Raw genomic sequence first — 56783 nt, 5'->3', positions numbered from 1 at the left:
CAAACAGCGCTAGGATCATCACCCATAACAGCAATGACCCCTCATGGTTCCCCCATGTTCCCGTGACCTTATACAACATCGGCTTGGCCGAATGGCTGTTTTCTGTAACCACCGCGAGTGAGAAATCAGACGTGATAAAGCCCCACATCAGCGCCGCAAACGCCACCGCAATCAACGCGAATTGCAGTTGCGCCGCGACACCACCAACGGCCATCCAGTTGCGCCAGCCACGTTGCGCCCCGACAAGTGGGATAATCATCTGCGTAAACGCAACCATCAGCGCGAGCATCAGGGCGTATTGTCCGAATTCAGCCGTCACGGGCGGTCTCCTTAATATGGCGCGACCATAACCGTCGACACGGCGGCCCTCAATGCGCAACCGCGTGAGCAAAAGCGACAAGAGCGCACAGGGGTTTACCACTCCTTCATGAATGATGCGTCAGATGCCGTTGTGAATGAGGAGTTACCCATGCCCTACACTGACCAAACATCCGAAGGCGATATTACCCAACGGTTTGATGCGATAACCTCGCATATCCCCGGCGTGCTGTTCCGATGCCACCCAACACCGGGGTATCCACTGATGTGGGTTGCGGGCAAATCACAGGAAACGATTGGCTATACTCACGATGAACTAATGCACAGCATTGGCGGCGCGTGGAGCACGATCCTACACCCCGACGATCGTATCCGCATGCTTACTGAACTGCAAAACGCCCTTGATGCCCATGAACCATGGCAAATCGAATTTCGGATGGTCAGTCCCGTCGGCAAAGTGGTGTGGGTAAAGGGCTATGGCGGCGGGCTGTATAGTACAGATGGCGAATTGCAGGCGCTAGAGGGTGTCATCATCGATATGACCGCCCAGATGGCCGAAAAGAGCAATTGGCAATCCCGCGCGCAGGAGGCAAGGGAACGCAATGTCCGCATCGTGGCGGCAACTGCCGATATCCTGGAAACATTGCAATCGCTAAGCGTACTGTCAATCAACGCATCAATTGAGGCCGCACGCGCGGGTGATGCCGGTCGTGGCTTTAGCGTCGTAGCACAGGAAATGAACCGCCTCGCAGCCAGGGCGGAAGATACAGCAACAGCAATCAGGCGGGCCACCGGCTCAAATGATCAGCCGAACCCAATGCAAACTGGTCTGTCGTCTATCGCGCCACTACGCGAAGAACCGGCAGCATAGAGGCAGGTCAGTCAAGCCGTGGCCCACAAGGGCGGACTCAGAACATTTCATTTCTAAACCTCGTAACACCAACGGTCGAGGCTGACCTGTAAATCAAGCATACACTAATTTAGTTCCCAATGCTCACACTAATTCCAGCGATATTGGCAGAAATTCTACTGGAACCACCAACATCGACGGAAGCGACGTTTTCAACCTCAACGCTGGCAATACTGCCTGCATTGTCACCGGAGGACGAAGCAACGTCGATATCGACAACATCACTGTCGTTGTCATCGTTACCGCTGAACACGTTCACATCCACTAGATCAGAGCCAGTATCGGTTCCGGAGCCACCAAGAACATCAGCATCAATCAGCGAGCTGCCCGACGAATTCCCGCCTGATGCACCTACAGCAGCCTGAATAACATCGGAGGAACCGCTACCTGACAGGCCGGACGTAACCGTTACGCCTTGATCAGAGAATGCTGAAAGATCAAGGGCGATGCCACCAACATCAGCCGCCAAGTCAACACCACCATCATCTGTGGTTCCAACAGCGACATCAATTAAGTCGTCATCCGGATCTGTGGATGGATTCTGAGGTGCGTTATCGAAATCAATAATAAGGCTACCATCGTCCGACATGCGAACATTGCCAGTTGAGCCAAGGATGATCGGCTGACACATCCGCTCCACCTCATCATCCACTATAAATGGATCGAGGTTTGCAATCTGATCGCAAATTTCATCGATGGATTGTGCGTTAGCACTCGTAGCAATCAGCACTGCCGCACATGTGGCGAACAGCTTGAAATTTGTATGCGTAGTCATATTAATTCCCCTCATGCTGAGAGAAATGTTCTTTATCCGCATTGAAGCAACGCACCTGCGCGCCAGAAAGTTTCAAAATCGCTTATCAATGATGTCTAAAATTTTATTAAAAAGCGCCCATTACCATTCTCGGCAGCGCGCGCTTTCAGTTCATGTAGCATTAACAAGTGCTAATACTAGAAGTGAATAGCCCGATCATAGGCATCCAGAACACTTTCATGCATCATCTCGCTCAATGTCGGGTGCGGGAAGACTGTGTGCATCAGGTCTTCCTCAGTCGTTTCCAACTGACGACCAACAACATAGCCTTGGATCAGCTCGGTTACTTCCGCACCAACCATGTGCGCACCTAGCAACTCACCGGTTTTTGCGTCGAACACAGTTTTGACCATGCCTTCAGGCTCACCCAACGCGATTGCCTTACCGTTGCCAATGAATGGGAAGCGGCCAACCTTTACGTCATAGCCCAGCTCCTTGGCCTTCGCCTCGGAATAGCCGACGGAGGCGACCTGTGGGTGGCAGTAAGTACAGCCAGCGATGCTTTCCGGTTTAACCGGATGCACCTTCTTACCCGCAATTTTCTCAGAAACCATCACGCCCTCGTGGCTGGCCTTGTGCGCCAACCATGGTGCGCCGGCAATGTCGCCAATCGCATGAACGCCATCGACCCCAGTGCCACAATACGCATCGGTCACGACGTGGGTGCGGTCGATTTTTACGCCCTGCTCCTCCAGCCCCAGCCCCTCAACATTACCAACGATACCAACGGCGGAGATGACGGTGTCGAATTCAATCTTCTCAACCTTGCCATTGGTTTCAATGTGGGCAGTAACCTTGCCGTTGCCGCGGTCCAGCTTCTTGACCATGGATTTCTCCATGATTTTCATGCCCTGTTTGACGAACTGCTTCTTGGCAAAGGCCGAGATTTCGGCATCCTCAACCGGCAGAACACGGTCCATAACCTCAACCACAGTCGTGTCTGCGCCCAGCGTGTTGTAGAAGCTGGCAAACTCAATCCCGATCGCGCCCGAACCGATGACGAGCAGTTTCTTGGGCATACGGGGTGGCGACAGCGCGTGCTTATATGTCCAAACCAGATCGCCGTCGGCCTCCAAGCCAGGCAATTCGCGGGCCCGCGCGCCGGTGGCGACGATGATGTCCTTGGCGGTCAGTTCCTCGGTGCCCTTGTCCGTTTTGACGGTCACCTTGCCCTTACCGGCCAGTTTTGCCTCACCCATGATTGTGGTAATCTCGTTCTTTTTCATCAGATGGGCAACGCCACCGCTAAGCTGTTTTGCAACGCCGCGCGACCGCTTTACCACTGCATCGATATCGTAATCGATGCCCTCAGCCTTCAGGCCGAACTCCTTGGCGCGGTGCATCAGATGGAAAACCTCGGACGAACGCAGCAGCGCCTTGGTCGGGATACATCCCCAGTTCAGGCAGATGCCACCCATGTGCTCGCGCTCAACAATGACCGTTTTCAGGCCAAGTTGGGCCGCACGGATCGCTGCGACATATCCTCCGGGGCCTGCCCCGATGACGATCAGATCGTATTGCGTGGCCATCTGGATCTCCTGCCTTTAAAAAGTGGTTTGAAGCCTAACTATCTCTTATTTGACGCAAGGGCAAATTAAGTTTGCTCCTGCTCCGCCTGATGCATTGCACGTAGTGTCGCGCCATAGCCCCCTGCAAGGATGTAACTTTCCTCTGCCTTGGTCGAGCTACGTCCCAACGCGGCATTCCGATACGGGAACCGGCCATAGGTGCGGATAACATCACGATGCGCGCGCGCATGGAACAGGTTGCTCGCAGATTTCGGCATTTTCAACATGAACTGCCGAACGGCATGTTCCTGATGACTGATGCTTTCGGCATGCATCATTGGCAGATAGAAAAACTGCCGTTCAGGTCCGCGATAATGCAGATCATCCCGACGCAGAATGCCCATTCGCGCAACCCGCATCGCCATAGCATCCGTGGCAAAGGATTTACCCTGCCCGCGAAACATGTTGCGCGGAAACTGGTCCGTCACGATCAACAGGGCAAGCACACCGCGCGCGGAGATCAGCCAGTCCGACAACTCCCCGTCGGCTACCTGCTGCCACAATCCGCCGAACCGATCGGTGATGGTCGCATCCAGATCATCATCCTGAATATACCAGCCCTTCTCTCCGACCTCCTCGATCCAAAAGCTGAGTACATTTGCAATCATGTCCGTCATGTCTGGTCGCCCTTTCAGGTCAGTAATGGATCGCTGCGCTGATACAGTGGCATCATGCGCGTGCAACGCAGATACCTGCAATGCCTGCGCGGTGATCTTGCTGAAAACTTTTGGGCTTGGGTTGCCCGTTGCACCATGATGGGGGGATTGGTGCAACGGGCATTTATGTATCACCACCAGCTCGGCGGGGTACATTTTACCCCCCGCCGCCTAGCCGTTCCTGTGTTGAACTGCACCTTCCCCCGAAAGCGCACCAAACACACAAACTATGTGGCTCTCCACCTTTTTGCCTTATTCCAACGGCCACCACACCTGAGTAAATGGTTGAATATCCTATCCAATGGTACATCTTCATCGGCCATACGGCCCATAATGATAGCCAGTTGAGAGGAATTCGCGCCCTGACGCCGCATCGCAGATATCACCTTATTCCATTGGGGAAATCCATGTTGCGCCGCCCCAAAACCATTCGCAATCGCAGCATTCTTAGGCATTAGGACATAGTGTTGGACCTGTTTGGCATTCCCGAATTTATCAGTGAACTTACACCCATCATCCGCAACTGGCTGGTGACGATGTCGCAGCCTTGGCGGTTGGGGCAGTTGGCCGTGATTGCGGCCACGCTTGGAATGGGATGGCTGTTCGCAGCACGGGCCACCCCGCATTTCAATCGCTGGATGCGCGGGCTGACACTGACCACCCGCCGGGCGCGGTTTCTGATCCTCGTTCGTGATCGGATGAGCTGGATCGTGATGGTCGCATTGCTGTGGATGGTGGGCCTGATCCTGGCAGAGGTGACATGGCCATCGCGCAGTTATCTGATCCTGTTTGCAGCACGATTGATGACTGCGCTGGTTTTGATCTCGATCATCTCACGCCTGATCCGCAGCAGACCCCTGCGCCAAACTACACGATGGGCGGCATGGATTGCCGTCACCCTGAGCATGATCGGCTACTTTGATGAAGCTGTCGCCATTGCCGATCACGCAGCGCTGCGACTGGGGGACTCGCGCATCTCCGTACTGCTGGTCATTCAGGCGATCCTGAGCATCGGCGCGACGATCATGGTTGCCTCGTGGATTTCCGGCGAGGCGCGAACCCGCCTGATGCGGAACGAGGATCTGTCCCCCTCCATGCGCGTGCTCAGCGAGAAGCTGGTCACCGTGCTGCTCTATGGCATTGCGTTGCTGGTGGGGCTGCAATCCGTCGGATTTGACCTGACAACCTTTACCGTGCTGTCGGGCGCGATCGGTATCGGTATCGGCTTCGGCTTGCAAAAGGTCGTGTCCAACCTGATTTCCGGTGTGATCCTGCTGTTGGATAAATCGATCAAGCCGGGGGATGTCATCTCGCTCGGCGATACGTTCGGTTGGATCAGCGGACTGGGCGCGCGCTATGTTTCAGTGGTGACGCGGGACGGGCGCGAATATCTGATACCGAACGAAGATCTGATCACCAGTCAGGTGGTGAACTGGTCCCATTCCTCAACTCTGGTTCGGTTGGATATCGATTTCGGAGTGTCCTATGATAGCGACCCGCATTTGATCCGAAAGATCGCGGTCACCTCGACCATCGCGGTTGCGCGTGTGCAGTCTACGCCCGCACCCGTGTGTCATATTACCGGATTTGGGGACAGCTCGATTGATTTTGTGCTGCGCTTCTGGATCGACGATCCGTCCGGTGGCCTGACCAATATTCGCGGCAATGTGTTTCTGGCGTTGTGGGATACGCTAAAGGAAAATGGAGTCGAAATTCCGTTCCCCCGCCGTGATGTGACGATCGTGAATAAGGATAGCGATTAGGCTCAATCATCGCTGCGATCACGCTCGGCCAGATGCCGCACAACGCCGTGCAATGTGCGGGTATCCCGCTCCGTCAGGGGCAGCCGGTGGAACAGGTTGGTCAGGTTTGCGCGCATCGATTCCGCCTTATGATCCGGCCAGAAAAAGCGGCGCGCATCCAACGCAGCAACCAACCGGTCCAGCAGGCGCTCAACCTCGATCCCCTCGGCCAAGCGTGCGCCGGCAAGCTCTAGAACTTCGGGCGGCATGTCTGTATCCAGCCGCTGCCACTCATAAGCCGTCAGCAGAACACATTGCGCCAGATTGAGGGACGCAAACTCAGGGTTCACAGGCACGCTGATCAGCGCATCAGCACGGATCACGTCCGAGGTTTCCAGCCCTGCCCGCTCCGGACCGAACATCACGCCGACCTTCAGCCCCTTGGCAGACAGCGCACGGGCGTGTTGCATTGCGCGTTCCGGCGTCATCACAGGCTTGGCCAGATCGCGACTGCGCGCGGTAGTGGCGAACACATAGTTCAGATCGGCGCAAACCTCGCCCAATGTATCGCGCACCATCGCGCCATCCAGAACGCGCCCCGCGCCCGAGGCAAGCGCCACGGCCCGCTCATTCGGCCACCCATCACGCGGGTCCACGATCCGCATATGGTCCAACCCGAAATTCAGCATTGCACGCGCGGCTGCGCCGATATTTTCACCCATCTGCGGGCGCACGAGGATGATCGCAGGGCTTTGCATCGAAATTCCTTTTACATGTCGCGCGCGGGTGTATCCTGTGATCATTCCCAACGCAATCGGAGCGAATATGGCCACTGATCCGGAACTCGCCGGCGAATGCTATGACCGGATCGCCCATCTGGACGGCTTGTCAGAGCGTAAGATGTTCGGTGTGCTATGTTTTATGCAATATGGCAATATGATCTGCGGTGTGATCAGGGATGGCCTGATGATCCGTGTGGGTAAGCCGAATATGCAAGCCGCGTTGGCCCTATCCGATGTGGAACAGATGGAAATGAACAATCGTCCGATGAGCGGCTTTGTCGCCACCTCCTACGATACGTCACATGAAGTACTCGATTCACTGTTTAACCTTGCCCGCGATTTTGTGCGAAACCTGCCACCGAAATAGTTTCGGCATACTTTTGCATACCGTCCTTTCAATTCGTGCGACACTCCGCTAAGTGTCGCCCAACGCAACCGGTAACGGAGAGCCTTCCATGAACAAGATCAAAGTCGCAAACCCGATCGTCGAGCTAGATGGCGATGAAATGACACGCATCATCTGGCAGTTCATCAAGGACAAGCTGATCCTGCCCTATCTGGATGTGGACTTGAAATATTACGATCTGGGTATTGAGGAGCGCGACCGCACCGATGACCAAATCACCGTTGATGCGGCCGAGGCGATCAAGAAATACGGTGTTGGCGTAAAATGTGCGACCATCACACCTGATGAGGCACGGGTCGAGGAATTCGGGCTAAAGCGTATGTACCGCTCGCCCAACGGCACGATCCGCAACATTCTGGGCGGCGTTATTTTCCGTGAGCCGATCATCTGCGAAAACGTGCCCCGTCTGGTTCCCGGCTGGACACAGCCCATCGTGGTTGGCCGTCATGCCTTTGGCGATCAGTACCGCGCTACCGATTTCCGCTTCCCTGGCAAGGGCAAGCTGACAATCAAATTCGTGGGTGAGGACGGTCAGGAGATCGAGCGCGAGGTCTTTGACGCACCTTCCTCGGGCGTAACTATGGCAATGTATAACCTAGACGATTCGATCCGCGATTTCGCCCGTGCCTCGATGAACTATGGCCTCGCACGCGGCTGGCCGGTCTACCTCTCCACCAAGAACACGATCCTCAAGGCATATGATGGCCAGTTCAAGGATCTGTTCCAGGAGGTCTTCGATGCGGAATTCGCGGAGAAGTTCAAGGAAGCCGGCATCACTTACGAGCACCGCCTGATTGATGACATGGTGGCCTGCGCGATGAAATGGTCCGGCGGCTATGTCTGGGCGTGCAAGAACTACGACGGCGACGTGCAGTCCGACACGGTTGCACAGGGCTTCGGATCGCTCGGCCTGATGGCATCGCAGTTGATGACCCCCGATGGTAAGATTGTTGAGGCTGAGGCCGCGCACGGCACCGTGACGCGCCATTATCGCCAGCATCAGGCGGGCAAGGAAACCTCGACCAACTCCATCGCGTCGATCTACGCATGGACTGGTGGCCTGAAGCACCGCGCGAAACTGGACAACAACCCCGAATTAGCAAACTTCGCTGAGACGCTGGAAAAGGTTGTCGTCAACACCGTAGAAAGCGGCTTCATGACCAAGGATTTGGCCCTGCTGGTCGGCCCCGATCAGAAGTGGCTGACCACGATGGGCTTCCTTGAAAAGGTAGACGCGAACCTGAACGCCGCACTGGCCTAATTTGCTCATATCGTCGAGAATATGTGAAAGGGCCTGCACATGTGGGCCCTTTTCTTTTTCCAGCAGAGGCGCATGATGCAGCTATGCGTATTTTGATCCACATCGCCCTATTAACTGCCCTAGGTTCCTGCGCCACGCTGAACGAGGCGGAGTGCCAGACCGGCGATTGGCACACTATCGGTTATGAGGATGGCGCGCAGGGTCGCCTGCCCGAATATCTAAGCAACCACCGCGAGGCCTGCGCCGAATTCGGCATCGCTCCAAACTTGGAGCTATATCTATCAGGACGTGAACTGGGTCTGCTGGAATATTGCACACCACAGCGCGCCTATACTCTGGGCCGCAATGGCCGCACGCTTGCGAATGTATGCCCCGCTGCTCAGCGCGCCACGCTAAGCGCCGCAAATGCACACGGGCAGGAGTATCACCGTCTAACCCGTGAGATTTCGCGGTTAGAGCAGGATATCGATGACTATCAGGACGAATTGTCCGACATACGCGGCAAGACCAACGGTGCATCGGTGCTAAGCCGCTCACTGCGCAGCTCAATAAGCTCGGCCCGATTTGAAATCCTGCAATTGCGCGCACGCCGCGCGCAATATGAGGATTGGACCTAGGCGGCCCGCAAGCTTGAGGCGCAAAACGGGTGCTGGGTCAGCGTCGTTCCATCACAAACAATCGCATGGCCTGCGGGAACCTCGTGCCAGATTTCACCTTCAACATCCAAGGGCTCGGACACCACGCTCCACCCCTGTCGGTTGCGGCGAACAAAAAGCGATGGTGCGATTGCATCATTGGTATAACGCACTGCGAACAGGCGCTTTCCATCAGAAAAGGCCGCAGTCATCCGTAGGCCGGCGCCGCAAAGCGGCGAAACCATCTGCACCACACGCGCCATGGCGCCCAGCGGATCATGCTCAATACCCTGCCCCAAGGCTAACAGAAACAGCGCCTCACTATCGGTACTGCCCTGCCGCGATGCGTAATGTTCCGGCGCGATCATGCCCTCAATTTGCTGACGCACCTTTGCATAACCAGGCACCTGCCCATTATGCATAAAGGACCAGTTTTCGTGGACAAAGGGATGTGCATTTTCGCGGCTCAGTGCCGTACCGGTTGACGCACGAACATGCGCCAGAAATAGCGGTGAGCAGATATGCTGTGCCATCGACCGTAGATTTGCGTCGGACCAAGCAGGAAGAATATCGCGATACTGCCCCGGAAACGGCTGATCGCCATACCACGCAACACCAAAGCCATCGGCATTCACGTCGGTCTTTGCCTTACACGCATGGCGTGACTGATTGATGAGGCTGTTCGACGGCGCGCTCAAAAGTTCTTCTAGTAGGATCGGCTCACCGGTCCACGCAGCCCAACGACACATAAGCGGCCCCTATTTGATAGTTCATGCAACCCAATCTGCATTCAGCGTCGAATAATCCGTTTTGAGCGGATGGTCGAGCGGAATGCAAAGACAGGAAATTGCTCCGCAACACTATACCGCGCGAGCCGCGAACGACATCCCATTCTGATCATGTTTCAGGGACTGGCGTGCAACATTGTCCCGCTATAGGATATCTTTATGCAAATTGATCTCATCGACCGCAAAATCCTCAGAAATCTGCAACGCAACGCAGATATCTCACATGACGACCTTGGCGCTCAGGTTGGGTTGAGCCGCAATGCTTGCTGGCGTCGTGTGCGTGCGTTGGAGCAGGCAGGCTTTATCCGCAAACGTGTTGTGCTGATTGACCCGGATCGCATCGGTCTAAAGCTAACGGTTTTTCTGATGATCCGGACCGACCGCCACGGTCCCGACTGGCTGGAGGAGTTCGCAAAGGCCACGCAAGACATGCCGGAAATCCTGGGGGCCTATCGGATGAGCGGTGATCTGGATTATCTGCTGCAAGCCCGCGTCGCTGATGTCGCGGCCTATGACGCGCTGTATCAAAAGCTGATACGGCGGGTTGAGCTGGCAGATTGCTCCGCCAGCTTTGTAATGGAGGAGCTAAAGGACACCACGGAATTGCCCGTCTAGGGAAGCCGCCCCCCAAATCACAGCGGCGGCCAATGGCCTAAACGCCGTCAACAATCACCAGGTCACGCTGCGATGATGCCACTGCAATTGGCAAAATCTCAGCATACTCAGCGGAGTGATAGAACCGCTCAGCCGCAGCACGATCAGAAAACTGAATGACCACATGGCGCTGGGGACCTGTCCCCTCCAATTGCGTCATCGTACCAGCTTTGACGAGGAATTCCCCGCCAAACTTCTCAGCCAAAGCAACGGTTTGCGAGGCATATTTCGAGTATTCCTGCGCATCTGTCACGTCAATCCGGGCGATGATATAGGCGCTCACGCTCCCAATACCTTAGCAGCAGCTGCAATCGCCTCATCCGCCTTGGATGCATCTGCACCGCCTGCCTGCGCCATGTCGGGACGGCCACCGCCCCCCTTACCGCCAAGCGCCTCTGCTGCGGCCTTCACCACATCAACAGCACTGATACGGTCCGTCAGATCAGCAGTCACGCCAGCTGCAACGGCAGCCTTACCACCGGTATCTGCAATCAACAGAACAACGCCTGATCCCAGTTTTGACTTCTGCTCATCAATCAGTCCGCGTAAATCCTTGGCCGAAACGCCAGTCAGCGCCTGCCCCAGGAATTTCACGCCGCCAATTTCTTGAACCTCGGCCCCGCCGGAGTCGCCACCGCCCATTGCAACCTGACGACGCAAATCGGCAAGCTCACGCTGTAGATCACGCCGTTCATCCATCAGGGCCTGAACACGATCCAGAACCTCTGCCCGCGGGGCCTTCATCCGGCCCGCGATCTCAGCAACGGTGCGATCCTGCTCTGCCAGATAGGTTCGTGCAGCCTCGCCAGCCAGGGCCTCAATCCGGCGCACACCGGACGAAGATGCGCTCTCACCCAACATTACGAACAGGCCGATATCGCCGGTTTGCCGCACATGCGTACCGCCACACAGCTCGATCGAATAGGTCTGTTTGTCAGCACCCTTACCGGTATCCGCGCGCCCCATGGAAACAACGCGAACCTCGTCGCCATATTTTTCACCGAACAATGCCTGCGCACCCAAATCACGAGCATCATCCGGCGCCATGATGCGGGTCGTGACTGGCGTATTCTGACGAATGAAGTCGTTAACCTCACGCTCCACCAATGCAATCTCAGACGAATCCATCGCCTTGGAATGGCTAAAATCGAAGCGCATCCGGTCAGCAGCATTCAGCGAACCACGCTGTGCCACATGCTCACCCAAGTGATTTCGTAGCGCCTCATGCAATAGATGCGTGGCGGAGTGGTTTGCGCGAATGTCCGACCGGCGCGCGTGATCCACAACCAGTTCAGCGGCGTCACCAGCAGCAATTGCCCCCCCCGTAATCGTGCCGATATGGACAAAGATGCCATTCTTTTTCTTGGTATCCGTGATCTGAACGACAGCACCATCGGTACGCAACACGCCACAATCACCGACTTGACCACCGCTCTCAGCGTAGAAAGGTGTCTGGTTTACAACGGCTTGCACAGCATCCCCGGCGGTCGCGGATGCCACCTCGACGCCATCGCGCAGGATCGACAGGATTTCGCCCTCAGCCTGCTCGGTATCGTAGCCCAAGAATTCGGTGGAACCATGTTTATCCGCCAAATCAAACCAAACGCTATCGTCAGCAGCCTCGCCCGACCCGGACCATGCGGCACGCGCCTTTGCCTTTTGCTCGGCCATTGCGGTATCGAAACCGGTCGTATCAACGGCACGGCCCTTTTCACGCAATGCGTCCTGCGTCAGGTCCAGCGGGAAACCGTAGGTGTCGTACAGCTTAAATGCAGTCTCACCCGGCAGAGTCGCACCATCTGGTAAGCGTGTCAGTTCATCGTCGAGCAAACGAAGGCCGCGATCCAGCGTGGAGCGGAACTTGGTTTCCTCATTTTCCAATGTCTCTGTAATCAGCGCCTGCGCCTGACCCAATTCGGGGAAATGGCCGCCCATCTGGCGAACCAATGCTGGCACCAATTTATGCATCATCGGATCCTGCGTTCCCAGCAGATGTGCATGACGCATCGCACGGCGCATAATCCGGCGCAAAACATAGCCGCGCCCCTCGTTCGACGGCAGCACACCATCGGCAATCAGGAACGAAGTAGACCGCAGGTGATCCGCAATCACGCGGTGATGAATATTCTGCGGACCATCGGCGTCAACATTAGACGCATGGGCTGATGCCTCGATCAAGTCGCGCATCAGATCCGTATCATAGTTATCGTGTTTGCCCTGCAACAGTGCGCCGATACGCTCCAGCCCCATGCCGGTATCGACAGATGGCTTGGGCAATGGCTTCGTTTCACCACTGGCCATCGCCTCAAACTGCATAAAGACGAGGTTCCAGATCTCGATAAACCGGTCGCCATCCTCCTCAGCACTGCCGGGAGGGCCTCCCCAGATGTGATCGCCATGATCATAGAAAATTTCGGTACACGGACCGTTCGGGCCCGTGTCACCCATGCGCCACCAGTTATCGTCATTATCGATACGGATGATGCGATCATCGGTCAGGCCAGCAACTTTACGCCATAGCGTCGCTGCTTCCTCATCGGATTTGTGAACCGTCACCAATAGGCGCGAGGCGTTAAGGCCGAACTCCTTTGTGACCAATTCCCAAGCAAAGGAGATCGCCTGCTCCTTGAAATAGTCACCGAACGAGAAGTTGCCCAGCATTTCAAAGAACGTGTGGTGGCGTGCGGTGTAGCCGACATTATCAAGGTCGTTATGCTTACCACCTGCACGAACGCATTTCTGCGATGTCACGGCGCGAGAATAGTCGCGCTTCTCAACGCCGGTAAAGACGTTTTTAAACTGAACCATGCCGGCATTTGTGAACAGCAAGGTCGGATCATTGCGCGGTACAAGCGGAGAACTGTCGACCGCCTGATGGCCTTCCTTCGCGAAATAATCGATGAAGGTGGAGCGGATATCATTCAGACTGGACATTCGATGGTCTCTCTCGCGGATATTGCGGTGCCCGATAGCAATATATCCGCCTCAGCCGCCTGTCCACCGATGCCCGCATCCGCACTGCACTTTGCAGCATAAATCGCGCAATCTGACGTGGAAAAGCAAAACGGCCACTCCTTTCAGAGCAGCCGTTGAGCAAAATTACTGATGTATCAGTCGTCTACGACTGCACCGTCCGGATCACCCGGAGCCATATCGAACTCCAATCCGTGGGCCGCACGAATTTTATCCTCGATCGACAGCGCTGTAGCCGCATTTTCACGCAGGAAGTTTTTCGCGTTTTCACGCCCCTGCCCGATCCGCTCATCCCCGTAGCTGTACCAAGAGCCGGACTTATCGACCACACCGGCCTTTACGCCCAGATCAAGCAGCTCACCGTTTTTGGAGATGCCTTCACCATACATGATGTCGAATTCGACCTGCTTGAACGGCGGAGCAACCTTGTTTTTAACGACTTTAACGCGCGTCTGGTTGCCCACGACCTCATCCCGATCCTTGATCGCGCCAATGCGGCGAATATCGAGGCGGACGGAGGAGTAGAACTTCAGCGCGTTACCGCCGGTCGTCGTTTCGGGCGAGCCGAACATAACGCCAATTTTCATGCGGATCTGGTTAATAAAGATAACCATACACTTGGATCGAGAAATCGAGCCGGTCAGCTTACGCATCGCCTGACTCATCAATCGCGCCTGAACACCGACCGAGCTGTCGCCCATATCGCCCTCAAGCTCAGATTTTGGTGTCAGCGCAGCGACCGAATCGACAACCACGACAGAAACCGCGCCGGACCGCACCAGAGTATCCGTGATTTCGAGCGCTTGCTCACCCGCATCAGGCTGCGAAATCAGCAACTCATCCACATCCACGCCCAGTTTGCGCGCATAGGACGGATCAAGCGCATGCTCCGCATCAACAAAGGCGCAAACACCGCCGCGTTTTTGTTGTTCGGCAAGCACATGCAGCGCCAGCGTCGTTTTGCCCGAGGATTCAGGGCCGTAAATCTCAATAATGCGGCCCTTAGGCAGGCCGCCAATGCCTAGGGCAATGTCCAGACCGAGCGATCCTGTTGGGATCGCCTCAATATCCATCACTGCCTCGCGCGCGCCCAGCTTCATGATGGAGCCCTTACCAAAGCTCCGCTCAATCTGTGCGAGCGCCGATTCTAGCGCTTTCTGCTTATCCATTTCGCGTCTCTCGTCCAGTTTAAGAACAGCATCAGCCATGCTTCATCCTCTTCATGTCACGTTTGCCGGCACGCGGCAATGCAAGTGGCGTTCACCTCTTGTTCACAAGCTAGCACTGGAACGAAGGGCGAACAAGGCTAAGCCGCATTTGACTTAATCTGTTGGCAAAAGCGTGAAGATTTCGTAAAGATTGATGGGCATCATCAACGGGGGTCCGATGCTCGTTTCACTAAAGGCTGGTATTGCGTATCTCGCGATGCCCAAAACAGGATCAACTGCGATTGAGGCCGCGCTGGCACCCGATAGCGACATCCTGATGTCCGGTCATCCAAACCTAAAACATATGCGGTTGCGACGGTTTGAGCGATATGTCCGGCCACTTTTACCCGCCAGTGATGTTGAAACAGTTGCTGTTATTCGTGAGCCGATTGAATGGCTTAGCAGCTGGTATCGCTATAGATCGCGCCCACAACTGGACGGGCGCCCCAACTCTACTGCGCAAATATCATTCAATGAATTTGTAGAGGCATGGTTGCAGGACGATCCACCGGCCTATGCACGCGTCGGTAAGCCCGCTGAATTTCTAGCACCACCACAAGATGGTCCCGAAATTAGCCATCTATTTCGATATGATGCCTTCGATATGTTTGTTGAGTTTCTGAGCGATCGCTTCGATCGCTCGTTGGCGGTCCCACATATGAATGTCTCTCCAGCAATCGATGTTGATCTGTCACCAGCATTGCGCGCACAGCTATGCGAAAACCTATCCGCAGATTATGAGCTTTATGAGGATGCACTTTGCCGCTGACGCGATGCATCCATCGATCGTTTCACCTGTAAGGATAGCTCGTTCAACGAAAATGGCTTGGCTAAAAACGTACTATTTACAGGACGTTGATGTGCATCAATAAATGCATCCTCAGCGTAACCGGATACGAAAATAACTTCGACATCCTTATACATACGCTGAGCCTGACGAACCCATGACGGGCCATCCAATCCCGGCATAATGACATCGGAAATAAAAACATCCACCTTCGGCTGGTCGGTCAGTAACTCCAATGCCTCCTCACCCGATGCAGCCTCAATCACCGTGTAGCCACGCAATTGCAGGGCGCGCGCAGCAAAGGCGCGAACCGGTGCTTCGTCCTCCACCAACAACACGGTGCCGCTGCCCAGCAGATTAACCTCAGGCTCACGCGGGCTAACCACACTTAACGGCTCAGGAAAATCATTGGCGCGGGGAACATAACGCGGAATGTAGATTGAGAAGGTGGTCCCCTCGCCCACTGCTGAATCCACGAACAAAAAGCCGCCGGTTTGTTTCACGATGCCATAGGCAGTGGACAGGCCCAATCCGGTCCCCTCACCCACACGCTTCGTTGTAAAAAACGGGTCGAAAATTTTACTGATTTCACGTTCGGGTATGCCAGTACCCGTATCGCTTACATCTACGACCACCCAGTCACCCGGTGCGACGAGGGCGCGGTCACGCCGTAATTCCTCGGTTAAGGTTTCAAGCCGCGCGCGCACCTCAACCTTGCCTCCAGCCTTCATAGCGTCACGCGCATTTACGACCAGGTTCATGACCACCTGTTCCATCTGACGCAAATCAGCGCGGATCGGTGGTAAATCTTCAGATAGGTCGATTTTCAGGCTGACTTTCTCTCCGATCAAACGGTTTAACAAATGCGATAGATCGCCCAGCACATCCGGCAGATTCAACACTTTGGGTTGCAGTGTTTGCTTACGAGAGAACGCCAAGAGTTGACTGACCAGTGCGGCGGCCCGATTGGCGTTTTGCTGAATTTGGATCAGATCAAGGTAATCACGATCCCCTGGTCCATTTCGCAGTAACAGCAAGTCACAGTGACCAGACAACGCAGTCAGCAAGTTGTTGAAATCATGGGCCACACCACCGGCCAATTGACCGACAGCCTGCATTTTCTGGCTCTGCACGAATTGCGCTTCAAGCGTTTTTAGCTCCGTCGCATCGCTCATCACCATCAGAATGGAAAACTCGCCATCGATCATCATCGGAGACAGAGAAACCTGCAAAAACCGCTCGATATCGCCACTGCGCAGGCGCGCAACCTCTGGACGGCCAAAGCGACGGGTTGCAGCCACGTCACGAATGCGGGCGGAGACTGGCTGGGCTAACCCTTCCATCAAATCCGAAACATTGGTCCCCGTGGCAAGTGAACCGCCAACCAATCCACGCGCAGCCGGATTTGCAATGATAACCGTTCCGTCAATATCCAGACGAGCAAGGGAAATAGGCAACTGCATCAGGAATTGATCAGGGTTCGAGGCCGCCGTCTCACCCTGCCCCAAGGGTATAAGGTTCAACGCGCCATCGCTAGAAAACATCGCGCGCAGTATCAACGACGGATCGGCCTGCAACCGATATGTACCACCATCACGCAACGGCAAATCCATCAGCAATTCATCTATGCGGGTCACCACGCCACAACGCTGGTCCAGCCAGTCATTTACACCAAGTATCGTGTTGCGATCCGCCGCCAGCCGTACGTGTCCAAAGGGTGTGTTTTCTGATAATTGCTGCGGTTCGACTATGCTCTCGACTTCAACATCCGGCAACACTTGCCACAGAATGGTGTGGGCATTTTGCATGGCATGGACAAGCCGATGGCTGCCGTCTGCCTGCACAACGCGACGTGTCACGGCACCATCGTGCGCTACAGCTTTCATCATCTTATAAAATAAAATTTCGGGCTCGGCCTCCGCCGCCAGCAGAGTTCGCGAAACTGTGCCACTCTTGTAAAGAAAGTTCCCATCAAGATCGGCGGATAAACCCGCCTTGGAACTGCCAGATGGCGAGCCCGAGGCCAACAGCGCAGCCGCGCCCAAACCAACCATAGATGCCAGCGCCACACCAACCGTGTTGCCCAGGACAACTTCATATGCCGCAACCGTAACCGCCGATGCAGCCAAGGCGCCCAGAACGGGAATCCCCCGATCCGATTTAGGCGTCAGCATTGTTCGGTCAATTAGGTTATCGAACACATTTACCTCCACTTTTACAGGTCAGCGCGCGAACCCTAGGTTGCACACCCTTGCAAAAGGATCAGGCGTGCTCAAGCCATGCGGCAAAAAAACCATCGCCACCATCCAATGGAGTTAACGATACATTTCTTAACAATTTCCAACCAGAGGTCCGCAAAAGGAAGGCAGCAACGGCCTCTTCATTTTCGGCAGGCAACAGCGAGCACGTCGCGTAAATCAACCGCCCACCCGGCGCCACCAGCGGCGCACAAGCATCCAGAACATCAGTCTGTGCGGATTGAACATCAGCCAAACTCTGCGGTGTTAAGCGGATTTTCCCCTCAGGATCACGGCGCCACGATCCACTGCCCGAACAGGGCGCATCGGCAAAGACCAAATCCCAGTGCTTTCCAGCCAGCGCATCCGTGCTTAACGCACGCAAAGTGACCCCTGCACGGGCCGCGCGCTCTGGCAAATCACGCATCCGCGCCGGTGCAATGTCATGCACATCAACCGGTCCAGCAGCACGCGCAGCAAGCGGCAGCGCCTTGCCCCCCGCACCGGTGCAATAATCCAAAATCCGCTCACCCCTTTTCGGTTGAGCAAAATCCACGACCGCCTGACTAGAGGCATCCTGCAACTCAACCAAACCGTCCAGATAGGCAGCCGACCGCACAATTCTACGGTCGCCCGTGGGGGCACGTAGGGCCGTGGTGCTGAGTGCAACATCCTCAACATCAATCCCATCAGCGGCCAAAGCGGCCCGCGCCTGATCACGATCCGCCTTTAGCAGATTCGCGCGCAGGTCCAGCGGCGCACGGCTGCGCATCGCATCGATAAGGTTCGAAAAATCCTCAGAAAATCGCGCACGCAACATAGGTTCAACAAAGTCAGGAACATCAGACGCATCCGCGACAGGAAAATCACGCTCGGCCTCATCCAACACTGCCGGAGCATGCCCCACGCCTGTGAAAACCGTCTCCGGATCCACGTCAGTTAGACGCAACAGGCCCAGCACGCGACCACGCCCTGTTTCCGCCCCGCCCGCCTGCGCACTGGACCACCAGTGGCGCAAAACATCATGAACGATATCGCCAATAGCGCGGCGATCACCTGACCCCGCGAAGCGGTTCGACCGGCCCCAATCGCGCAACGCAATCGGTGCACGTGCGCCAGCGGTGATACGATCCAGAACCTCAATAGCGGCAGCGTAGCGAGCAGCAGGAACCATTTAGCCAGCCACCAATGCCCAGCCGAGCGACAGCCACATCAGCGCCAGCGCCGCCAAACCAGCAAGGAAAACCTTGAACCGAGTCGGCAGGTGATTGTTGCCGATATGAACCGCACGATGCAGCACACGCGTGATGACATACAGCGCAGCTCCGACCGCAACACCCCAGTTCACCGCCCCTAGCGCAGCAGCCAGCCCAACACCGGCATATAGCAGTATCGGCGTTTCAAACTGGTTCTGGGCGTTGTTTTGCCACGCCCGCACATCAGCCGAAAAATTCATGGGATTCAGCGCGATATCACCAAATTCCGTATCTCGTTTTTTCAGCGAGCTTAACCGCGCCCGCCCCATGGTGGCGATGGCCCAAAACGTCAACGCAACCTGCCCAAAGACAGCAATCACGGCCAGAGTTAGCTGTGGCGACATCATTTCCCCCAAAACGAATGGCTGGACGCCGCAGCGCCCAGCAGTCAAATATTTTTATCCGCGCAGGCGGTAATTCGGTGCCTCACGGGTAATCTGAACGTCATGCACGTGGCTTTCGCCCAGTCCTGCATTGGTGATCTGAACAAACTGACACTGGGTGCGCATTTCATCAACGGTGCGGTTTCCGGTATAGCCCATGGCCGCGCGCAGGCCGCCAACCAGTTGGTGCAGAACGGCACCAGCGGAACCTTTATAGGGCACCTGCCCCTCGATACCCTCGGGGACCAGCTTGTCCGAACTGACTTCCTTTTGGAAATACCGGTCAGCCGAGCCGCGCGCCATTGCGCCGACGGACCCCATGCCGCGATAGGCCTTGAACGAACGGCCCTGATACAGGATCACCTCGCCGGGTGCCTCATCCGTGCCGGCCAGCATCGAACCGACCATGGCGCAGGACGCGCCGGCCGCAATTGCCTTGGCAAAATCGCCCGAGAATTTGATACCGCCATCCGCGATGACCGGAACGGGGCCAGCAGCCTTTGCGCAATCCGAAATCGCGGTCAGCTGTGGAACGCCAACGCCAGCAACGATACGCGTGGTGCAGATCGAACCGGGCCCGATTCCCACCTTGACCGCATCGGCACCGGCATCAATCAACGCCTTGGTTGCATCGGCAGTTACTACGTTTCCGGCAACAACCTGAACATTAGGGTTCAAGCGCTTCACCCGCGAAACAGCCGACAGAACCGAGACGGAATGACCATGCGCCGTGTCGATCACGATCAGGTCACACCCTGCATCGATCAGCGCCTCGGAGCGTTCAAACCCGCTATCACCAACGGTCGTCGCCGCGGCAACGCGCAGGCGGCCCAGCTCGTCCTTGCACGCCTGCGGGTTCAGAACCGCCTGCTCAATATCCTTGATGGTCAACAGGCCGGTCAGGACGTTCTTTTCATTAACGATCAGAACCTTCTCGATCCGGCGATCGCGCATCAGCGCCTTGGCCTCATCACGGTCAGCAGGCTCACGCAGAACGGCGAGGTTATCGCGGGTCATCAACTGCCCAACGGGGGTCGTCACGTCCTCACAGAAATGCATATCGCGGTGGGTCAGAATGCCTGCCAGCGTGCCATCAGGGTTCTTTACCGGAAAACCAGTGATCCGGTAACGCTCCTGCAAGGCACGGGCATCGGCCAACGTCATATCCGGCGTCAGGGTGATGGGATTATAGACGATACCGCTTTCAAACCGCTTAACGGCGCGGACCTGACGGGCCTGCTCCGCCACATCAAGATTTCGGTGCAGAACGCCGATACCGCCAACCTGCGCCATGGCAATCGCCATTTTACGCTCGGTTACGGTATCCATGGCGCTGGACAGCAGCGGAATGTTCATCGCGATGCTTTGCGTCACGCGGGTGCGTGGATCAGCGTCGGCGGGCTGTACCTCGGATGCGGCAGGCACCAAAAGCACGTCGTCAAAGGTGAAAGCTGGGCGGATGTCCATGGGCGGAAACTCCTGCACGATTTGGCACTGCGGCGGGTGGCGTTTCCTCAGGCTCTATTCCATGCCGCGCTGCAAAAGAAAACCCCTGTTTGACCCGCCGATTGTATCAATACACGCAATTAGCCAATCGCGGCCCCGCTCTGGATCAGGGCGTCGATCTCCGCCTGACTATACCCTGCCTCGGCCAGGACGGCGCGGGTGTCCTGACCAAAGGATGGCGGCCGCAGGCGTTTGGGGTCCGACGGAGTCCGCCCCATCTTGACCGGATTGCCCAGCATGCGCAGCCCATCCACCTCAATCGCCATTTCGCGGTGTACGGTATGCGGGTCGTTCATCACGGCGGGAACGTCTAGAACGGGACCGGCGGGCACAGCCTTGGCCATCAGCGCCTCGGCCAGCTCCTTGCCATCCCACTCCGCGAAATACGGGATCAGGGCGGCGCGCAGTTCCGCGCGATGCCCGTTGCGCGCAGGATGATCCGAGAAACGTGGATCCTGCAACAAATCTTCCGCCCCGATGACAGCGCACATTCGCGCGAACTGCCCGTCATTGCCGGCCGCGATATAGATTTTCGCACCCTTGGTCGGAAACACGTCATAGGGCGTGATATTTGGATGGGCATTGCCTGTCGGCGCAGGGGTCTTGCCCCCCAGAAACCAGTTTGCCGCATGGGGGTGCAGTAAACTGACCGCCACATCATACAGCGTCATATCAATGAATTGGCCAAGGCCGGATTTCTCACGCTCATACAGTGCCATCGTTATGCCGATCATCGCGCTGAGGCCGGTGCCGATATCAACCAGTGGAATGCCAAGGCGCAGCCCCTCTCCACCAACATCACCGTTAACGCTCATCAGGCCCGATTGCGCCTGCACAACCGCATCATAGCCGGGCAAGCCCCCCAGAGGGCCATCGCCGCCAAAACCGGAAATCCGGCAATGGATCAGGCGCGGAAATTCATGCTTGAGCGTGTCATACCCCAAGCCCCATTTTTCCATGCCACCCGGTTTGAAATTCTCAACCAGAATGTCTGCCTCGGCCAAAAGGCGTCGCAAAACCTCCCGCGCCTCTGGCTGTCGCAGGTCCAGCGCCATGCCGCGCTTGTTCCGGTTAACGCCCAGGAAATAGGAGGCAGCACCGGAGTCTTCCTCGAATGGAGGGCCCCAGAAGCGGGTTTCATCGCCCTGCGGCGGCTCAATTTTGATAACATCCGCACCATGATCGCCCAGCCATTGCGTGGCAAAGGGTCCGCCCAGCACGCGCGTCAGATCAACAACTTTCACCCCGTCGAGCGCACCCATCAGCCTATCCTCCTTGGCCGTCAAAGCACCCTCAGGATGCTTTGACGAAATTAGTTTACAGCGCCAGTCGCGCCCGTGCCCTTGCGTATTCCTCAGCCAGCTTTGCCACAAGATCGGCCGCAGGCACAATCGCGTCAACAGACCCGATCCCCTGACCCGCGCCCCAGATTTCCTTCCACGCCTTTGGCTTTTCCCGATCCGCGCCGAAGCTCATCGTATCGGCACTGCCATCAGGCAGGTTGTCGGGGTCCATGCCTGCCGCCTCAATCGACGCGCGCAGGTAGTTGCCGTGAACACCGCTGAAAAGGTTGGAATAGATGATATCCTCGGCACGGCCATCCACGATCCCCTGCTTATAGGCATCGGCGGCATGGGCTTCCTCCGTCGCGATAAAGGGCGAGCCGATATAGGCATAATCCGCGCCCATGGCCTGCGCCGCCAGGATCGCATCACCGCTGGAAATCGCACCGGACAGCAACAACGGCCCGTCAAACCAACTCCGAATTTCACGGATCAGGGCAAGTGGATTAAGCCGCCCCGCGTGACCACCCGCACCCCATGCAACCGCGATCAGGCCATCGGCGCCCTTCTCGATCGCCTTATGCGCAAAACGGTTGTTGATGACATCATGCAGCGAAATTCCGCCCCATGCATGCACAGCCTCGTTCACCTCGGGCCGTGCGCCTAGCGACGTGATCGTGATCGGCGGTGCATATTTCGCACAGGTCTCCAGATCCTCCTCCAGCCGCGAATTCGAGCGGTGAACGATCTGGTTCACAGCATAGGGTGCTGCGGGCTGATCCGGATTGTCGCGGTCATGGGCAGCAAGGGCCTCAGTAATCTCAGCCAGCCATTCATCAAGCTGGCTTTGCGGACGTGCGTTAAGGGCTGGAAAACTGCCGACAATACCGGCCTTACACTGGGCAATTACCAGAGCAGGGTTCGAAATAATGAACATCGGGGATGCGACTGCTGGAATACGTAGGTTGTTAATCATTTGATCCTCATCAATGCGGCTTGGGCAAACATCGGTACATATGCGCCCATTTTTAAACCGGCTTCCGGGTTAGAGGCGTTGCCATCCAAGGCGCGTTTTTTCACGCCCTGAATGATCGCGGCCATTCGAAAAAAGGCAAAAGCGACGGGGTAGTTAAGGTCAGGAACCTCGCTCAAACCCGCCCGCTTCGCGTAAAGTTCTGCATATTCGGCGTCGCTGGGAATGCCTAATTCGGCACGATCAACCCCCATCAGACCACGTCCCTCAGCCCCCGGCGGCAATTGCCATTGCATGATCTGCGAGCCAAGATCGGCCAGCGGATGGCCCAGCGTTGACAGCTCCCAATCCAGCACCGCATTGCACTGCCCGCTACCGTCAAATAGCAGGTTGTCGATACGCCAATCACCATGTGCCAAACGGGCCGCGCCCTCTGGCGGGGTTTGTGCGTCTAGCCACGCGATCAGCTCCTCCATCGGTTTCAGGGTTTCCGTTTCCGAGGCCCGATATTGCTTGGTCCAGCGGCCGACCTGACGCTCAAAATAGTTGCCGGGCGGGCCGTAATTTTCCAAGCCAACGGCAGCCGGATCAACCGAATGCAGCGCGGCCAAGGTGGCATTCATACTGTCATAGACAGCAGCGCGGATCTCGTTGCTTTCCCCCTTTAAGCGGGGGTCAACCCAGTTCTGCCCCTGAATGAAGGACATGACGTAGAACATTGTTCCCAATACGCTTTCATCCTCACATAGATGTAGGGCATTAGGCACTGGCACGTCCGTATCGCGCAGCGCGGATAGCACGCGAAACTCACGATCAACCGCATGGGCGGATTTCAACAACTCGCCATCCGGCTTGCGTCGGATCACGTATTTCCCGCTGCTGGCCGTTAGAATAAATGTCGGGTTTGACTGCCCCTGTGCGGTTTTCTGAACCTCGGTTATCGGGCCGCGAAAACCAGCGACATTTGCCTCAAGATAAGGTGCAATCTCAGATATAGGTGCGGGCATGGCGGCGATCCTTTGCGTCCAGATGCGGGCTGGCGTTGAACAGGGACAACCGCAAGCGGCCATCCTCAACAATCAGGCGGTGCAGACTGGCATTATGAATGTTGACGAGCAGGTCGGCAGTTGTTGCGGGGGTCAGCCCCAGCACGCGCGCCAAGGTGACGCCGATCACACCGCCAGACGTAACCAGCAATGTTGTACCACCCTGCGCAATAGCGGCATCAATTACGGCCTGTGTACGGGTTGAGAACGCCTCGTAACTCTCTCCAGAATTTGAGATTTCGCCCCGCGCCCAATGTTCGAACAGGCGCGGGAACATCGTGGTGAAATCTGCGCGCGATTGCGGCTCAGCGGTGCCGGTAGCGCGCATGTACTGCGTGGCGAGGCTTTCAAAATGCAATTCGTCCAGCCGGGGATCCTCACCCACGGCTGGTAAATCGCATGTTTGCGCAATGCCCTGCGCCGTTTCACGATGACGCCGCAGTGAGCCGCGAAACACGCGATCAAACTGCATGGCATGGGTGTGCATATAGCCACCCAGCCAACGCGATTGCTCATGCCCCAGGGGGCTTAACCGGTCATAATCGTCTGATCCGAACGAGGCCTGCCCGTGCCGAACCAGAACGATTTCACTGTCGGGCAAGGGTCAGGTCGCCTGATTGGTATACGGTTTCAGCTCCGCCCGCGCGACCTGACGACGATGCACAGCATCAGGGCCGTCAGCGAGGCGTAGTGTCCGCACATGGGTCCATGCTGTGGCCAATGGCGTGTCCTGACTGATACCGGCAGCACCATGCATTTGCACTGCTTCATCAATGACTTCCAGGGCGACACGAGGTGCCACAACCTTGATCTGGCTGATCCACGGGGCCGCCGCGCGGCGGTCACCCTGATCCATCATCCATGCGGCCTTGAGACACAGCAGACGCGCCTGTTCGATCTTCATCCGTGCCTCGGCAATGATGTCGAAATTCGCGCCAAGCTGGGCCAGCGGCTTGCCAAAAGCCTCACGCTGCGTGGAGCGGCGACACATCAGTTCCAGCGCAGCCTCGGCCTGGCCAATCGCACGCATGCAGTGGTGAATGCGGCCCGGTCCCAGGCGCCCCTGCGAAATCTCGAAGCCGCGCCCCTCGCCCAGCAGCAAGGAATCCGCAGGAATGCGGACATTGGTGAAGCGCATGTGCATGTGGCCATGGGGGGCGTCGTCGTGGCCGTACACCTCCATCGCGCGCAGGATTTCGATGCCCGGTGCGTCGGCTGGAACCACGACCATCGAGTGCTGGCTATGCTTTGGCCGGTCATCCGAAGGGGTCGAAACCATGACGATATAGACCGCACAACGGGGGTCGCCCGCGCCGCTGATCCACCATTTTTCACCATTCAAAACATAGTCTTCGCCGTCACGAACACAGGTCATCGACATGTTGGTCGCATCCGAGGAGGCAACGTCGGGTTCGGTCATCGCATAGGCGGACCGGATCTGACCGTCGAGCAGAGGTTTAAGCCAACGCTCCTTCATCTCGGGCGTGCCGTAACGCTCGAACACCTCCATATTGCCGGTATCGGGAGCGGCGCAGTTAAAGACCTCCGCCGCGAGGTGAACCTTGCCCATTTCCTCGGCCAGATAGGCATATTCAACGGTGCTGAGACCGTAGCCCTTTTCGCTATCCGTCAGCCAGAAATTCCACAGGTTTCTGGACTTTGCCAGTGCCTTCAGGCTTTCCAGAATTTCGGTCTGACGCTCGGAATATTCGAAGCGGTTTCCTGTTGACCCGACCAGCGACAGAAACTCGTCCGATAGCGGTCTGATATCTGTTTGCACCATCTGGCGCACCTGTTCGATCAGCGGTCTGACCCGTGGTGTAATGCCCAAATCCATGACGCTCTCCCCTTTTTATTTTGGTGCAGACTGACCGGACGTGCGGTCAGGGGCAAGAGGGATCGTGGCGGCAGTACGGGGCGGGCTGCGGTGTGGCTGCTATATGGCTGCCCTGTGACTGCGCACTAAAACACTCAACAATTAGGCAAAATAGCCCCGTGTAATCCAGATTGCGGCCAGTGCGGGTTTGTCTGAATTTTCAATCTCGACCGTGACGGAATGGTGGGAGGTGACCTGCTGCGGCGTCTCCTGCATCCGATCTAACGTGAACTGTCCGCGGATTCGGGCACCCGCCGGAACAGGGCTGAGAAAGCGAACGCGGTCGAACCCGTAATTCACCCCCATGGCTGTATCCTGCGCCACGGGCACGGCGTCATAGGACATCGCGGCGAGGTAAGATAATGTTAGGAAACCGTGTGCTATTGTCGATCCGAACGGAGTGTTTGCGGCGCGCTCAGGATCGGTGTGAATGAACTGCTCATCCTGCGTGGTGCGGGCAAATTCATCGATCAGCGGCTGTGTAATGTCGAACCATTTGGAGGTGCCAACATGTTGCCCGATCATGCCACGCAACTGCGGCAGAGGTAGAGTACGCTGATGGGGCAATGACATGTGAGTGACCTTTTTGTTTTGGGGCCAACACGGCGCGGCACCACAATCGCGGCGAAGGTCGCCAATATCCCGTGCAGTTGCAAGGTTCCGACTGCCGGTAAGGGGACCATTGCCCCCTACCGACATGGGATCACTCAGACGAAATCTGTGCGGCTGATACCGTATTTCGCCATCTTCTCGTTCAAGGTGCGTCGCGGCAGGGCCAGTTCGTCCATTACCGGCGCAATGGCACCGTGGTGGCGACGCAGGGCGGCCTCGATCTGTAGGCGCTCGAAGGCCTCCACATGATCCTTGAGCGGGCGCAGTTTGGCCTCTGACGCGGCCTCGGTCGGTTCGGGAATATCCTCGCCCAGAACCTCGCGCACGGCGCTGGCCCCTTGGCGAGAGCGTAGGACAAACCGTTCCGCAATGTTGATGAGCTGTCGGTGATTGCCCGGCCAGTCATGTTCTAGCAGAGCCGCTGCGTCCTCCGCCCCGATATCAGGACGGGCCGTGTCGTAATCCTGCGCGAAACGATCCACGTAATGTTCGAACAACATCAACACATCCTGCCCGACGCTGCGCAGGGGTGGGGTTGTGATCTCCAACGCGCTGAGCACGTAATACAGCCCCGGTGAGAATTGGCCGCCGGCGACTTCATCCGCGACCTTCTCATCGGCGATGGTCGCGATGCGGGCGCGGATCGGCGTGCCGTCAGACATCTTCCCATCGGTCAGGGTTTGCCCCAAACGCGCCTGTAGGCGGGCGGGTAAAGCGGAGATATTTTCAAGCACAACCATGCCCTGCCCCGCAGCGATCAATAGCGGCGGATTACCCGACCGGTCAGGGGAAAAGACACGTTCCTCAATATGGCCCGGTGCCTCTGCCGCGCAATTCAGCGTCAGAAAAGGATGGCCGGCATGGGGGCCAGCGGCATGTAATGCCCGCGCGACGAGGCTGCGCCCTGCCCCACGCTCACCCGTTATCAGGATGGGGGCGTCCGCATGGGCATAATCCAGAATCGTATCGCGCAGACGTGTAACCGGCGCACTGTCGCCCATGATTTGCCGCAATAGAACAGTGCCGTCGGCAAGCTCACGCCGCAGCAGCCGGTTATCAATAGTCAGGCGGCGGGCGGCACCGGCGCGGTTGACCAGATCGCTCAACCGCTCAGGATCGAAGGGTTTTTCCACGAAATCATATGCACCGGCGCGCATCGCCTCTACCGCCATGGTCACGTCGCCATGGCCTGTAATCATGATGACCGGCAGGGTCCGATCCTTTTTTTGAAGCAGCGCCAGCAGCTCCAGCCCATCAAGGCCCGGCATCCGCACATCGGAAATCACCACCCCCGGATAATCAGGATCGATCTGATCCAGCGCGGCGGTCGCGCTGTCAAATGTGCGCGGGGCAAAGCCCGATAGGTCCAGCCATTGGCTGACCGAGGCGCGCATGTCCTCCTCATCATCGATGATCGTGACGGGCAGTTTATCTTGCTCGCTCATGGTCCGGTTCCCCCTGTTCCGGTGTTCTCAACAATGGCAGGCTGATTTCGAAAACAGCGCCGCCGTCGCTGGCATTTCGGGCGTTCAGGCTGCCGCCTAGATCGCGCGCGATGCCTGCGGAAATGGCTAGGCCCAGGCCGACCCCCTCACCGGGGGCTTTGGTCGTGAAAAACGGCTCGAACAATTCAGCGGCGGGGACTTTGAAGCCGGGGCCGCTGTCGTGAACCTGTATTCGGGCGAGGTTCGGGCCGGAAAATACCTCGATCGTGATCCGAGGGTCCGGCTGCCCACGCATCGCATCGGCGGCATTGCGCATCAGGTTAATCAACACCTGTTCCAGCCGCATTGTATCGGCGCGCACCATGACGGGGCTGTCGGGCATATGGCGGACGATCTCGATCCGGTTCTGCCCGATTTGCGGCGCCATGATCGCCAGAGCGGCCATAACAGAGCGACGCACATCCACGGCGGCCAGTTCTGTGCCCCCCTTGCGCGCGAAGGTTTTAAGCTGATTGGTGATGGTTGCCATCCGCGTAATCAGATCATCGATCCGTTGGAAGGAGGTCATCGCCTCCTCCGGTCGGTTCCGTTTCATCAGCAATTGCGCGCCCGCCAGATAGGTGCGCATCGCGGCCAGCGGTTGGTTCAGCTCATGGCTGACCGCCGCTGACATTTGGCCCAAGGCGGCAAGGCGTGAGGATTGTTCCAGCGATTGCTCCGCCTCCTGCAAGCTTTGCTCGACACGCAGGCGCTCCTCAATCTCGGACCCTAGGCGGACGTTGAGCGCGCGCAGTTCTTCGGACTCGCGTTGTAGTTGTAGCGACCGGCGCGCGATGCGGCGGGATATAATGTACAGGCCAAAGGCGACCAGCAGCGCCATTGCCATAACCTCAATCGCGATGGCGCCGGTTACACGCTCGTTCACCTCGGAGGTTGGGGCCAGATAGGTGACGGTCCAGCCGCGGAAATCAACCTCACGGTCGATGCGCAGGAAAACCTCGTCATCAATCGCGACCTGCGGGCCTGCGCGGCTGGGATCAAGTGACAGCATCGGCAGTAATGCAAACCGGCCCGAGCCCTGCGCCGAAAGTGGATCAAGGAACGGCGACAGCGAGCGGTAACGCCATTCGGCCCGTGACGACAGCAGAATCAAATCCTCGGCATTGGTCACAAAGACCTGATCCTCGCTGGCCACCCATTCGCCCTGCAATCCGGCCAGATCGACCTCGATCACGGCGACGCCCAGAATTGTGCCGCTTTGCTGAATGCGGCGGGCGAAGTAAAACCGCTGCTCCGACTCCGAAATGGCAACGGTGGCAAAAACCGAGATATCCTGATCAAGCGCCAGTTGGAAATAGGGGGCAATGCCGTGATTGATCTTATCGTCGCCCTGCTGCGTGTCCGCCACCAAGGTGCCGCTGGCCGTGTACAGCGACAGGCTGAGCGCGCCGATTGTGGACTGCACCCCGCCCAAGGTCAGCCGCGTTTGCTGCGATGGCGCGCCCGTTAGCGCCGATAGCAGCAGCATATCCTGCGCCAACAGCGCAGAGGCGACGGTATAGGTTTTCAGCACGGACTCGATAGCGTTTGCGTATAGCGTCGATCGGACCGAGGCACGGTTGGCCAGCGCGCCCATATACCGGTCGCTCAGCACGATCCAGCTGGCCCATAGCAACAGCGCGGATAACAGCAAGGCCATGCCCCCCAACACATATTGGGTGCGTGGAACACGACGTAGCCGTGCCGATAGCGGGTCTGTAATGCGCTGGTTCATTGGTACGAAACCTAGTTATCGCCCCCCGATCAAGCAACTTTGATTGGGGTGGATCAGAGGTAATTGATAGCTATTGAGCAAAGCATAGCCCGCGAGAGGAACATATCATGCACTACCATCGTCGCCCATCATGGGCAATTTCAGAATCCATGGTCACGCCTGAGCATGTTTTTCTCAACCGTCGCAGCCTGTTAGCGGGAATGGGCATGGGTGCAGGCCTGTTGGCCATGCCCGGTCGCGGACGTGCGGAACCGGGTGTTTCGGAACTGTCCGGCGCACAGAATCCTGCCTATGCGGATGCCGGTCGGCCAGTAACGGGTGAGGTGACGAACTCCACCTACAACAATTATTACGAATTTGGCTCCTCGAAACGGATTTCCGAGGAGGCGCAGCAACTGGATGTTAGCGGCTGGAAAATCACCATTGCCGGTTTGGTCGAGGAGGAATTCCAGATCGACATGGACGACCTGTTGGGCCGTGTCGCGCTGGAGGATCGCATCTATCGTCATCGCTGCGTTGAGGCATGGTCGATGGTTGCGCCGTGGACGGGCTTCCCCCTCGCCCGCTTGATCGAAATGGCAAAGCCGCTGAGCAGCGCGACCCATGTAAAGTTCCAGACCTTCCTCGACCCGGATGTCGCGACCGAACAGCGCGCAACATGGTGGCCGTGGCCCTATACCGAGGGGCTGACCATGGATGAGGCCATGAACGACCTGTCCTTCATGGTGGTGGGTGCCTATGGCAAGGAGCTGCACAAGCAGTTCGGTGCGCCAATGCGCCTGCACACGCCGTGGAAATTCGGCTTTAAATCCATCAAATCCATCGACCGGATCGAGTTCACGAATGAACAGCCTGTAAGCTTCTGGGAGGAACTGGCCGATAACGAATATGGCTTCTGGGCCAACGTAAACCCCGAGGTGCCGCACCCCCGTTGGAGCCAAGCGACCGAGCGGGTTCTGGGCACAGATGAGCGCATCCCCACCCAGCTCTATAATGGTTATGGTGAGCAAGTTGCGGACATGTATGGCGATCTGCCCGATACCGTGGGTCAACGTTTCTGGCGCTGATTAAAACCCTGCTAGGGCCGTGGCCAATTCGCCATAGCCGGTAAAGCGCCGCTCGAACCGCAATCCCAGCGTTTCGGCGGCGCTTTTTGCCTTCTGCGTCAGAGCGTCATCATCGGTTTGCGCCAGATAGACGAGGGTTTCGTAATTGCCGAAATACATCTCTCGCAATTCAGGGTGTTGCTGTAACCCGAGTGGCCGTGTGACGAAGGTATCGAATTGCCGTGCGAGGAAATCGGTTAGGTAGAAGGCCGTGACTTCCTCACGCGCGGCCTGCATTTCAACCCCTTCGAAAAAGGCGTAGCAGTGCGGTCCACGAATGCGGGTCACGTCGTGCCGTTCGCAGACTATGTCCAGCGCGCCGCCGGTTCCACAATCGGCATAGAGCACGAAGATATCCGCATAACCCTCTGATTTTGCGCGCAGGATTTCATGCTCCACCGCAGGTGCTATCCTGTCAGGATGATTGTGCAGGATCGCAGGCAAGCAGCGCAGGGTAAAATGATCTGCCCCGTTGGCACGGTTCACGGCGAGGATTTCGCGCGCCAATGCACCGCACACGATCAGCGCGGTGCGCCCCTGTCCGGCTTGCAGGCCGTCATGGGTCAGCGCCTCCACGTCTAGGGGCGAACGGGCGATTGGTGCGGCTGGTCGCGCAGCAAGGCGCGCCGCGCGGCCCTGACGCCTCATACCAGACGGACCGCCGTGCCGTAGAACACAACCTCTGACGCGCTTTGCGTGATGGTCGAGGTTTGCATCCGCACGCCGACTACAGCATCCGCACCAAGCTCTTTCGCATCGGCAATCATCCGGTCCAAAGCTTGCTCACGACTGGCGGCGAGCAATTGCTGATATTCGCGGATTTCCCCACCAACCAGATTGCGCAGCGACGCGACGATATCCGAGCCAACATGTTTTGCCCGCACAGTCGAGCCGCGCACCAAACCCAGCGCAGAGGCTATTTCACGACCGGGCACTGCATCGATGGTCAAAACTGGAAACTCAGCGTTCGATTTGGTCATAGTGATCATCCTCTGCATTGTTGGTGCGATCCCGAATGACGCGCACGAATATATAAGCTGCGATTGTTATGATCGGGACAATAGCGAACAGCAACGGCGGTACAGTCGCCGCCGCCATCAACAAAAATCCGACATAGACGGTCAATGCGGCAGCAGCCAACACGGCAATAATGATGAGAACCAGACGATCTAATGGCACGGTTGAACGCTCCTTTTGCTATATATTGTCGTGCATTGGATCGCGCGCAAGCTTGACCAACGTGTTTTTCGCTGAACTACTTCGCACGATGGATTATTACGATAGATATGAGAAAACCGTGCGCCTGCCGTGGCACTGGATAATACCTGCCCTCGTTATGCTCGTGGCCGTCATCACACTGTACACCGCGCAACAAAAACTGGCGACAACCGCGCAGCCTTTGCTGGAGCATCGCGCACACATCCTGCGTGTTGGCAGCTATCGCACCCAGCATACGCGCATCACGCGGGGCAGCTTTGTCAGCAGAACGGATACTGATATCGAGGCCGAGATGGAGCTGGAATGGACCATTGACGGGCTCAGCTACAGCAACGTGTTTCCGGTCAGTCCCAGTGTTGTCACGTATCTACGAACGCTAGACACATACACCATTCACTATAATGCGGATCATCCGGCGCAGGCCTTTACCCGTATCGAGCATGTCAGGCGCGCCGCTCTGCTCAGGGCACTGACTGCACTGGGTATCGCGGCGGTATCCGTCGGGATTTGGGTGATTATGTGGTCCCCCAAACCCCGACAGTGAAGCTGCTTAAACGGTGCCCTGCTGGTTGTGCTTGCGCGCCATCAATTCCTTGGCGGTTTCCACAGCAACGGCAGCATCGCGGCAATAGGCGTCGGCGCCGATTGCCTTCCCGAATTCCTCGTTCAACGGGGCGCCGCCGACCAGCACGATATAATCGTCGCGCATGCCCTTTTCGACCAGGGTGTCGATGACCACCTTCATGTAAGGCATTGTTGTTGTAAGCAATGCGGACATGCCGAGGATGTCGGGCTCCTCACGCTCGATCGCTTCGATATAGCTCTCGACAGCGTTGTTAATGCCCAGGTCGGTAACCTCAAAGCCTGCGCCCTCCATCATCATGGAGACGAGGTTTTTGCCGATATCATGGATGTCACCCTTTACCGTGCCGATCACCATGCGACCCAGACGTGGCGCGCCGGTTTCGATCAGCAGTGGCTTCAGGATACCCATGCCGGACTTCATCGCATTGGCGGCCAGCAGAACCTCTGGCACGAACAGGATACCGTCGCGGAAGTCGATGCCGACGATGCGCATGCCTTCAACCAAGGCTTTGGTCAGAATGTCATATGGGGTCCACCCCCGTCCGAGTAGGATGTGCACGGCCTCCATGATCTCATCCTTGAGACCGTCATAGAGATCGTCATGCATCTGGAGCGTCAGCTCCTCGTCATCAAGTTCGGAGAGGATGATGTCCTGTTCGTCGTCGGCCATGGGTCGTCCATCCTATTGTGCGTAAATCGCTTGCTGTACATCGCATATAAGACCGCGTTTCCATAGGGAAGCGGCCCAATCACGACAATGTTCAATCATCGGGCGACATTCGCCCATGGCGCAAGCATAAATCCGGTTATGCCGAACACTTGCGCCATAGACGGCTGTCAGCAGTATTAGCTGCGACGGCGGCGGCGTTCTCGCTTGGGCGCGGCCTCCGCTGCTTCGCCGGTGCCATCGCTGGCGGAAGAGAACCCGCCCAGCGTTTCGGCAATCAGCTCAAGGCTCGGCTTGGGGCCAACGGGGGTTTCCTCCAGCGCGCGGCGCATCGCCACCAAATGCTCGGGCATTGTACCACAGCAACCGCCAATGATTTTCGCACCCAGATCACGCGCGAGGCAGGCATATTGGCCCATCAGTTCCGGCGTGCCGTCATAGTGGATGTGACCCTCGACATATTTCGGGATGCCCGCATTGCCCTTAGCGATCAGGTTCGACCCACCCGCCGCATCGACCATGCCTGTCATCGTGCGCAGAAGGTCAGACGCGCCAACACCGCAATTCGCACCAAAGGCCAGCGGCGCGTGGGGCAAGCCGTTCATAAAGGTGGACAGACCGGTCGAGGTCACGCCCATCATTGTGCGGCCAGCGGTGTCAAAGCTCATCGTGCCGCACCATGGCGCGTTCAGGTTTGCGCATGCCTCGGCCGCGGCGAGCATTTCCTCCTCGGAGCTGATCGTTTCAACCCACAAAACATCCGCGCCACCGGCCAGGAGCGCTGCGCCTGCTTCCTCGAACATCTCAACGGCAGCGGCATGGGTCAGCGGACCGACCGGAACCAACAGCTCACCGGTTGGGCCCATGGACCCTGCAACGACGATATCACGGCCCGAGGCATCGGCAGCCTCACGTGCGATTTCGGCGGAGGCTTTGTTCAGCTCTGCCACGCGGTTTTGCGCATTGTGCAGCTTCAGCCGCGATGCATTACCGCCGAACGAATTGGTCAGAAAGATGTCTGAGCCGGAATTCACAGCGCCATCATATAGCGCGCGGATCTTGGCTGTTTCCTCGACGTTCCACATCTCTGGCGCGTCACCGGACATCAGGCCCATATTGAACAGGTTCGTCCCCGTCGCACCATCTGCAAGCAGCCAGTCGCGTTCGGAGAGTAGGCGGGAAAGACGATCGGTCATGTCGTAGTCCTTTCGGAGGATCAGGCGGCAGAGGCGGCGAACAGGCGCACACGTTCAATCATCGCGCGCAGGCCGTTGGAGCGCTGTGCGCTAAGATGGGAATCAAGGCCAAGGCGGGCAAATTCCGCAGGGGCATCAATGGCAAGAATTTCAGTCGCAGTACGCCCCGAATATAGCGTGCGCAAAATGGCGATCAGGCCGCGCACGATCATCGCGTCGCTTTCCCCGTCAAAGGTAATCACGTCACCCTTGACCTGCGGAACCAGCCAGACCTGCGATGCGCAGCCGTCCACCTTGGTCGCGGGGGTGCGCAGATTTTCGTCAAGCGGTGGCATTGCGCGGCCCAAGTCGATGACATGGGCGTAGCGATCCTCCCAATCGTCCAGAAACTCAAAGGTTTCAACGATCTCTTCAAAGGCGGCGACAGCCATGTAATTGCTCCGTTTCAGGCCCCCATTCAGGGGCGCGACGTTTCAGGGCACCATAGGGTACGTGCACAGGTTGTCGTGCGATGTACGCCCTGAGGGTCGAGGCGTCTAGACCCATGGGCCAGCTATATTCCATTTGCCGCAGGTCATCGCGTACTGATGCTAGACCTACAGCAAGTCGCAGCATAATGTCCGCCCAGAAAATACGCATAAGCGTTAGAGGGAGAATTTCATGTTCGAACGCCGCCTAATCACGATGAGTGGACTTGCCATTATGGCAACACTAACTTTGGCCGCCTGTAATCGTGAAGAAGTAGAGGCCGAACCGGAAGTTGTTGTTGAGCCGGATATGCGCGTTGCACAAATTGACCGGCTTGATATCGGGCGTTCGCCCGGCGGCTGGATCGTCACCGCCCATGCCCGCGATGAACGCGGCGTGATCGAGCGGATGCATTTCAGTGAGGGTGAGCGCACGGATGACGTGCTGTCCTATGATCTGGAAAGCGCGATCACCGAAATTCCGGCGCAGGGTTTGGGCCGCCTGATGCCGCAGGCCGGTTTGGCGGCTGAGTTCATCCCGGATGCGGAACTGGACGGTGTGATGGTGATTGAGGTCAATGCCCTGAATGGCAGCCAGCGTATCACCGTTCCGCAGCGTGTGCAGGCGCCGGTAGAGGTAGAGGCGCAATAGCGCCCCTGCCCTTTGGGTGCGTTAGGGTTGCTCGATCTCGACGATGTCGATGGTCTTGCCCCGCACGCCTAGGGCGATGCGGCCCTCGATCAGGTCGGCCGCTTGCGATCCAAAAATCTCATGCCGCCAACCGGTGCGGATACGGTTGCCTTCTGGCTGCTTCAGGACATATGCCTCCAGCTCCGGCATGGTCGCGATCAGCTTTTGCGCAACACCTGTGCGTTCGGACTGCGCCTTTAGCAGCACCTTGAGCAGGTCCATCAACGCGGGGCTGGCCTGTGCGTTGCTGTTGGCGCGCTCATCCGCGCGTGGCAGATCCGCATCGGGGATGGCCATCGCAACGCGCACAACCTCAAGAATCGCATCGGCGGTGCGTCCCTTACGCGCCTCACGCAGCAACAGGCGGGATTTGCCCAGATCCTCGACATTGGTCGGGCGATTCGATGCAACCTCAAGCAGGGCGTCATCCTTCATCAGGCGACTGCGCGGAATGTCACGATCCTGCGCCTCGGCCTCGCGCCATTCGGCAAGGCCACGGGCAACGGCAAGGAAACGCGGTGCGGAAGACCGAGTTTTCAGGCGCTTCCATGCGTCCTTGGGGTCGGCGCGATAGGTGTCAGGGTTGGTCAGAACGCCCAGTTCCTCCGTCACCCAACGCTCGCGACCGGATTTGGCGATTTTTTCGGCTAGATGCTCGTAGATATCGCGCAGATAGGTGACATCCCCCACGGCATAGGTTTTTTGCTTACCGCTCAACGGCCGACGCGACCAATCGGTAAAGCGCGAGGATTTGTCCAAGCCCGCCTTGCAGATCGACCGGACGAGCGTTTCATAGCCCACCTGCTCACCAAAGCCGCAAACCATGGCTGCAACCTGCGTATCGAATAGCGGAACGGGCAAAGCGCCGGATTTTTGCCAGAAAATCTCAAGATCCTGCCGTGCGGCGTGAAACACCTTCACCACGGATTGATCCTGCATCAGCTCGAACATCGGCGTCAGATCAAGGCCATCGACCAGCACATCAACAATCGCTGCTGTTTCCGGGCCGGTGCCGGGATACGCGATCTGAACCAAGCAAAGCTGTGCGTAATAGGTTCGTTCACGCAGAAACTCGGTATCAACGGTAACATAGGGGTGTTTTGCTGCCTCGGCGCAAAACGTCGCAAGGGCCTCAGTCGTCGTGATTTCGAGCATTTATCCGCCTAGTTTCGCCTGTTTTTCTATAGCTAGCTGATAGACGTGCGGAAACCTAGTGCCAAGCGGCGAAACCGCGCAGTTTTGCCGAGGCGAAACCTGAAACACATCTAAGGAAGAATGACCAAGCTGGATATGGTGCGGTCGAGAAGACTCGAACTTCCACGGGTGTTACCCCACAGCGACCTCAACGCTGCGCGTCTACCAATTCCGCCACGACCGCATATCCCAGCTTGGTGTCGGGTGAATAGCGAACCGTTTGGGGGAAGTGAAGCGGAAAAAACGTCATATTGAAAAAAGGATCAAATGCGGGGTTCTGGCCGTCGCGCTGCGCACTCTATATATGGTGCGCAAATTCGGGGAGATGGTCATGGTGGAATGGAAGTGGGCAGACGGGCTGGTCAACTATCCGGATGCGGTCGCGCATATGGACCGACAGGTGGCCGGCATCCACGCCGGTACATTGCCAGAGCAGGTTTGGCTGGTTGAGCACCCACCGCTATATACCGCCGGCACCAGCGCAAATGCGAATGACCTGCTAAGCCCAGACCGTTTTCCGGTCTATACGGCGCAGCGCGGTGGGCAATACACCTATCACGGACCGGGGCAGCGTGTGGCCTATGTCATGCTGGACCTCGGCAAACGGGGGCGCGACATTCGCGCCTTTGTTGCGCAACTGGAACGCTGGGTGATTGAGACCTTGGCTGAATTCAATGTGCGGGGCGAAATTCGGGACGGTCGTGTTGGTGTTTGGGTACAGCGCCCCGACCGCCCTGCCCTGATTACCGGTGGTCTGCGTGAGGATAAAGTCGCGGCGATTGGCCTGCGCGTGCGCAAATGGGTCAGCTTTCACGGTATTTCCATCAATGTGGAGCCGGACCTGTCTCATTTTGACGGCATCGTTCCGTGCGGCATCAGTGAACATGGCGTCACGTCGCTGGTCGATCTGGGCCATCCTGTCACGATGGAGGATGTGGATACCGTCCTGCAACGTACCTTTGGCGACGTCTTTGGCGATGCCTAAACGAAAAGGCGCGGCCCATAGGGACCGCGCCAATTCGGAGCTAGATAATATCTAGCCTGTGGATCAGTTGATGATCGCTTCAATATTGCGAGTCTGCTCGCTAGTGGATTCATCGCTTTCAACGACGTCCTTGATCTGCGCCAGCTGGCCCATGGTCAGTGTGGACACGTCTACCTCAACACCCAGTGCTGACAGCTCGTTCGAAACCAATGTTTCAAACATTGTCAGGCCTTCGCCCATAGTCATTTCGGAGTGCGCATCAGCAAAAGCAGCAGTAGAAGCAAGCGTAGCGGCGGTAGTCAGTGCAATAATAGTATTTTTCATAACTAATCTCCAATAATTAATTTTAGAAGTTACAATCTATATTCGATCATCGCTTCTGGTGTATTAACGGGCCGAGGTCCAAATTGGTTTCATATTTTTTTGAAATCATTTTCACCGGCCCGCCTAATCAGTGGATGATCTGCTCGATGTTGCGACGGATCTCTGCGGTGCTGTCACCGGATTCAGCGTGACCCTTAACGGCAGCCAACTCGCCACGTGTCAGCATTGACACATCGGCGTCGATGTTCAGGGCCCGCAACTCATTGGACACCAACTGCTCCAGCATGGTCGCGCCATGACCCATAGGTGCAGCAGCGTGGCCCTGAGCGAAGGAACCGGTTGCGGAAATGGTTGCAGCAGCGGCGAGTGCGATAAAAGTAAGCTTCATTTTGAATCTCCAAATTTTCTAACTATGCTCCGACAGACATCCTGTTCTCTCGGTCGTGGTGGAGTAACTGGAGCAGGTGCGAATTTGTTTCGCCCCACTGTGTTCACCAAGCTGTGAGGTGGGGGTCGAGCAACAGGGACATCAATTTTTTACGATCAATTTCAGATACTTGAAATACCCCACACCACACCACGACAATTCTGAAGCAGATGAAACAGCAACCCGATCAGCCGCTGTGGATCGTAGAAGGTGGATCGCATCCGGCCTAAAACGCGATGGTCATCCCCCCGAAAGTACCTAATAACAGGGCGATGGGTCGCAGGTGTGCTAGGCTGGAAATGGTTGAGCACAGCGCAAGCTTTCTATAGCACCAAATCAGCAGCTAAATGTCGGGAGAGTGCCGAGTCGGTTCTCCCGCCGAATATGACGACAGGAGACGACAATGGCAGATGCATCTACGCATGCGGCCGGCGAGCATGACGAGCGGGGCTTTTTCACCCGCTGGTTCATGTCCACCAATCACAAGGATATCGGGATACTCTACCTGCTGACCGCTGGTCTGCTGGGGCTTATCTCTGTTGCCTTCACGGTTTACATGCGCATGGAGCTGATGCAGCCGGGCGTACAGTTCATGTGCGATCCACTGGTTGAGGGCGCGCGCTTCTTCTCCGGTATGGGCGCTGAGGATTGCTCCTCACCCAACGGACACCTCTGGAACGTGATGATCACGGGCCACGGCATCCTGATGATGTTCTTCGTTGTTATCCCTGCACTGTTCGGCGGGTTCGGCAACTACTTCATGCCGCTGATGATCGGCGCGCCGGATATGGCGTTCCCACGATTGAACAACCTGTCCTACTGGATGTTCGTTATCGGTGGCGCACTTGCACTGGCATCCGTTGTGTCGCCAGGTGGTAACGGTCAGAACGGCTCCGGCATTGGCTGGGTGCTGTACGCGCCGCTATCCACGTCCGAGGGTGGCTATTCGACCGATCTCGCAATTTTTGCGGTTCACGTGTCGGGTGCTTCGTCCATTCTGGGTGCGATCAACATCATTACAACCTTCCTGAACATGCGTGCCCCGGGCATGACCTTGTTCAAGGTGCCCCTGTTCGCATGGTCGATCCTGATCACCGGTGTTCTGATCCTGCTGGCGCTGCCGGTTCTGGCTGGAGCAATCACCATGCTGCTGACCGACCGGAACTTCGGCACTGCCTTCTTCCAAGCGGAATATGGCGGCGATCCGATCCTGTATCAGCACCTGCTGTGGTTCTTTGGTCACCCTGAAGTGTACATCGTGATCGTGCCTGCCTTTGGCATCATCTCTCACGTTGTTGCGACCTTCTCCAAGAAGCCGATCTTTGGCTACCTGCCGATGGTTTGGGCGATGATCGCGATTGGCGCGCTCGGCTTTGTTGTGTGGGCGCACCACATGTACACGGTCGGCATGTCCACCTCGCAGCAGGCCTACTTCATGATGGCCACCATGGTTATCGCGGTTCCGACAGGCGTTAAGATCTTCTCGTGGATCGCGACGATGTGGGGTGGCTCGGTTGAGTTCCGCACACCAATGCTCTGGGCGTTCGGCTTTATCTTCCTGTTCACCGCTGGTGGTGTAACCGGTGTGGTTCTGTCGCAGGCTGCGGTTGATCGCGCCTATCACGACACTTACTACGTGGTTGCACACTTCCACTACGTGATGTCGCTGGGTGCGGTGTTCGGTATCTTTGCCGGTATCTACTACTGGTTCACCAAGATGTCGGGCCGTGAATATAGCGAGCGTTGGGCCAACGTGCACTTCTGGATGATGTTTGTCGGTGCAAACATCACCTTCTTCCCACAGCACTTCCTGGGTCGTCAGGGTATGCCGCGTCGCTATATCGATTATCCTGAGCAATTCGCGCTGTGGAACTTCGTATCGTCGATGGGTGCGTTCATCTCCTTCGCGTCGTTCCTGCTGTTCCTCGGCGTTATGGCCCATGCCCTGATGTATGGCCGCCGCGTGACGGAGCCTAAATACTGGGGCGAAGGCACTGACCCAACGCTGGAGTGGACATTGTCCAACCCTCCACCCGAGCACACCTTCGAGATCCTGCCAACGCGCGATCAGTGGGATGAGAGCTTGATGGAAGGACGCGGCCACCACTAAGGCCCCGCCGGATAAAATCGAAAGGCCGGGGATAGCTCCCCGGCCTTTTTCGTTGCAGATACCCAATTACAGGAAACGGCCATGGTCCAGCGGCCTGACGATCCCCTACTGTCCATGACCCTATGGCCCCATCAATCCCTAACGCCCAAGGGGTTGGAGTTTATGTCATGGATGATCGGCATTGGCCTGGCGATACCGGCTTTCGCCTTTGTCGGCACAGCAGCGTTCTGGGGGATGCTGCCCTTTGTCATCGGGGCGTTCTTGCTGTTCCGCTTTATGATCCATCGTAATCAGCGCGCACGTCGATTGCATGAGGAACTAAGCATCTGGCCCGACCTGATCACGGTCCGGCGATACGATCCTGATGGTACAATCCACAACTGGCAGGCAAATCCCTATTGGGTTAGCGTCACGCTGCACGACAACGCAAAGATCGGGAATTACCTCACGCTAAAGGGTGCAGGGCGTGAGATCGAGTTGGGTGCATTTCTAACACCGGAGGAGCGCGTGACGCTCGCCCATGATTTACGAAGGGCACTGGCACGTGCAAAATGAACCCACCGGCTTGCGAGCCGCGCTGATCCTGTTTGCCGCGAATGGCGCGCTATTTGGCATCTGGATCGTTCGCGTTCCCGACATCAAACTGGCCCTCGCATTGAGCGAGGCACAACTGGGGCTGGTACTATTAGCTGCGGCAGCCGGAGCTGTGACCACATTCGGGCTAAGCGCACGCGCCGCTGATCGCTGGGGCGCGGGGCGAGTTTCGCTGTTTTTCGCCGTTGCCATGGCGGTCAGCCTGCCGATCCTCTCAATCATGCCGAGCGCAGGCGCATTGGCCGCGCTGCTATTCGTTTTTGGCGCTGCGGGCGGATCGATGGACCTGACCATGAATGCCTACGCGACCGAGGTGGAGCGCCGTGCAAAGCGGTCGCGCATGGCGTTGCTGCATGGCTGCTGGTCGGTAGGCATGGCGTCTAGCGCGGCAATCGCCTTTCTGGGCGCGGCCCGATTACCAGTGCAGGTGCATTTTACCGCTGGGGCCGTGCTGGGCCTTCTGGCCATCGGCATTTCGGGCTGGCTTATCATCTCCCCCGGCCGTCAATCTGGTGGGTCGGGTAAACAATCCGCGCTAATCGCCCTGCCCCGTGGCCCGCAAATTCCCATCGCGATCATCACCGCCATCGCCTTCATGACTGAGGGCGCGGGCATGGAATGGGGCGGCGTTTATATACGTGAGACCTTGGGCGGAACGATCGAGCAAGGCGCACTGGCGCTGTTGGTTCTGTCGAGCAGCGTAATGGCGATTCGGCTGATCGGTGATCCGATTATCGAGCGTATTGGCGCGGGGCGCACGGTTCAGATCTCCGCCGGATTCGTCATCGCGGGAACATTGCTCGCAGGATTATCAGGGAACGCGACGCCCGCATTGATCGGCATGGGCCTGCTAGGCGCGGGATTGGCGTTGATGGCGCCGATCTGCTTTTCACGCGCGGGGCAATTGGCCGAGTCGGGATCAGGTGAGGCCGTAGCAGCGGTATCTATGACCGGCTATGGCGGCATCTTGCTCGGCCCCGTATTGATGGGGCTGAGCGGTGAGGCCTTTGGCCTGGACACCTCCTTTGCCCTATTGGCGGTCGGAGGTGTCGCATTGGCTCTGATGGCGCGGCGGGTGGGTTAACCCAGCCGCTGCTTGATCATTCCGCCAATCTTGCCGAAATCCATCTGGCCTGCATGTGCGGCCTTTAGCTCGCCCATAACCTTACCCATATCGCGGATCGACGAGGCGCCGACCTTTGCCATAGCAACGTCAATCGCGGCGGTGATTTCTTCATCGTTCAGCTTGCGCGGTAGGAATTCCTCGATCACCTCGATCTCGGAACGTTCCTGTTCCGCAAGTTCGAGGCGACCCGCCTCCTCATATGCGGTTACACTGTCATTGCGCTGCTTAACCATCTTGGCCAAGATCGCCAGGATCTCGTCATCCGAAACCCCGTCAGCATTATCACCGGCGCGCGCGGCGATATCCTTGTCCTTGATTGCGGCGTTGACCAGACGTAGCGTGGTTAAACGCAAGCTCTGCTTCGCCTTCATCGCGGCCTTAATTTCGGTATTGAGATGCTCTCTGAGCATTACGGTCCCACCTGTTCAGGCCCACCATCTGCGGACTCCGGGGGACTATAAAGGTGCGGCAATATGGTTTCAACCTTTACCCACGCCGCTAACGCACTGGAAGTAAACGACAATATAACTCAATATGGTCCCTTGACCGCGCGCGCTCAGCGCCGTAGCTTCCGCCAGATTTCATATATGAAAGGTCCGGTCCCATGTCCGCGCACGCGCCCGCAGCCAAACCAACCGCATGTCTCGTTCTCGCAGATGGAACGGTGTTCTATGGGCGAGGTTTCGGCGCTGAGGGGCGCACCGTCGCCGAGCTGTGTTTCAACACGGCAATGACCGGATATCAGGAGGTGATGACCGATCCCTCCTATGCCGATCAGATCGTCACGTTCACCTTTCCCCATATCGGAAATACCGGCGTCACGCCCGAGGATGAGGAGGCAGCTGAGCCTCACGCCAAGGGGATCGTGGTCAAATGGGACCCGACGGAGCCGTCGAACTGGCGCTCCACTGGCACTCTGCCCGCGTGGATGGCCAGCACCGGTCGAATTGGCATTGGCGGCATTGATACACGTCGCCTTACCCGCACCATTCGCCAGCAGGGCATGCCCCATGTTGCGCTGGAATATCGGGCCGATGGCAACTTCGACCTTGAGGCACTGCGCACCGCCGCCCGCGATTTCACCGGCCTGACCGGTGCCGATTTGGCCAAGGACGTAACCACCGCCCAGACCTATCGCTGGCAGGATGGCCGCTGGGAGTGGGGCACAGGCTTCCCTGCTGCACAGGAGGACGGGCCGAAGGTTGTCGCCATTGATTACGGTGCAAAGCGCAACATCCTGCGCAGTCTGGTATCTGCCGGTTGTAATGTGACCGTGCTGCCAGCGAACTCCACATATGATGACATCATGGCGCACCAACCCGATGGGGTCTTCCTGTCCAATGGCCCCGGTGATCCAGAAGCAACCGGCGAATATGCCGTGCCAATGATCCGTGACCTGATGGAAAAATCCGAGATGCCAATCTTCGGTATTTGCCTTGGGCATCAGATGCTTGCGCTCGCTCTGGGGGCTAGCACGGTCAAGATGAACCACGGCCACCACGGCGTGAACCATCCTGTTAAGGAAATCGGCACCGGCAAGGTTGAGATTACCTCGATGAACCACGGCTTTGCTGTTGATGGCGCCACATTCCCCGCGAATGTTGAGGAGACGCATGTCTCCCTGTTTGACGGTACGAATTGTGGTCTGAAGGTTAAGGATCGCCCGATCTTCTCGGTTCAACAGCATCCAGAGGCATCGCCCGGCCCGCAGGATAGCTTCTATCTATTTGAGCGTTTTGCCCAATCAATGCAGGCGTAAGCGCTTCATTTACGAACGGCGTTAACACTCCGTTTACCACATGCACGCCATTCTCTCCTCGTAAGGAGAGTTGGCGATGCGTGAGGGTATGCTGGAATTTGAAGAACATCAGGGGCACGCCGTTCCTGATGTGCCATTCCACGACCTATTGCGTGATGAAATGGCACTGTGCAGCAATGCGCAACTCTCCACCGCGCAGCAGATGGCGGACCTTACCGGCGTAAAACTCGATCAGGTTCTGGTTCAAACGGGTGTCATGACCCAAATCCAACGACGCGACGCCCTATCCCGCCATCATGACATTGCTGGCATTTCACTTGAGTCATCACAGCCCGATGCGACGCTATGTGATGGGCTCGACTACAAACACTGCCTTCATCTGGGCTTCGTGCCGTGGCAACGGTTGGGGCAAACGATAATCCTCGCAATAGATGATACTGACCGGATCGATGCAGTGCTGCAAAGCGCACATGGTATATGGTCAGATTTGCGCGTTGGATTGGTTCTGGCGACGCAGCACGATGTTAGAACTACAATTGAAACCGCGTTCTCAGTCCAAATCGCGCAACAGGCGCTGCGCACCTGTCCTCAGCGTTATAGCTGTCGTAGTTGGGGTCAGGGGCGCGGCTTGTCCATCACAGCGGTGCTTGGCCCTGCGATGTTGATCGCGGCGTTTCTGGCGCCAATTGCCGCACTGACTGTAGTGCTGTCATGGATATTATGCGCGAATACGGCGACGCTAGGACTGCGCCTGACAGCGGTTCTATCAATGCGCTGGCGTCGGGGTTCAAAGCCATTGCAGCAAGATAATGAACCGCAGATCTGGCCGACCATCTCCATCCTGCTACCCGTTTTGCGTGAGGAAGCGGTCATCGGCCAACTCATCCGTGCGATGGAGCGGCTGGATTACCCGCGTGCCGCGCTAGATGTCATGCTGCTGCTTGAGGAAAATGACGACATTACCCGTCGGACCCTCTCAGAAATCACCCTGCCCCCATTTTTGCGGGTGATTGAGGTGCCTGAGGGCGAACTGAAAACCAAGCCAAGAGCGATGAATTATGCGCTGCCGTTTTGCCGCGGTTCCATCATCGGGATTTACGATGCGGAGGATCGACCAGAGCCGGATCAACTGCGCAAGGTTGCCGCCCGCCTGAATTCAACAAGCTGGCATGTTGGGTGCGTGCAGGCGCGATTGGATTTCTACAATCCGGATCAAAACTGGTTAACGCGCTGTTTCACACTGGAATATGCGACATGGTTTCGTGTGCTGCTGCATGGCATTCAGGTTTTACGATTACCGCTACCGCTGGGCGGTACATCGGTGTTTTTCAGGCGACCTGTGCTAGAGGAAATCGGTGCGTGGGATGCCCATAACGTAACCGAGGATGCGGAACTGGGCATGCGCCTAGCCCGATACGGTTTCCACTGTGAAATGATAGCGTCCACGACATTCGAGGAAGCCAACTCCCACTACCGAAACTGGATTGGTCAGCGTTCCCGATGGCTTAAGGGGTACTGCATGACATGGGCTGCACATATGCGCAGCCCTGTATCACTGCTCCGCGATCTGGGAGTTGGCAGTTTTCTGGGCTTTCAGGTGCTGTTTCTGGGCGCAATTACCGCCTATCTGGCAATTCCGCTATTTTGGTTGATGACGGGAATGGCAGTGGTCGGCACCGCGCCGCAGCTACTGAACGGTGTGCCCGGTTGGATGTGGACAGCGTTATGGATCAGCCTGCCGATGGGCCAGATTGTCATGCTTGCCGCTGTCGCACTCGCAATGCGCGATCGCAACGATATGCGGCGCGTGTTGTGGGCTTTTACCCTACCCGCATATTGGCCGCTAGGCGCCTTGGCCGCGTGGCGGGCCGTGATTGAGCTGTTTGTAGCGCCGTTTCACTGGCACAAAACCCAGCACGGCCTATCTGATATTTCGGATGAGAATAATCCCGCCGCATAATACGCGGCGAGATGCCAATTTCAGCGAATTAATCGCGCGTGGCCTGCCACTGAGCGATAACTGGATTTGGCTCTGTGGCAATAGCAGGCTGCGCCACCGTGTTTTCTAGCGCCCGAACAGTCGTAGCAACCCGCGCGACATCCTGTGTTGTTGGCACATTTCGGGTCCGCACATGATGCAATTCACGTGCGCCAAAATAAAATGAAACGACAGCGCCCATGAGCCACCACAAGGGCTCCGGTATCAGCGAAAGCCCCTGCATACGAACGGAAAACCCGATCGGATCCTGCATCGCGTAGGCAAATAAACCCATTGTTGCCAGCGCCATAGCGGGGCGTGGCAACCGATTGATCCCGTCAATAATTGCATCAAACCACGACCTGTTCGTCTGGGCAAATTCCGCACCAAATTGGTCGAGCGCCTTGATCTGCTCCACATGTTCAGCGGCGGCCTGCTTGGTTTGGTTAACCGTAAAAATCTCCACCACGCCGCCAATTGCCTCTCCTACAGTACGGGCAGCGGTGCTGATGCTTGGGATTGCTGCGATCACGCCCATGATGCGGTCCTTTCACGATGTTGCTGTAGCGTAAGGTGCCAATTAGCGGAGATGAATTCCTCGGCACGCAGGATCCAGCCCCCCTTTCCACCATCCTGACGGCGGGCAAATCGGCGGCTTGAGGGGCGGCGGTCAGCCAGATCGTAATACCAATCCCGCCGCTCCACTCCGTAGGCATCAACCAGCAGATCAATTCCGACCCGCTCCGCGATACGATGTGCAGTTGCCGCAGTAATCGGGCCAATTGCACCATCCACGGCGATTTCAGCCCCGAACTTTACCAGCACGGATTGCAGCAACAAAATCGCACGGCCGCCAGCATTCACATACATATCGAAAACAGGTGCTTGCAGGGCATCTGGCAGACGTCGCAGGCCGGGCTTATCGAAATACTCGACCCGAAAAATGCGCGCGGCATCAGTGGGGCGCAAAACCTTCACATCCTCGACCGTGACCTGCCCATCGGCATTCATGTCGAGGCCAAGGCTGCGCATGGTGCCAAGCGTCACGCCCAGATTGGTAGGGCCGCCCGGATCGGCGGGGTCGTTCACGAACCCGCCCTCACGCGCGATGATGCCCGCGATCATCTCATCAATTCTATCCATCAAAAATGCCCTTCAATGACCTTAATTAAAGGTGAAGAGCATAGCTGATACCGATTGAAAGACCGTTAACGCCTCAATTGGTCAGTTCGATGCCACGATCCTCGAACGCATCGGTCAGTTCCTTGGGGCGATATTCCTCGTCATGCTTGGCCAAAACCTCATCCGCGATGAAGATTTCGCCCTGCATATGACCGGTAACGATCGTATCCGCACCCTCGGCAAACAGGTCGGGCACGATACCGGTAAAACGCACGCGGATATCGGTTTGGGTGTCGGTCACGACAAATTCGTGGGTTTCGCCACGCACCCAATCCTCAACCAAGCCGCCAAGGCGAATCGTGCGATCGCCGGGAGGGTTCTCCGCGATTTCGGATGGCAGCCGGAAAAACTGACCGCCCTGCCCGATCCCGACAATAATCAGCCCTGACGCCGCAACCAACAGCGCCAAACCAAAGACGATCAGCGTCACGCGCCGTTTTTTACGTGGCGACATGCTCATGGGAACATTGGCGCCAGCATCAGCCCCGCCGTTTCATCAAGGCCCAGCATCAAGTTCGCATTCTGAATCGCCTGCCCCGATGATCCCTTTGCAAGGTTATCAAGCGCAGCAAAGACCCGAACACGACCTGCCCGACGGTCAGCAACAACACCAACATGCACGAAATTCGAACCGCGAACATGCCGTGTTGCTGGTGCCTCGCCCTGTGGCAGAACCACGCAGAAGGGCTCATCAGCATAGCGCGCAGCCAGCGCTGCATGGATCGCATCAGCATCGCCGCGCACATGGGCCGTGCACAAAATACCACGATTGGCGGGCATCAGATGCGGGGTGAATGTCACCTCAACCTTTTGGCCCGCAGCCTTGGAAAATTCCTGATCGAATTCAGAGGTGTGGCGATGCACGGGCAAGCCGTATGGGTGCGTTCCCTCGCTAACCTCGGAATGCAGCATCCCCTCCTTGGCCGCGCGGCCGGCACCGGACACACCGCAGAACATGTCGAGGATAATCTCATCCGGATCAATCACACCGGCGCTGAGCAACGGCAAAATCGCAAACATACCAGTCGCCGCATTGCAGCCCGTACCGGCAACCAGATGCGCCTGTGCGATCTCATCCCGATAAAACTCGCTGAGGCCATAAACCGCCTTTTCCTGCAAATGCAGGGCGCGATGCGCGTCGCCGTACCATTTTTCATATACACTCGGATCACGCAGCCGGAAACCAGCGGACAGATCGATACATTTCACATGCGGCGGCAATTTCGCCACAACCTCCTGCGAGGTACCATGGGGCAGCGCGGCAAAGGCCAAATCGATACCCGACCAATCGACCTCATCCACCGTGACCAAAGCAGGCAGGTCCAGATGCCGCAGATGTGGGAAAACCTGCGCAATCGTCATGCCGGCCTTACGGTCAGCACACAGCGCACCAATGCGCATGTCAGGATGTGTCGCCAGAATGCGGATCAGTTCCGCACCGGTATAGCCGCTGGCACCAATGATCGCGATGGTCTTGGTCATCTGAGTTCTCCGTATCGTTGACGATGACTTATGCCATCGAACCGTCCGGATCAATCAGCGTGCGTGATGTGCTTCAAACTCGTGACCCAGCGCACCCAGAGGAATTGGTTCTGGCGACAAGGCGTAGGTTTCTGCGCGCAGCCAGTCCATCAATCCACGCGGATCACCGGAATGGGTCGCGATTTGCTGCGGCGTGATCGGCTTGCCAATTGCCACAGGAGCATTGGCGCCGACGCGGGCCTTAAATTCCGAAATCAGCAGTGCCATACGCAAGGTGTAATGCAGGTGCGATGCGAGCTGAAACCTTCGCGAATTCGCCCCGTGGAAATAGATCGGCACAACGGTCGCACCGCTCTTGGCAATCATCTTCGCCGTAAAGGTCCGCCAGCGTGGGTCCAGCGGCACACCGCGCGGACTGGCCGATGTCGAAACAGTGCCGCCGGGGAAAATCCCGATACAGCCACCTGCCCCCAGATAGCTGATCGCCTCTTTGCGGGTTTCCAGGTTGAGGCGCTGCGCCTCCTTCGTCTCGTCAAAACTGATGGGCAGGATCACCCGCTGCAAATCCTCGGCACGTCGAAACACTTGATGCGCTATGATGCGAAAATCCTGACGTGTTTGTTGCAGAACATGGCCCAGCAGCAACCCGTCCAAAATGCCGAACGGATGATTGGACACAACAACTAGCGGGCCGGTTTTCGGGATATCGCTTAGTGAACCCTCGATAATGTCCAACCCGATGCCATAACGCTCAACCATTACAGACCAAAAGTCGCGGCCCGCACTAACATCCGTCTCGTAATTGCGCGCCATATGGATCAAGCGCGGCCGCCCCGTCAGGTTTTCCACCGTCCGGATCAAAGCCTGCCCCGCACGGGAGCTGGCAGAGGACGCGTAGGAAATCTCGCGCGCGACATGTCGGTTCGACATGGGGTTGCTCCGTTGGTGGCCTGCGGAACCAGTGGCCGCAATGTAGCACATGTTTCATGCATAACCCGACCCATGATGGTCATATCTGCATAGCGTGTTCTACGTTACATATCTTTACCAGCGCTAGTAAAATATGCGGGCGGTATGTGCATCCATCGCGATGCGATTAGCCAAAACGAAAAAGGGCCGCCAAATGGCAGCCCCTTTCCACAATATATGTAAGCAGATTAACGCTTGGAGAACTGGAAGCTCCGGCGCGCTTTCCGGCGACCGTACTTCTTACGCTCAACAACGCGGCTGTCGCGTGTCAGGAAGCCTGCAGCCTTCAGCGCAGGGCGCAGCGAAGGTTCGTACAGGGTCAGTGCCTTGGACACGCCGTGACGTACTGCACCAGCTTGACCGGACAGACCGCCGCCCTTAACCGTTGCCATAACGTCGAATTCGCCTTCAACGCCAGCGATCGAGAATGGCTGGGCCAGCAGCATTTGCAGAACCGGACGCGCGAAGTACTCGTTCATCGGCTTGCCGTTAACGATGACCTTGCCTGTGCCGGGCTTAACCCAGACGCGAGCAATCGCATCTTTACGCTTACCAGTCGCATAGGAACGGCCCAGTGCGTCACGTACAGGCTCAGCCGGGGTAACGGGCTCGGCATATGCCTGCACGTCCGCGTCAGAAGCCACAACCGAGGTATCAGCTGCCACGGCGTCTTTCAGACCGTCGAGCGATTTGATTTCGTCAGACATCTTCATGCGCTCCGCGTGTTTTTCTTGTTCAAGGACTTAACGTCCAGGACTTCGGGGTTCTGTGCCTCATGCGGGTGATCAGCCGTTGTGTAAACACGCAGGTTGGTCATCTGCTGACGCGACAGTGGGCCGCCGGGCAGCATGCGCTGAACAGCTTTGGTCACGACGCGCTCGGGGAAACGACCCTCGAGGATCTGACCTGCCGTGCGGGACTTGATGCCGCCGGGGTGGCCAGTGTGCCAGTAATAGGTTTTGTCAGCGCGCTTGTTACCGGTCAGCTGGATCTTGTCAGCGTTGACGATAATAACGTTGTCGCCCATGTCCATGTGCGGCGTGAAGGACGCCTTGTGCTTGCCGCGCAAGCGCATGGCCACGATCGAGGCGAGGCGGCCCAGAACAACGCCTTCAGCGTCGATCAGGATCCACTTCTTCTCGATATCGGCCGGTTTGGCAGAGTAGGTTTTCATCTCATGCATTCCGTTGTTCGGTATCGAATGGGTACTGCGGGACAGATCGTCCAGCGGATGCAGGGGTTCTATACCTTGCAGCCGCGCAGTCAATCAACATTTACCCGCAATAATTACACAAATTCAATAACTTAAAATAATGGTACTATAATACCCCACAAAATTGGCCTTGGAATCCACCCGCTTAGCGCACCGGCGGGATGGAATAGGTCAGACTGGCCCGCGCAACCGGCGCCTCCATCCCTTCGGAATAGACCAGCACATCCCCCACAGCCAGCACGCGCCCCAATTTGTGCAGCACCACCTCACCAATCAAATCACCGGGGGCAGGTTTGCGCATGAAATCAATCGAACAATTGGTGGTCACGGTTAGCGCCTGCTTTCCAATCATACCCAGCACCGCGACGTAAAACGCGCAATCCGCCAGCGTGAACATTGCGGGCCCCGACACCGTGCCACCGGGACGCAAGTCGGCGTCACTGATACGCAGGCGAACCCGCGCGCGCATCGAGGACAGCTCCTCAACCACAAACCGGTCCTGCATTTGCGGGAACACTTCGCCGAGGTAATCCTCAACCTCCGCCGCGCTCATCTTGGGTTCCATTGCATAACTCTCCTGCTACTCTGACCGGCAGACTGGCAAAGGAGAACCGGTATGTCGATCCAACAGGCAGCAGATGATACAATTCTGATCCGCGAGGATACGGACGGGATTGCCACCCTGACACTGAACCATCCGGCAAAACTGAACCCTCTATCCGAGGAGATGTTGGCCGCATTGCAGGCGCAACTGGATGGAATTGCAGGCGATCCCCGTGTACGGGCCGTGATCCTGCGCGGTGCGGGCAAAGCATTCTGCGCGGGTCATGACCTGCGCCAAATGACTGCCGCTCGGCAGAACCCGGATAGCGGCGCGGCCTATTTCCGCGAGCTGTTCGGCACTTGTACCCGCGTCATGACCAGCATTCGCAACCTGCCACAGCCCGTAATCGCACAGGTTCACGGCATCGCCACGGCCGCGGGGTGCCAGTTGGTTGCGACTTGCGATATGGCGGTTGCCGCCGATGATACCCGCTTTGGCGTGAATGGCGTGAATATCGGCCTATTCTGCTCCACCCCGATGGTTGCGCTCAGCCGGAATATCGGGCGCAAGCAAGCGTTTGAGATGTTGACCACCGGTGCCTTCATCGACGCCAATCGTGCGTGCGAGGTTGGCCTGATCAATCGCAGCGCGCCACAGGACCGGCTACAGGCGGAAACAATTGCGCTGGCCCAAACCGTCGCGGCCAAACTTTCCTCAGCCGTGCGGATCGGGAAGCGCGCCTTTTATCAACAAATGGAAATGGGACTGGACGACGCCTACGCCTATACGGGTGAGGTGATGGCCCTGAACATGGCTGATGCCGATACCGAGGAAGGCATCGCTGCCTTCCTCGAAAAACGCGATGCGCGGTGGGAAAACCCCTAACCGCGCACGCTCTGCGATGGCGGGTACGCGGCTGCAAACCGCGCCCGCAGCAGGGAAACCCACAGGCCAACTGCCAGCAATTGATGGGCAATCGCGAAGTACCACGGCGCGCCATACATCACCGTAATAATGCCCAGCACGACCTGTAGGACCAACAGCGCCCCCAGCCAGTTGAACGCCATGCGAACCCGCATCAGCGACGATTTGCGCGCGCGCAGCCAGACAAACAGGCCGAATGCCGCAACGATATAGGCTAAGATGCGGTGGTTAAATTGCACCAACCCCGGATTTTGCAGGAAATTCGTCCATAAGGGCGACAGCACAAATGCATCCGGTGGGAAAAACTGCCCCGCCATCATCGGCCAATCAGTATAGCTGCGCCCCGCATCAATACCTGCGACCAGCGCCCCCATCAAGATTTGCCCGAACAGCAGCACGATGAAGATTCCGCTCAACCCGACCAGGCTTTGCACCCGCTGACGACGTGCTTGCAGCATATCCGCCTCGCGCCGTGACAGGCGCAGCATGTACCACGCGATTAGGCCCAGAATGATAAAGGCCAACCCGAGATGCGTTGCCAGCCGATAGCTGGCAACGTCCAGCATGGTTCCTTGCAAACCGCTCGACACCATCCACCAGCCAATGAAGCCCTGCAAACCACCCAGCGCCCCAACGCCCAGCAATCGTGGGGTCCAGCCGCGTGGAATCTTGCGACGCGCCAAAAACCAAACAAAGCCAAGCGCCCAGACCAGCCCGATCACACGGCCTAGCTGACGATGACCCCATTCCCACCAGTAAATAGCTTTGAATTCGCCCAGACTCATGCCGCGATTTTGCAGCTGATATTCAGGAATGGTCCGATATTTATCGAATTCCGAGGCCCACGCTTCCGCCGACATGGGGGGCAAGGCGCCCAGCAATGGCTTCCACTCGGTGATCGACAGGCCGCTATCGGTCAAACGGGTTAACCCGCCAACGACGATCATCACTAAAACGAGGGTGAACAGCACACCCAGCCAACGCGCAATGCCACGGCGCGCCGACATATCATCAACACGGCGTGGCGCGGGCGGTGGGGATGCCGCGGTGCCTGTGCCTACATCTTCAAAGATTGACCGGGAATTTGCCATCTCACATCCTGTCTCAATTTCGCGTCAGGACTTAACGCCCCGCCCTGCGCGTCACAAGAGGATGCGGAGTCGCAGCATTGCACCCAGCGATACAGGCCCCATCCGATACATGCATCCTGTGTCAGAAACATTAACACCGAATGCCCGCCAGACAAATGGCACTGCAATTGATCACTACATAGCAAAACGCCAGCACCGATAGTTTCGGCACTGGCGTGAGGCGAATTAGCCTGACTTAAACGTCGATCAGGGTCATTTGCTCGAATGCGCCACGCAGGGCGGCGGACCATTCCTCGGACATCTGGGCCCACATCTCATCGCCCTCCTCAATCCGGCGCAACTGGTCGAAGCCGATCACGTCCTTCTTCATCACCGCCAGATCCAGCGGCATACCGACGCTGAGGTTCGAGCGTAGCGTCGAATCCATCGACAGGAACGCGGCGGTGATGCCGACATTCAGTGGCGTTTGGTCATCAATCACACGGTCCAGAATCGGCTTGCCGTATTTATGCTCACCAATCTGGAAATAGGGTGTGTCCTCGGTCGCTTCGATAAAGTTACCGGCGGAATAGACGTGGAACAGACGCATTTCACCGCCTGCACGCTGCCCAGCAACAACGATGGAGCTCAGCGCGCTCTCACCCGCCTGCGACAGGCCCGGCCCATAGCGATTCATCACGATCCGCATCGCGTCACCAACGATTTCAGCCACACGGAACAGTGTCGGCGCTGTGTACAGCGTTTCGATCCCGTCTTCGGAATGCTCGATATTCTCATTAAGCAGCGAGATTACGGCCTGCGTAATGGCGAGGTTACCAGCGGTCATCATCGTGATGACGCGATCACCCGGTATGGTCCAGGTGAACATCTTTTTATATTTGGAGATAGTATCGATACCCGCATTTGTGCGGGTATCAGACAGGCACACAATGCCGTTTTTCAATTTCAATGCGACGCAATACGTCATAGCGGTATCCCTCAACTGCAAGGTTTACCAATTGTGCGGTCCGCGTTGAAAATCAAGCACTATTGCGACTGCGACTGTTCCTCCGCAGCGACAGGACCGTTAAAGCCATAGGCCTCTGCTAATACACCGCCCAGAATATTCACCTCTAGGATCTGGTTTGTTAGCCATTCGTGCAATCCGTGGGCGATAATCTGCTCCACGCTCAACGATTCTAGCCGTGTCAGCATATCGCGCGCCTGTTGACCAACCATCCGCTGCATCGGGGTTTCACCGCCAATACTCTCAAGGTTTTCAACAATCGTGCGGATCGAGGCGGCAACACTGCGCGGACTGGTCCGATTTAGAATCAGGAAGTGTACAACCGCCTGCGGTGTCACCGTCTCACGATAGGTCCAGCGGAAGGCCCGCAGCGAGTTGGTCGCCCGCAGCAACTGCACCCATTGCATGTGATCCAAACCACCACCGACATCCTGCGTGCTGGGCAACAGAACGTGGTATTTCACGTCGAGCAAGCGTGCAGTCGCATCTGCCCGCTCCATCGCGGCACCTAGCGTGATGAAGCAATAACCTTCATCGCGCAGCATTGATGCCTCAACCGCGCCCTGAAACAGGAAACCGCAGCTTTTCACCCAGTCCAGAAATCCGGCCAGACGCCCGCCCACAATATCGTGGTGCGTGCGTTGCCGCATCTCGGCCCAGTTCGAATTGACGACATCCCACACCTCGGTCGTGACCGCGATCCGCATGGCACGGGCGTTTTCACGGGCCGATTTTATGCAACACATGATCGACGAGGGGTTTTCCGCGTCAAAGATCAGGTGCTCGGCAACACTTTCCATATCCGCGTTCTTGATATCACCCGGATAAGTTTCGTGGCTGCCGCTGGCGATCAGGATCGATTCCCATTCCGAGGCACGCCCCTCATCGGAATTCGGGATATTGTCCATCCGACGCCCTGCATCCAGCAGGCGCGCGATGTTCGATGCCCGCTCAACATAGCGGGACATCCAGAAAAGTCCGTTGGCGGTGCGGCTCAGCATGTTGTGACCCTCATTTGTTCAGAACCCACGTATCCTTAACGCCGCCCCCCTGCGAGGAGTTCACAACCAGCGAACCTTCCTTCAGGGCAACACGGGTCAAACCGCCGGGGATTAGCTTCGTCTCACGCCCCGAAATCACAAAGGGTCGCAGATCGACATGGCGCGACACCAGCCCATCGTCGCCCAAGGTCGGCGCCGTGCTCAACGCCAAGGTCGGCTGCGCGATAAAGCCTGCCGGATTCGCCTCAATACGCTTGGCATATTCGGCGATCTCCTCCTTGGTCGATTTCGGACCAATCAGCATGCCGTAACCGCCGGAGCCGTGGACCTCCTTCACGACCAGATCGTGCAGGTTTTCCATGACATATTTACACTCATCCGCCTTGCCACACCGCCATGTCGGCACGTTTGGCAGGATCGGCTCCTCGCCAAGATAGAATTTCACCATCTCGGGCACGTAGATATAGATCGCCTTATCATCGGCCACACCGGCACCGGGTGCGTTCACGATGGTCACGCCACCATTCTTATACGCCTCCATAATGCCCGGAACACCCAGCATAGAGTCGGGCCGGAAGCATTTGGGATCCAAGAAGGAATCATCGATGCGGCGGTACAGAACATCAATCCGCTGCGCGCCCTGCGTTGTGCGCATAAAGACGCGGTTATCCTCAACAAACAGGTCCGGCCCTTCGACCAGTTCCACGCCCATCAGATCGGCAAGGAAAGTGTGCTCGTAATAGGCGGAGTTAAAGTGACCGGGCGTCAGCAGACCCAATGTCGGCTCACCCTCACACATCGGTGGGGCAACGCTGGCCATCGCCTCGGCCAGCATGTCGCCGTAATGATCCACGGGGCGAACTATGCCCGTGCGGAACAGTTCGGGGAACATGCGCGACATCACTTCACGGTTTTCCAGAACGTAGGAAATACCGGATGGGGTGCGGCAATTATCCTCCAGAACGTAATTCTCGCCCTCGGATACCTGCACCAGATCGACGCCGCAAATGTGGGAATAGATGCCACCGGGGGGGATGAACCCCTCCATTAC

Annotated in this window: 60 protein-coding genes and 1 tRNA gene (2 of these 61 only partly in view); 17 read left to right on the top strand and 44 right to left on the bottom strand. The window is 57.2% G+C overall.

Translation table 11 applies throughout. The features are described 5' to 3' along the window. Positions 1–319, bottom strand: the beginning of a protein-coding gene (locus CR254_RS07040) for a heme lyase CcmF/NrfE family subunit (protein ID WP_097929140.1). The gene continues 1655 nt to the left of window position 1, outside the view; only the first 319 of its 1974 coding nucleotides appear in the window; the start codon lies at positions 317–319; its stop codon lies off the left edge, out of view. Between the two features lie 150 nt (positions 320–469). Between CR254_RS07040 and CR254_RS18305 the strand changes: the two genes are divergently transcribed. Beyond that, a complete protein-coding gene (locus CR254_RS18305) occupies positions 470–1189 on the top strand; it encodes a methyl-accepting chemotaxis protein (protein ID WP_281252977.1) in 720 nt (239 codons plus the stop codon). A gap of 109 nt (positions 1190–1298) precedes the next feature. Here CR254_RS18305 and CR254_RS07030 read toward each other — a convergent pair whose 3' ends face one another. The 3 genes from CR254_RS07030 to CR254_RS07020 all read right to left on the bottom strand — a co-directional run bounded on the left by CR254_RS07030 (position 1299) and on the right by CR254_RS07020 (position 4227). Further along, complete coding sequence (locus CR254_RS07030; RefSeq protein WP_097929138.1) at positions 1299–2003, bottom strand: hypothetical protein; 705 nt, start codon at positions 2001–2003, stop codon at positions 1299–1301. Between the two features lie 176 nt (positions 2004–2179). After that, entirely contained in the window at positions 2180–3571 is a 1392-nt protein-coding gene (gene lpdA / locus CR254_RS07025) for a dihydrolipoyl dehydrogenase (protein WP_097929137.1), read from the bottom strand. Positions 3572–3636: 65 nt separating this feature from the next. Beyond that, positions 3637–4227 (bottom strand): DUF924 family protein, encoded by a 591-nt coding sequence (locus tag CR254_RS07020; RefSeq protein ID WP_342744471.1) that lies wholly within the window; start codon positions 4225–4227, stop codon positions 3637–3639. Positions 4228–4730: 503 nt separating this feature from the next. On the opposite strand from CR254_RS07020, the gene CR254_RS07015 reads away from it, so the two are divergent. Continuing rightward, the gene (locus tag CR254_RS07015) at positions 4731–6029 is read left to right on the top strand and encodes a mechanosensitive ion channel family protein (protein ID WP_425440251.1); all 1299 of its coding nucleotides are present in this window, start codon (positions 4731–4733) and stop codon (positions 6027–6029) included. 2 nt (positions 6030–6031) lie between these two features. On the opposite strand, the gene CR254_RS07010 is transcribed toward CR254_RS07015, so the two are convergent. Next, positions 6032–6766, bottom strand: a complete 735-nt coding sequence (locus CR254_RS07010) for an RNA methyltransferase (RefSeq protein ID WP_425440250.1) — start codon at positions 6764–6766, stop codon at positions 6032–6034. Positions 6767–6833: 67 nt separating this feature from the next. On the opposite strand from CR254_RS07010, the gene CR254_RS07005 reads away from it, so the two are divergent. The 3 genes from CR254_RS07005 to CR254_RS06995 all read left to right on the top strand — a co-directional run bounded on the left by CR254_RS07005 (position 6834) and on the right by CR254_RS06995 (position 9074). Then, positions 6834–7157, top strand: coding sequence for a TfoX/Sxy family protein (locus CR254_RS07005; RefSeq protein WP_097929135.1), 324 nt, complete (start codon positions 6834–6836; stop codon positions 7155–7157). Between the two features lie 88 nt (positions 7158–7245). Further along, positions 7246–8457: an NADP-dependent isocitrate dehydrogenase gene (locus tag CR254_RS07000; protein ID WP_097929134.1), complete on the top strand. Its 1212-nt coding sequence runs from the start codon at positions 7246–7248 to the stop codon at positions 8455–8457. 83 nt (positions 8458–8540) lie between these two features. Continuing rightward, positions 8541–9074 (top strand): DUF2799 domain-containing protein, encoded by a 534-nt coding sequence (locus CR254_RS06995; RefSeq protein WP_097929133.1) that lies wholly within the window; start codon positions 8541–8543, stop codon positions 9072–9074. Here the strand turns inward: CR254_RS06995 and CR254_RS06990 are convergent. Next, on the bottom strand, positions 9071–9841 hold the full coding sequence (locus CR254_RS06990) for a class II glutamine amidotransferase (RefSeq protein WP_097929132.1): 771 nt from the start codon (positions 9839–9841) through the stop codon (positions 9071–9073). The genes CR254_RS06995 and CR254_RS06990 overlap by 4 nt on opposite strands. 198 nt (positions 9842–10039) lie before the next feature. On the opposite strand from CR254_RS06990, the gene CR254_RS06985 reads away from it, so the two are divergent. Further along, entirely contained in the window at positions 10040–10495 is a 456-nt protein-coding gene (locus CR254_RS06985; protein WP_097929131.1) for an Lrp/AsnC family transcriptional regulator, read from the top strand. 37 nt (positions 10496–10532) lie between these two features. On the opposite strand, the gene CR254_RS06980 is transcribed toward CR254_RS06985, so the two are convergent. The 3 genes from CR254_RS06980 to recA all read right to left on the bottom strand — a co-directional run bounded on the left by CR254_RS06980 (position 10533) and on the right by recA (position 14715). After that, entirely contained in the window at positions 10533–10817 is a 285-nt protein-coding gene (locus CR254_RS06980) for a DUF1330 domain-containing protein (protein WP_097929130.1), read from the bottom strand. Then, a complete protein-coding gene (alaS, locus tag CR254_RS06975; protein WP_097929129.1) occupies positions 10814–13468 on the bottom strand; it encodes an alanine--tRNA ligase in 2655 nt (884 codons plus the stop codon). Before alaS ends, CR254_RS06980 begins: the two co-directional genes overlap by 4 nt. 176 nt (positions 13469–13644) lie before the next feature. Beyond that, entirely contained in the window at positions 13645–14715 is a 1071-nt protein-coding gene (gene recA, locus CR254_RS06970; RefSeq protein WP_097929128.1) for a recombinase RecA, read from the bottom strand. A gap of 178 nt (positions 14716–14893) precedes the next feature. On the opposite strand from recA, the gene CR254_RS06965 reads away from it, so the two are divergent. After that, positions 14894–15484, top strand: coding sequence for a sulfotransferase family protein (locus tag CR254_RS06965; protein WP_145996709.1), 591 nt, complete (start codon positions 14894–14896; stop codon positions 15482–15484). On the opposite strand, the gene CR254_RS06960 is transcribed toward CR254_RS06965, so the two are convergent. The 12 genes from CR254_RS06960 to CR254_RS06905 all read right to left on the bottom strand — a co-directional run bounded on the left by CR254_RS06960 (position 15460) and on the right by CR254_RS06905 (position 29893). Continuing rightward, positions 15460–17703 (bottom strand): ATP-binding protein, encoded by a 2244-nt coding sequence (locus CR254_RS06960; protein ID WP_245851470.1) that lies wholly within the window; start codon positions 17701–17703, stop codon positions 15460–15462. The genes CR254_RS06965 and CR254_RS06960 overlap by 25 nt on opposite strands. Positions 17704–17764: 61 nt before the next feature. Further along, positions 17765–18913: an RsmB/NOP family class I SAM-dependent RNA methyltransferase gene (locus tag CR254_RS06955; RefSeq protein WP_097929126.1), complete on the bottom strand. Its 1149-nt coding sequence runs from the start codon at positions 18911–18913 to the stop codon at positions 17765–17767. Then, positions 18914–19339 (bottom strand): MAPEG family protein, encoded by a 426-nt coding sequence (locus CR254_RS06950; RefSeq protein ID WP_180955915.1) that lies wholly within the window; start codon positions 19337–19339, stop codon positions 18914–18916. It lies immediately after the preceding gene. A 54-nt stretch (positions 19340–19393) separates the two neighbouring features. Then, a complete protein-coding gene (gene guaB / locus CR254_RS06945) occupies positions 19394–20845 on the bottom strand; it encodes an IMP dehydrogenase (protein ID WP_097929124.1) in 1452 nt (483 codons plus the stop codon). 119 nt (positions 20846–20964) lie between these two features. Continuing rightward, positions 20965–22146: a CaiB/BaiF CoA transferase family protein gene (locus tag CR254_RS06940; RefSeq protein ID WP_097929123.1), complete on the bottom strand. Its 1182-nt coding sequence runs from the start codon at positions 22144–22146 to the stop codon at positions 20965–20967. A 55-nt stretch (positions 22147–22201) separates the two neighbouring features. Continuing rightward, on the bottom strand, positions 22202–23143 hold the full coding sequence (locus CR254_RS06935; RefSeq protein ID WP_097929122.1) for an NAD(P)H-dependent flavin oxidoreductase: 942 nt from the start codon (positions 23141–23143) through the stop codon (positions 22202–22204). Further along, on the bottom strand, positions 23140–24147 hold the full coding sequence (locus CR254_RS06930; RefSeq protein WP_097929121.1) for a phosphotransferase family protein: 1008 nt from the start codon (positions 24145–24147) through the stop codon (positions 23140–23142). Before CR254_RS06930 ends, CR254_RS06935 begins: the two co-directional genes overlap by 4 nt. Continuing rightward, positions 24128–24787, bottom strand: a complete 660-nt coding sequence (locus CR254_RS06925; protein ID WP_097929120.1) for a histidine phosphatase family protein — start codon at positions 24785–24787, stop codon at positions 24128–24130. Before CR254_RS06925 ends, CR254_RS06930 begins: the two co-directional genes overlap by 20 nt. Before the next feature lie 3 nt (positions 24788–24790). Continuing rightward, positions 24791–26023 carry an acyl-CoA dehydrogenase family protein gene (locus CR254_RS06920; RefSeq protein ID WP_097929119.1) on the bottom strand — a complete coding sequence of 411 codons (1233 nt, stop codon included), beginning with the start codon at positions 26021–26023 and terminating at the stop codon, positions 24791–24793. A 141-nt stretch (positions 26024–26164) separates the two neighbouring features. Then, positions 26165–26635: a MaoC family dehydratase gene (locus CR254_RS06915; protein ID WP_097929521.1), complete on the bottom strand. Its 471-nt coding sequence runs from the start codon at positions 26633–26635 to the stop codon at positions 26165–26167. Between the two features lie 134 nt (positions 26636–26769). Further along, positions 26770–28119 (bottom strand): sigma-54-dependent transcriptional regulator, encoded by a 1350-nt coding sequence (locus CR254_RS06910; RefSeq protein WP_097929118.1) that lies wholly within the window; start codon positions 28117–28119, stop codon positions 26770–26772. Further along, positions 28103–29893 carry a sensor histidine kinase gene (locus tag CR254_RS06905; RefSeq protein ID WP_097929117.1) on the bottom strand — a complete coding sequence of 597 codons (1791 nt, stop codon included), beginning with the start codon at positions 29891–29893 and terminating at the stop codon, positions 28103–28105. The genes CR254_RS06910 and CR254_RS06905 overlap by 17 nt, the downstream gene beginning before the upstream one ends. A gap of 107 nt (positions 29894–30000) precedes the next feature. Between CR254_RS06905 and msrP the strand changes: the two genes are divergently transcribed. Next, on the top strand, positions 30001–30960 hold the full coding sequence (gene msrP, locus CR254_RS06900; RefSeq protein WP_097929116.1) for a protein-methionine-sulfoxide reductase catalytic subunit MsrP: 960 nt from the start codon (positions 30001–30003) through the stop codon (positions 30958–30960). Here the strand turns inward: msrP and CR254_RS06895 are convergent, their stop codons facing one another. From CR254_RS06895 to CR254_RS06885, 3 genes are read right to left on the bottom strand one after another with little or no spacing between them, the layout of a single operon-like run. Beyond that, positions 30961–31647 (bottom strand): DUF1638 domain-containing protein, encoded by a 687-nt coding sequence (locus CR254_RS06895; RefSeq protein ID WP_097929115.1) that lies wholly within the window; start codon positions 31645–31647, stop codon positions 30961–30963. Further along, a complete protein-coding gene (locus CR254_RS06890; RefSeq protein WP_097929114.1) occupies positions 31644–31979 on the bottom strand; it encodes a YbjQ family protein in 336 nt (111 codons plus the stop codon). Before CR254_RS06890 ends, CR254_RS06895 begins: the two co-directional genes overlap by 4 nt. After that, on the bottom strand, positions 31960–32178 hold the full coding sequence (locus CR254_RS06885; protein WP_097929113.1) for a hypothetical protein: 219 nt from the start codon (positions 32176–32178) through the stop codon (positions 31960–31962). The genes CR254_RS06890 and CR254_RS06885 overlap by 20 nt, the downstream gene beginning before the upstream one ends. A 52-nt stretch (positions 32179–32230) precedes the next feature. On the opposite strand from CR254_RS06885, the gene CR254_RS06880 reads away from it, so the two are divergent. Continuing rightward, a complete protein-coding gene (locus CR254_RS06880; RefSeq protein ID WP_097929112.1) occupies positions 32231–32761 on the top strand; it encodes a hypothetical protein in 531 nt (176 codons plus the stop codon). A 6-nt stretch (positions 32762–32767) separates the two neighbouring features. Here CR254_RS06880 and CR254_RS06875 read toward each other — a convergent pair whose 3' ends face one another. The 3 genes from CR254_RS06875 to CR254_RS06865 form a co-directional block, all read right to left on the bottom strand. Further along, positions 32768–33472, bottom strand: a complete 705-nt coding sequence (locus tag CR254_RS06875; RefSeq protein ID WP_097929111.1) for a cobalamin B12-binding domain-containing protein — start codon at positions 33470–33472, stop codon at positions 32768–32770. 176 nt (positions 33473–33648) lie between these two features. After that, positions 33649–34665, bottom strand: coding sequence for a betaine--homocysteine S-methyltransferase (bmt, locus tag CR254_RS06870; RefSeq protein ID WP_097929110.1), 1017 nt, complete (start codon positions 34663–34665; stop codon positions 33649–33651). Between the two features lie 20 nt (positions 34666–34685). Beyond that, positions 34686–35096, bottom strand: a complete 411-nt coding sequence (locus tag CR254_RS06865) for a SufE family protein (RefSeq protein WP_097929109.1) — start codon at positions 35094–35096, stop codon at positions 34686–34688. 229 nt (positions 35097–35325) lie between these two features. Between CR254_RS06865 and CR254_RS06860 the strand changes: the two genes are divergently transcribed. Next, positions 35326–35784: a hypothetical protein gene (locus CR254_RS06860; RefSeq protein ID WP_097929108.1), complete on the top strand. Its 459-nt coding sequence runs from the start codon at positions 35326–35328 to the stop codon at positions 35782–35784. Between the two features lie 21 nt (positions 35785–35805). On the opposite strand, the gene rnd is transcribed toward CR254_RS06860, so the two are convergent. Further along, entirely contained in the window at positions 35806–36978 is a 1173-nt protein-coding gene (rnd, locus tag CR254_RS06855; RefSeq protein ID WP_097929107.1) for a ribonuclease D, read from the bottom strand. A 136-nt stretch (positions 36979–37114) separates the two neighbouring features. Further along, positions 37115–37201, bottom strand: a tRNA-Leu gene (locus tag CR254_RS06850). A 147-nt stretch (positions 37202–37348) separates the two neighbouring features. Here CR254_RS06850 and lipB point away from each other — a divergent pair. Further along, positions 37349–38002 carry a lipoyl(octanoyl) transferase LipB gene (gene lipB, locus CR254_RS06845; protein ID WP_097929520.1) on the top strand — a complete coding sequence of 218 codons (654 nt, stop codon included), beginning with the start codon at positions 37349–37351 and terminating at the stop codon, positions 38000–38002. Positions 38003–38065: 63 nt separating this feature from the next. Here lipB and CR254_RS06840 read toward each other — a convergent pair whose 3' ends face one another. Continuing rightward, positions 38066–38326, bottom strand: a complete 261-nt coding sequence (locus tag CR254_RS06840) for a hypothetical protein (RefSeq protein WP_097929106.1) — start codon at positions 38324–38326, stop codon at positions 38066–38068. Positions 38327–38453: 127 nt separating this feature from the next. Then, the gene (locus CR254_RS06835; protein WP_097929105.1) at positions 38454–38714 is read right to left on the bottom strand and encodes a hypothetical protein; all 261 of its coding nucleotides are present in this window, start codon (positions 38712–38714) and stop codon (positions 38454–38456) included. A gap of 442 nt (positions 38715–39156) precedes the next feature. Here CR254_RS06835 and ctaD point away from each other — a divergent pair, with 442 nt between their 5' ends. The 3 genes from ctaD to CR254_RS06820 all read left to right on the top strand — a co-directional run bounded on the left by ctaD (position 39157) and on the right by CR254_RS06820 (position 42541). Beyond that, positions 39157–40863 (top strand): cytochrome c oxidase subunit I, encoded by a 1707-nt coding sequence (gene ctaD / locus CR254_RS06830; RefSeq protein ID WP_097929104.1) that lies wholly within the window; start codon positions 39157–39159, stop codon positions 40861–40863. A gap of 81 nt (positions 40864–40944) precedes the next feature. Beyond that, positions 40945–41418, top strand: coding sequence for a DUF2244 domain-containing protein (locus CR254_RS06825; protein WP_097929103.1), 474 nt, complete (start codon positions 40945–40947; stop codon positions 41416–41418). After that, entirely contained in the window at positions 41408–42541 is a 1134-nt protein-coding gene (locus tag CR254_RS06820; protein WP_180955914.1) for an MFS transporter, read from the top strand. Before CR254_RS06825 ends, CR254_RS06820 begins: the two co-directional genes overlap by 11 nt. On the opposite strand, the gene CR254_RS06815 is transcribed toward CR254_RS06820, so the two are convergent. Continuing rightward, on the bottom strand, positions 42538–42993 hold the full coding sequence (locus CR254_RS06815; RefSeq protein WP_097929101.1) for a GatB/YqeY domain-containing protein: 456 nt from the start codon (positions 42991–42993) through the stop codon (positions 42538–42540). The two genes, CR254_RS06820 and CR254_RS06815, sit on opposite strands and share 4 nt — an antisense overlap. A gap of 194 nt (positions 42994–43187) precedes the next feature. Between CR254_RS06815 and carA the strand changes: the two genes are divergently transcribed. Together carA and CR254_RS06805 are read left to right on the top strand one after the other, a co-directional pair. Then, on the top strand, positions 43188–44342 hold the full coding sequence (gene carA, locus CR254_RS06810; protein WP_097929100.1) for a glutamine-hydrolyzing carbamoyl-phosphate synthase small subunit: 1155 nt from the start codon (positions 43188–43190) through the stop codon (positions 44340–44342). 76 nt (positions 44343–44418) lie between these two features. Beyond that, on the top strand, positions 44419–46302 hold the full coding sequence (locus CR254_RS06805; RefSeq protein WP_097929099.1) for a glycosyltransferase: 1884 nt from the start codon (positions 44419–44421) through the stop codon (positions 46300–46302). A gap of 28 nt (positions 46303–46330) precedes the next feature. Here CR254_RS06805 and CR254_RS06800 read toward each other — a convergent pair whose 3' ends face one another. The 8 genes from CR254_RS06800 to CR254_RS06765 form a co-directional block, all read right to left on the bottom strand. Beyond that, positions 46331–46858, bottom strand: coding sequence for a holin family protein (locus CR254_RS06800; RefSeq protein ID WP_097929098.1), 528 nt, complete (start codon positions 46856–46858; stop codon positions 46331–46333). After that, a complete protein-coding gene (locus tag CR254_RS06795) occupies positions 46849–47463 on the bottom strand; it encodes a holin-associated N-acetylmuramidase (RefSeq protein WP_097929097.1) in 615 nt (204 codons plus the stop codon). Before CR254_RS06795 ends, CR254_RS06800 begins: the two co-directional genes overlap by 10 nt. Before the next feature lie 73 nt (positions 47464–47536). After that, positions 47537–47956 (bottom strand): cytochrome c maturation protein CcmE, encoded by a 420-nt coding sequence (locus CR254_RS06790; RefSeq protein WP_097929096.1) that lies wholly within the window; start codon positions 47954–47956, stop codon positions 47537–47539. Positions 47957–47958: 2 nt separating this feature from the next. Further along, a complete protein-coding gene (argC, locus tag CR254_RS06785; protein WP_097929095.1) occupies positions 47959–48984 on the bottom strand; it encodes an N-acetyl-gamma-glutamyl-phosphate reductase in 1026 nt (341 codons plus the stop codon). Positions 48985–49038: 54 nt separating this feature from the next. Next, positions 49039–49914, bottom strand: coding sequence for a lysophospholipid acyltransferase family protein (locus CR254_RS06780; protein WP_097929094.1), 876 nt, complete (start codon positions 49912–49914; stop codon positions 49039–49041). 227 nt (positions 49915–50141) lie between these two features. Continuing rightward, on the bottom strand, positions 50142–50660 hold the full coding sequence (gene rpsI / locus CR254_RS06775) for a 30S ribosomal protein S9 (RefSeq protein ID WP_097929093.1): 519 nt from the start codon (positions 50658–50660) through the stop codon (positions 50142–50144). Positions 50661–50662: 2 nt separating this feature from the next. Beyond that, on the bottom strand, positions 50663–51127 hold the full coding sequence (rplM, locus tag CR254_RS06770; RefSeq protein WP_097929092.1) for a 50S ribosomal protein L13: 465 nt from the start codon (positions 51125–51127) through the stop codon (positions 50663–50665). 184 nt (positions 51128–51311) lie between these two features. After that, positions 51312–51731 carry a PaaI family thioesterase gene (locus CR254_RS06765; protein ID WP_097929091.1) on the bottom strand — a complete coding sequence of 140 codons (420 nt, stop codon included), beginning with the start codon at positions 51729–51731 and terminating at the stop codon, positions 51312–51314. 51 nt (positions 51732–51782) lie between these two features. On the opposite strand from CR254_RS06765, the gene CR254_RS06760 reads away from it, so the two are divergent. Beyond that, complete coding sequence (locus tag CR254_RS06760; protein WP_097929090.1) at positions 51783–52595, top strand: enoyl-CoA hydratase; 813 nt, start codon at positions 51783–51785, stop codon at positions 52593–52595. Here CR254_RS06760 and ctaA read toward each other — a convergent pair. From ctaA to CR254_RS06740, 4 genes are all read right to left on the bottom strand, one after another. Next, positions 52592–53725 (bottom strand): heme A synthase, encoded by a 1134-nt coding sequence (ctaA, locus tag CR254_RS06755; RefSeq protein ID WP_097929089.1) that lies wholly within the window; start codon positions 53723–53725, stop codon positions 52592–52594. The two genes, CR254_RS06760 and ctaA, sit on opposite strands and share 4 nt — an antisense overlap. Positions 53726–53960: 235 nt before the next feature. Then, on the bottom strand, positions 53961–54692 hold the full coding sequence (locus tag CR254_RS06750) for a proteasome-type protease (RefSeq protein ID WP_097929088.1): 732 nt from the start codon (positions 54690–54692) through the stop codon (positions 53961–53963). A 59-nt stretch (positions 54693–54751) separates the two neighbouring features. Next, entirely contained in the window at positions 54752–55732 is a 981-nt protein-coding gene (locus tag CR254_RS06745) for an alpha-E domain-containing protein (protein WP_097929087.1), read from the bottom strand. 10 nt (positions 55733–55742) lie between these two features. Further along, positions 55743–56783 carry the 3' portion of a circularly permuted type 2 ATP-grasp protein gene (locus CR254_RS06740; protein ID WP_097929086.1) on the bottom strand. The gene runs 363 nt beyond the window's last position, so only the last 1041 of its 1404 coding nucleotides appear in the window; the start codon falls outside the window, past its right edge — the gene reads right to left on this strand; it ends in the stop codon at positions 55743–55745.

It is taken from the genome of Pontivivens marinum, assembly GCF_900231835.1.
GTDB lineage: Bacteria > Pseudomonadota > Alphaproteobacteria > Rhodobacterales > Rhodobacteraceae > Pontivivens > Pontivivens marinum.
The sequence above is the reverse complement of the archived record's forward strand: the minus strand, read 5'-3'. Positions and strand labels throughout refer to the sequence as shown.

Excerpts from the sequence above, each read along its gene's own strand:
- CR254_RS18305 (WP_281252977.1), top strand. The coding sequence starts at position 470 with ATGCCCTACACTGACCAAACATCCGAAGGCGATATTACCCAACGGTTT.
- CR254_RS07030 (WP_097929138.1), bottom strand. The coding sequence starts at position 2,003 with ATGACTACGCATACAAATTTCAAGCTGTTCGCCACATGTGCGGCAGTG.
- lpdA (WP_097929137.1), bottom strand. The coding sequence starts at position 3,571 with ATGGCCACGCAATACGATCTGATCGTCATCGGGGCAGGCCCCGGAGGA.
- CR254_RS07020 (WP_342744471.1), bottom strand. The coding sequence starts at position 4,227 with ATGACGGACATGATTGCAAATGTACTCAGCTTTTGGATCGAGGAGGTC.
- CR254_RS07010 (WP_425440250.1), bottom strand. The coding sequence starts at position 6,766 with ATGCAAAGCCCTGCGATCATCCTCGTGCGCCCGCAGATGGGTGAAAAT.
- CR254_RS07005 (WP_097929135.1), top strand. The coding sequence starts at position 6,834 with ATGGCCACTGATCCGGAACTCGCCGGCGAATGCTATGACCGGATCGCC.
- CR254_RS07000 (WP_097929134.1), top strand. The coding sequence starts at position 7,246 with ATGAACAAGATCAAAGTCGCAAACCCGATCGTCGAGCTAGATGGCGAT.
- CR254_RS06995 (WP_097929133.1), top strand. The coding sequence starts at position 8,541 with ATGCGTATTTTGATCCACATCGCCCTATTAACTGCCCTAGGTTCCTGC.
- CR254_RS06990 (WP_097929132.1), bottom strand. The coding sequence starts at position 9,841 with ATGTGTCGTTGGGCTGCGTGGACCGGTGAGCCGATCCTACTAGAAGAA.
- CR254_RS06985 (WP_097929131.1), top strand. The coding sequence starts at position 10,040 with ATGCAAATTGATCTCATCGACCGCAAAATCCTCAGAAATCTGCAACGC.
- alaS (WP_097929129.1), bottom strand. The coding sequence starts at position 13,468 with ATGTCCAGTCTGAATGATATCCGCTCCACCTTCATCGATTATTTCGCG.
- recA (WP_097929128.1), bottom strand. The coding sequence starts at position 14,715 with ATGGCTGATGCTGTTCTTAAACTGGACGAGAGACGCGAAATGGATAAG.
- CR254_RS06965 (WP_145996709.1), top strand. The coding sequence starts at position 14,894 with ATGCTCGTTTCACTAAAGGCTGGTATTGCGTATCTCGCGATGCCCAAA.
- CR254_RS06955 (WP_097929126.1), bottom strand. The coding sequence starts at position 18,913 with ATGGTTCCTGCTGCTCGCTACGCTGCCGCTATTGAGGTTCTGGATCGT.
- CR254_RS06950 (WP_180955915.1), bottom strand. The coding sequence starts at position 19,339 with ATGTCGCCACAGCTAACTCTGGCCGTGATTGCTGTCTTTGGGCAGGTT.
- guaB (WP_097929124.1), bottom strand. The coding sequence starts at position 20,845 with ATGGACATCCGCCCAGCTTTCACCTTTGACGACGTGCTTTTGGTGCCT.
- CR254_RS06940 (WP_097929123.1), bottom strand. The coding sequence starts at position 22,146 with ATGGGTGCGCTCGACGGGGTGAAAGTTGTTGATCTGACGCGCGTGCTG.
- CR254_RS06935 (WP_097929122.1), bottom strand. The coding sequence starts at position 23,143 with ATGATTAACAACCTACGTATTCCAGCAGTCGCATCCCCGATGTTCATT.
- CR254_RS06930 (WP_097929121.1), bottom strand. The coding sequence starts at position 24,147 with ATGCCCGCACCTATATCTGAGATTGCACCTTATCTTGAGGCAAATGTC.
- CR254_RS06920 (WP_097929119.1), bottom strand. The coding sequence starts at position 26,023 with ATGGATTTGGGCATTACACCACGGGTCAGACCGCTGATCGAACAGGTG.
- CR254_RS06915 (WP_097929521.1), bottom strand. The coding sequence starts at position 26,635 with ATGTCATTGCCCCATCAGCGTACTCTACCTCTGCCGCAGTTGCGTGGC.
- CR254_RS06910 (WP_097929118.1), bottom strand. The coding sequence starts at position 28,119 with ATGAGCGAGCAAGATAAACTGCCCGTCACGATCATCGATGATGAGGAG.
- CR254_RS06905 (WP_097929117.1), bottom strand. The coding sequence starts at position 29,893 with ATGAACCAGCGCATTACAGACCCGCTATCGGCACGGCTACGTCGTGTT.
- msrP (WP_097929116.1), top strand. The coding sequence starts at position 30,001 with ATGCACTACCATCGTCGCCCATCATGGGCAATTTCAGAATCCATGGTC.
- CR254_RS06895 (WP_097929115.1), bottom strand. The coding sequence starts at position 31,647 with ATGAGGCGTCAGGGCCGCGCGGCGCGCCTTGCTGCGCGACCAGCCGCA.
- CR254_RS06890 (WP_097929114.1), bottom strand. The coding sequence starts at position 31,979 with ATGACCAAATCGAACGCTGAGTTTCCAGTTTTGACCATCGATGCAGTG.
- CR254_RS06875 (WP_097929111.1), bottom strand. The coding sequence starts at position 33,472 with ATGGCCGACGACGAACAGGACATCATCCTCTCCGAACTTGATGACGAG.
- bmt (WP_097929110.1), bottom strand. The coding sequence starts at position 34,665 with ATGACCGATCGTCTTTCCCGCCTACTCTCCGAACGCGACTGGCTGCTT.
- CR254_RS06865 (WP_097929109.1), bottom strand. The coding sequence starts at position 35,096 with ATGGCTGTCGCCGCCTTTGAAGAGATCGTTGAAACCTTTGAGTTTCTG.
- CR254_RS06860 (WP_097929108.1), top strand. The coding sequence starts at position 35,326 with ATGTTCGAACGCCGCCTAATCACGATGAGTGGACTTGCCATTATGGCA.
- rnd (WP_097929107.1), bottom strand. The coding sequence starts at position 36,978 with ATGCTCGAAATCACGACGACTGAGGCCCTTGCGACGTTTTGCGCCGAG.
- lipB (WP_097929520.1), top strand. The coding sequence starts at position 37,349 with ATGGTGGAATGGAAGTGGGCAGACGGGCTGGTCAACTATCCGGATGCG.
- CR254_RS06840 (WP_097929106.1), bottom strand. The coding sequence starts at position 38,326 with ATGAAAAATACTATTATTGCACTGACTACCGCCGCTACGCTTGCTTCT.
- CR254_RS06835 (WP_097929105.1), bottom strand. The coding sequence starts at position 38,714 with ATGAAGCTTACTTTTATCGCACTCGCCGCTGCTGCAACCATTTCCGCA.
- ctaD (WP_097929104.1), top strand. The coding sequence starts at position 39,157 with ATGGCAGATGCATCTACGCATGCGGCCGGCGAGCATGACGAGCGGGGC.
- CR254_RS06825 (WP_097929103.1), top strand. The coding sequence starts at position 40,945 with ATGGTCCAGCGGCCTGACGATCCCCTACTGTCCATGACCCTATGGCCC.
- CR254_RS06815 (WP_097929101.1), bottom strand. The coding sequence starts at position 42,993 with ATGCTCAGAGAGCATCTCAATACCGAAATTAAGGCCGCGATGAAGGCG.
- carA (WP_097929100.1), top strand. The coding sequence starts at position 43,188 with ATGTCCGCGCACGCGCCCGCAGCCAAACCAACCGCATGTCTCGTTCTC.
- CR254_RS06805 (WP_097929099.1), top strand. The coding sequence starts at position 44,419 with ATGCGTGAGGGTATGCTGGAATTTGAAGAACATCAGGGGCACGCCGTT.
- CR254_RS06800 (WP_097929098.1), bottom strand. The coding sequence starts at position 46,858 with ATGGGCGTGATCGCAGCAATCCCAAGCATCAGCACCGCTGCCCGTACT.
- CR254_RS06795 (WP_097929097.1), bottom strand. The coding sequence starts at position 47,463 with ATGGATAGAATTGATGAGATGATCGCGGGCATCATCGCGCGTGAGGGC.
- CR254_RS06790 (WP_097929096.1), bottom strand. The coding sequence starts at position 47,956 with ATGTCGCCACGTAAAAAACGGCGCGTGACGCTGATCGTCTTTGGTTTG.
- argC (WP_097929095.1), bottom strand. The coding sequence starts at position 48,984 with ATGACCAAGACCATCGCGATCATTGGTGCCAGCGGCTATACCGGTGCG.
- CR254_RS06780 (WP_097929094.1), bottom strand. The coding sequence starts at position 49,914 with ATGTCGAACCGACATGTCGCGCGCGAGATTTCCTACGCGTCCTCTGCC.
- rpsI (WP_097929093.1), bottom strand. The coding sequence starts at position 50,660 with ATGTCTGACGAAATCAAATCGCTCGACGGTCTGAAAGACGCCGTGGCA.
- rplM (WP_097929092.1), bottom strand. The coding sequence starts at position 51,127 with ATGAAAACCTACTCTGCCAAACCGGCCGATATCGAGAAGAAGTGGATC.
- CR254_RS06765 (WP_097929091.1), bottom strand. The coding sequence starts at position 51,731 with ATGGAACCCAAGATGAGCGCGGCGGAGGTTGAGGATTACCTCGGCGAA.
- CR254_RS06760 (WP_097929090.1), top strand. The coding sequence starts at position 51,783 with ATGTCGATCCAACAGGCAGCAGATGATACAATTCTGATCCGCGAGGAT.
- ctaA (WP_097929089.1), bottom strand. The coding sequence starts at position 53,725 with ATGGCAAATTCCCGGTCAATCTTTGAAGATGTAGGCACAGGCACCGCG.
- CR254_RS06750 (WP_097929088.1), bottom strand. The coding sequence starts at position 54,692 with ATGACGTATTGCGTCGCATTGAAATTGAAAAACGGCATTGTGTGCCTG.
- CR254_RS06745 (WP_097929087.1), bottom strand. The coding sequence starts at position 55,732 with ATGCTGAGCCGCACCGCCAACGGACTTTTCTGGATGTCCCGCTATGTT.